Annotated in this window: 47 protein-coding genes (2 of these 47 cut by a window edge); 28 read left to right on the top strand and 19 right to left on the bottom strand. The window is 64.5% G+C overall.

What is annotated here, in order from left to right:
• The 4 genes from ACXZ1M_RS28260 to ACXZ1M_RS28245 form a co-directional block, all read right to left on the bottom strand.
• Window positions 1-5185, bottom strand: partial view of an RHS repeat-associated core domain-containing protein gene (locus tag ACXZ1M_RS28260; RefSeq protein ID WP_459050911.1) — the 5' portion only. The gene continues 959 nt to the left of window position 1, outside the view; the window shows 5185 of its 6144 coding nt (coding positions 1-5185); its start codon is at window positions 5183-5185; its stop codon lies off the left edge, out of view.
• A gap of 32 nt (window positions 5186-5217) precedes the next feature.
• Window positions 5218-7164 carry a hypothetical protein gene (locus tag ACXZ1M_RS28255; protein ID WP_459050910.1) on the bottom strand — a complete coding sequence of 649 codons (1947 nt, stop codon included), beginning with the start codon at window positions 7162-7164 and terminating at the stop codon, window positions 5218-5220.
• 99 nt (window positions 7165-7263) lie between these two features.
• Window positions 7264-8631, bottom strand: a complete 1368-nt coding sequence (locus ACXZ1M_RS28250; protein ID WP_459050909.1) for an amino acid permease — start codon at window positions 8629-8631, stop codon at window positions 7264-7266.
• A gap of 43 nt (window positions 8632-8674) precedes the next feature.
• Window positions 8675-10876: an OsmC domain/YcaO domain-containing protein gene (locus tag ACXZ1M_RS28245; RefSeq protein ID WP_459050908.1), complete on the bottom strand. Its 2202-nt coding sequence runs from the start codon at window positions 10874-10876 to the stop codon at window positions 8675-8677.
• A gap of 159 nt (window positions 10877-11035) precedes the next feature.
• Between ACXZ1M_RS28245 and ACXZ1M_RS28240 the strand changes: the two genes are divergently transcribed.
• From ACXZ1M_RS28240 to ACXZ1M_RS28230, 3 genes are all read left to right on the top strand, one after another.
• On the top strand, window positions 11036-11545 hold the full coding sequence (locus tag ACXZ1M_RS28240; protein WP_459050907.1) for a sigma-70 family RNA polymerase sigma factor: 510 nt from the start codon (window positions 11036-11038) through the stop codon (window positions 11543-11545).
• A complete protein-coding gene (locus ACXZ1M_RS28235; RefSeq protein WP_459050906.1) occupies window positions 11542-12492 on the top strand; it encodes a FecR domain-containing protein in 951 nt (316 codons plus the stop codon). Before ACXZ1M_RS28240 ends, ACXZ1M_RS28235 begins: the two co-directional genes overlap by 4 nt.
• A 76-nt stretch (window positions 12493-12568) precedes the next feature.
• A complete protein-coding gene (locus tag ACXZ1M_RS28230) occupies window positions 12569-15043 on the top strand; it encodes a TonB-dependent receptor (RefSeq protein ID WP_459050905.1) in 2475 nt (824 codons plus the stop codon).
• A gap of 6 nt (window positions 15044-15049) precedes the next feature.
• Here ACXZ1M_RS28230 and pcaD read toward each other — a convergent pair whose 3' ends face one another.
• The 8 genes from pcaD to ACXZ1M_RS28190 are packed head-to-tail and all read right to left on the bottom strand — an operon-like array spanning window position 15050 to window position 21825.
• Window positions 15050-15799, bottom strand: coding sequence for a 3-oxoadipate enol-lactonase (gene pcaD / locus ACXZ1M_RS28225; RefSeq protein WP_459050904.1), 750 nt, complete (start codon window positions 15797-15799; stop codon window positions 15050-15052).
• Window positions 15800-15803: 4 nt separating this feature from the next.
• Complete coding sequence (gene benD / locus ACXZ1M_RS28220) at window positions 15804-16586, bottom strand: benzoate diol dehydrogenase BenD (protein ID WP_459050903.1); 783 nt, start codon at window positions 16584-16586, stop codon at window positions 15804-15806.
• On the bottom strand, window positions 16583-17608 hold the full coding sequence (benC, locus tag ACXZ1M_RS28215; protein WP_459050902.1) for a benzoate 1,2-dioxygenase electron transfer component BenC: 1026 nt from the start codon (window positions 17606-17608) through the stop codon (window positions 16583-16585). Before benC ends, benD begins: the two co-directional genes overlap by 4 nt.
• Window positions 17609-17624: 16 nt before the next feature.
• Window positions 17625-18104, bottom strand: a complete 480-nt coding sequence (gene benB, locus ACXZ1M_RS28210; protein WP_459050901.1) for a benzoate 1,2-dioxygenase small subunit — start codon at window positions 18102-18104, stop codon at window positions 17625-17627.
• Window positions 18101-19456, bottom strand: a complete 1356-nt coding sequence (gene benA, locus ACXZ1M_RS28205) for a benzoate 1,2-dioxygenase large subunit (RefSeq protein ID WP_459050900.1) — start codon at window positions 19454-19456, stop codon at window positions 18101-18103. Before benA ends, benB begins: the two co-directional genes overlap by 4 nt.
• Before the next feature lie 10 nt (window positions 19457-19466).
• Window positions 19467-20387, bottom strand: coding sequence for a catechol 1,2-dioxygenase (catA, locus tag ACXZ1M_RS28200; protein ID WP_459050899.1), 921 nt, complete (start codon window positions 20385-20387; stop codon window positions 19467-19469).
• 25 nt (window positions 20388-20412) lie between these two features.
• A complete protein-coding gene (gene catC, locus ACXZ1M_RS28195) occupies window positions 20413-20703 on the bottom strand; it encodes a muconolactone Delta-isomerase (RefSeq protein WP_459050898.1) in 291 nt (96 codons plus the stop codon).
• A 12-nt stretch (window positions 20704-20715) separates the two neighbouring features.
• Entirely contained in the window at window positions 20716-21825 is a 1110-nt protein-coding gene (locus tag ACXZ1M_RS28190) for a muconate/chloromuconate family cycloisomerase (RefSeq protein ID WP_459050897.1), read from the bottom strand.
• A 100-nt stretch (window positions 21826-21925) separates the two neighbouring features.
• On the opposite strand from ACXZ1M_RS28190, the gene ACXZ1M_RS28185 reads away from it, so the two are divergent.
• Entirely contained in the window at window positions 21926-22840 is a 915-nt protein-coding gene (locus ACXZ1M_RS28185; protein WP_459050896.1) for a LysR family transcriptional regulator, read from the top strand.
• Window positions 22841-22913: 73 nt separating this feature from the next.
• On the opposite strand, the gene ACXZ1M_RS28180 is transcribed toward ACXZ1M_RS28185, so the two are convergent.
• The 3 genes from ACXZ1M_RS28180 to ACXZ1M_RS28170 form a co-directional block, all read right to left on the bottom strand.
• Window positions 22914-24254 carry an MFS transporter gene (locus ACXZ1M_RS28180; protein ID WP_459050895.1) on the bottom strand — a complete coding sequence of 447 codons (1341 nt, stop codon included), beginning with the start codon at window positions 24252-24254 and terminating at the stop codon, window positions 22914-22916.
• 36 nt (window positions 24255-24290) lie between these two features.
• Window positions 24291-25481, bottom strand: a complete 1191-nt coding sequence (locus ACXZ1M_RS28175; RefSeq protein ID WP_459050894.1) for a benzoate/H(+) symporter BenE family transporter — start codon at window positions 25479-25481, stop codon at window positions 24291-24293.
• Between the two features lie 114 nt (window positions 25482-25595).
• Window positions 25596-26399, bottom strand: coding sequence for a ferritin-like domain-containing protein (locus ACXZ1M_RS28170; RefSeq protein WP_459050893.1), 804 nt, complete (start codon window positions 26397-26399; stop codon window positions 25596-25598).
• Between the two features lie 173 nt (window positions 26400-26572).
• Here ACXZ1M_RS28170 and ACXZ1M_RS28165 point away from each other — a divergent pair, with 173 nt between their 5' ends.
• The 12 genes from ACXZ1M_RS28165 (at window position 26573) to ACXZ1M_RS28110 (ending at window position 38664) form a co-directional block, all read left to right on the top strand.
• A complete protein-coding gene (locus ACXZ1M_RS28165; RefSeq protein WP_459050892.1) occupies window positions 26573-27103 on the top strand; it encodes a PRC-barrel domain-containing protein in 531 nt (176 codons plus the stop codon).
• A 117-nt stretch (window positions 27104-27220) separates the two neighbouring features.
• Window positions 27221-27967 (top strand): hypothetical protein, encoded by a 747-nt coding sequence (locus ACXZ1M_RS28160; RefSeq protein WP_459050891.1) that lies wholly within the window; start codon window positions 27221-27223, stop codon window positions 27965-27967.
• Between the two features lie 69 nt (window positions 27968-28036).
• Entirely contained in the window at window positions 28037-29464 is a 1428-nt protein-coding gene (locus ACXZ1M_RS28155) for a circularly permuted type 2 ATP-grasp protein (protein ID WP_459050890.1), read from the top strand.
• A gap of 12 nt (window positions 29465-29476) precedes the next feature.
• Window positions 29477-30430: an alpha-E domain-containing protein gene (locus ACXZ1M_RS28150; RefSeq protein WP_459050889.1), complete on the top strand. Its 954-nt coding sequence runs from the start codon at window positions 29477-29479 to the stop codon at window positions 30428-30430.
• Between the two features lie 14 nt (window positions 30431-30444).
• The gene (locus tag ACXZ1M_RS28145; protein WP_459050888.1) at window positions 30445-31248 is read left to right on the top strand and encodes a transglutaminase family protein; all 804 of its coding nucleotides are present in this window, start codon (window positions 30445-30447) and stop codon (window positions 31246-31248) included.
• Between the two features lie 45 nt (window positions 31249-31293).
• The gene (locus tag ACXZ1M_RS28140) at window positions 31294-32169 is read left to right on the top strand and encodes a peptidase (RefSeq protein ID WP_459050887.1); all 876 of its coding nucleotides are present in this window, start codon (window positions 31294-31296) and stop codon (window positions 32167-32169) included.
• A gap of 39 nt (window positions 32170-32208) precedes the next feature.
• Window positions 32209-32604 carry an Hpt domain-containing protein gene (locus ACXZ1M_RS28135; protein WP_459050886.1) on the top strand — a complete coding sequence of 132 codons (396 nt, stop codon included), beginning with the start codon at window positions 32209-32211 and terminating at the stop codon, window positions 32602-32604.
• 327 nt (window positions 32605-32931) lie between these two features.
• Window positions 32932-33339, top strand: coding sequence for a hypothetical protein (locus tag ACXZ1M_RS28130; protein ID WP_459050885.1), 408 nt, complete (start codon window positions 32932-32934; stop codon window positions 33337-33339).
• 8 nt (window positions 33340-33347) lie between these two features.
• Window positions 33348-34253 carry a LysR family transcriptional regulator gene (locus ACXZ1M_RS28125; RefSeq protein WP_459050884.1) on the top strand — a complete coding sequence of 302 codons (906 nt, stop codon included), beginning with the start codon at window positions 33348-33350 and terminating at the stop codon, window positions 34251-34253.
• A gap of 91 nt (window positions 34254-34344) precedes the next feature.
• Window positions 34345-36234, top strand: coding sequence for a serine protein kinase (locus ACXZ1M_RS28120; protein ID WP_459050883.1), 1890 nt, complete (start codon window positions 34345-34347; stop codon window positions 36232-36234).
• A gap of 1 nt (window position 36235) precedes the next feature.
• Complete coding sequence (locus ACXZ1M_RS28115; protein ID WP_459050882.1) at window positions 36236-37360, top strand: DUF444 family protein; 1125 nt, start codon at window positions 36236-36238, stop codon at window positions 37358-37360.
• On the top strand, window positions 37357-38664 hold the full coding sequence (locus ACXZ1M_RS28110) for a SpoVR family protein (protein ID WP_459050881.1): 1308 nt from the start codon (window positions 37357-37359) through the stop codon (window positions 38662-38664). The genes ACXZ1M_RS28115 and ACXZ1M_RS28110 overlap by 4 nt, the downstream gene beginning before the upstream one ends.
• On the opposite strand, the gene ACXZ1M_RS28105 is transcribed toward ACXZ1M_RS28110, so the two are convergent.
• Both ACXZ1M_RS28105 and ACXZ1M_RS28100 read right to left on the bottom strand, forming a co-directional pair.
• Entirely contained in the window at window positions 38621-39682 is a 1062-nt protein-coding gene (locus tag ACXZ1M_RS28105; RefSeq protein ID WP_459050880.1) for an SDR family oxidoreductase, read from the bottom strand. The two genes, ACXZ1M_RS28110 and ACXZ1M_RS28105, sit on opposite strands and share 44 nt — an antisense overlap.
• Window positions 39682-40962: a nucleotide sugar dehydrogenase gene (locus ACXZ1M_RS28100; protein ID WP_459050879.1), complete on the bottom strand. Its 1281-nt coding sequence runs from the start codon at window positions 40960-40962 to the stop codon at window positions 39682-39684. The genes ACXZ1M_RS28105 and ACXZ1M_RS28100 overlap by 1 nt, the downstream gene beginning before the upstream one ends.
• Before the next feature lie 19 nt (window positions 40963-40981).
• Between ACXZ1M_RS28100 and prsT the strand changes: the two genes are divergently transcribed.
• Genes prsT through ACXZ1M_RS28085 form a run of 3 tightly spaced genes read left to right on the top strand, consistent with a single transcriptional unit; the run spans window position 40982 to window position 46433 of the window.
• Window positions 40982-43642, top strand: a complete 2661-nt coding sequence (gene prsT / locus ACXZ1M_RS28095; protein WP_459050878.1) for an XrtA/PEP-CTERM system TPR-repeat protein PrsT — start codon at window positions 40982-40984, stop codon at window positions 43640-43642.
• 17 nt (window positions 43643-43659) lie between these two features.
• Window positions 43660-45687, top strand: a complete 2028-nt coding sequence (locus ACXZ1M_RS28090; protein ID WP_459050877.1) for a hypothetical protein — start codon at window positions 43660-43662, stop codon at window positions 45685-45687.
• Window positions 45684-46433 (top strand): S1 family peptidase, encoded by a 750-nt coding sequence (locus tag ACXZ1M_RS28085; protein WP_459050876.1) that lies wholly within the window; start codon window positions 45684-45686, stop codon window positions 46431-46433. The genes ACXZ1M_RS28090 and ACXZ1M_RS28085 overlap by 4 nt, the downstream gene beginning before the upstream one ends.
• Here the strand turns inward: ACXZ1M_RS28085 and ACXZ1M_RS28080 are convergent.
• Both ACXZ1M_RS28080 and ACXZ1M_RS28075 read right to left on the bottom strand, forming a co-directional pair.
• Complete coding sequence (locus ACXZ1M_RS28080; RefSeq protein ID WP_459050875.1) at window positions 46402-47145, bottom strand: N-acyl amino acid synthase FeeM domain-containing protein; 744 nt, start codon at window positions 47143-47145, stop codon at window positions 46402-46404. The genes ACXZ1M_RS28085 and ACXZ1M_RS28080 overlap by 32 nt on opposite strands.
• An 88-nt stretch (window positions 47146-47233) precedes the next feature.
• Window positions 47234-47827, bottom strand: coding sequence for an XrtA/PEP-CTERM system exopolysaccharide export protein (locus tag ACXZ1M_RS28075; RefSeq protein ID WP_459050874.1), 594 nt, complete (start codon window positions 47825-47827; stop codon window positions 47234-47236).
• A 127-nt stretch (window positions 47828-47954) separates the two neighbouring features.
• On the opposite strand from ACXZ1M_RS28075, the gene ACXZ1M_RS28070 reads away from it, so the two are divergent.
• The 9 genes in view from ACXZ1M_RS28070 to ACXZ1M_RS28030 are tightly spaced (at most 12 nt apart) and all read left to right on the top strand, a layout consistent with a single transcriptional unit that may run on beyond the window.
• Window positions 47955-49478 carry an XrtA system polysaccharide chain length determinant gene (locus ACXZ1M_RS28070; protein WP_459050873.1) on the top strand — a complete coding sequence of 508 codons (1524 nt, stop codon included), beginning with the start codon at window positions 47955-47957 and terminating at the stop codon, window positions 49476-49478.
• 9 nt (window positions 49479-49487) lie between these two features.
• The gene (locus ACXZ1M_RS28065) at window positions 49488-50210 is read left to right on the top strand and encodes an XrtA-associated tyrosine autokinase (RefSeq protein ID WP_459050872.1); all 723 of its coding nucleotides are present in this window, start codon (window positions 49488-49490) and stop codon (window positions 50208-50210) included.
• Entirely contained in the window at window positions 50194-51723 is a 1530-nt protein-coding gene (locus ACXZ1M_RS28060) for a TIGR03016 family PEP-CTERM system-associated outer membrane protein (protein ID WP_459050871.1), read from the top strand. The genes ACXZ1M_RS28065 and ACXZ1M_RS28060 overlap by 17 nt, the downstream gene beginning before the upstream one ends.
• Before the next feature lie 12 nt (window positions 51724-51735).
• Window positions 51736-52881: a non-hydrolyzing UDP-N-acetylglucosamine 2-epimerase gene (wecB, locus tag ACXZ1M_RS28055; RefSeq protein ID WP_459050870.1), complete on the top strand. Its 1146-nt coding sequence runs from the start codon at window positions 51736-51738 to the stop codon at window positions 52879-52881.
• Window positions 52878-53708: an XrtA system polysaccharide deacetylase gene (locus ACXZ1M_RS28050; RefSeq protein ID WP_459050869.1), complete on the top strand. Its 831-nt coding sequence runs from the start codon at window positions 52878-52880 to the stop codon at window positions 53706-53708. Before wecB ends, ACXZ1M_RS28050 begins: the two co-directional genes overlap by 4 nt.
• Window positions 53705-54739, top strand: coding sequence for a FemAB family XrtA/PEP-CTERM system-associated protein (locus tag ACXZ1M_RS28045; RefSeq protein WP_459050868.1), 1035 nt, complete (start codon window positions 53705-53707; stop codon window positions 54737-54739). Before ACXZ1M_RS28050 ends, ACXZ1M_RS28045 begins: the two co-directional genes overlap by 4 nt.
• A gap of 5 nt (window positions 54740-54744) precedes the next feature.
• Window positions 54745-55989 carry a TIGR03087 family PEP-CTERM/XrtA system glycosyltransferase gene (locus tag ACXZ1M_RS28040; protein WP_459050867.1) on the top strand — a complete coding sequence of 415 codons (1245 nt, stop codon included), beginning with the start codon at window positions 54745-54747 and terminating at the stop codon, window positions 55987-55989.
• Window positions 55986-57557, top strand: coding sequence for an exosortase A (gene xrtA / locus ACXZ1M_RS28035; protein WP_459050866.1), 1572 nt, complete (start codon window positions 55986-55988; stop codon window positions 57555-57557). The genes ACXZ1M_RS28040 and xrtA overlap by 4 nt, the downstream gene beginning before the upstream one ends.
• Window positions 57544-57671: the beginning of a TIGR03088 family PEP-CTERM/XrtA system glycosyltransferase gene (locus ACXZ1M_RS28030; protein WP_459050865.1), read on the top strand. Its footprint extends 1036 nt past the window's final position; the window shows 128 of its 1164 coding nt (coding positions 1-128); its start codon is at window positions 57544-57546; the stop codon falls past the right edge of the window. Before xrtA ends, ACXZ1M_RS28030 begins: the two co-directional genes overlap by 14 nt.

Raw genomic sequence — 57671 nt, 5'->3', positions numbered from 1 at the left:
GCGCCAGCCCAGCCAGCACCGCACCGTGCGGCGCGTAGTCCAGCACGACCTGCGCCGGAACAGCACCCGGCTGCAGCAGCACCCTGGGCGTCCGCAGCGCGTCACTGACGATCCACTGGTCCGCGCCGCCTGCCGCCACGTGCATCGGTTCGCGGTCCAGACCGCCCGGCGTGAATTCGGCCAGCTGCGCGCCGTGCCAATGCGCAATGGGGGTCTGTTCGTCGAGATAGGCAAAATAGTGGACGCCATCGGCCGCCTTGGCTACCACCACCCGTCCCAGCGCGTCGCGAATCAAGCGGACCGTCGGCATGGCGCCGGCCAGTGCCTGTTCTTCGCTCAGCCTGCCTTGCGCATCGTAGGCATAACGCCGCGCGCCATCGCTGAGCAGCCGCCCGGCGCCATCGTAGCTCCAGGCCGTCGCGGCGACCGTGGCGTAACGGTTGTCGTTGTCGGGCGCCGACAGCACCGGCGGCGTGCCGCCTTCCCGGCTCGACAGGCGATTGCCTGCGGCATCGAAAACAAAACCGTTGACGGAGGGACCCGGCGCCCGCAACGCGTCGATCGCCGCCTGTGCCGATGGCGTGGCCGGCGCGGCCGGCTTCGCCGCAGGCGCCAAGGTCAGTGGATCGATCCAGGCCGCGCCCTGGTCCGTGTAACCGGCCAGCCGGCCCAGCGCATCGAAGGCGAAGTGCCGGCTACGACCGCCGCCGCCGGCCAGCGCGGTTTCCAGCGCGGTCTGGCGCGCGCCGTCGAGCAAGACCTGCTGCCGCCAGAACACTTGCGTGGCGCCGGTGTTCGTCAGCAGGCGTTCCGCGACTTGTCCCCGGCCATCGTAAGCCGCCTTGAGCGTGGCGCCTGCCAGCGGATAGTCGGTGCCACTCCAGCGGCCGCCGGCGTAGCGATAGCGCGCCAGGGGCGCATTGCCGGCGGTGAGCGCCGAGCCTGGATAATCCGGCGGCGTGTAGGTGTTGCCGATCCCGATAATGCGCCCGGCTGCATCGCGCTGATAGCCGGTGGCGCGGCCGGACGGATGCACCAGGCCGATGCGCGCGCCCGCATCGTCGAAGCTCTGCGCCACGCGCCACGTCCGCGCGCCCTCGCCGTCGAAGGCTTTCAGCGCGGTCTGTTCCTGAAGCAGCAAGCCGCGCGAATCGCGGGTCTGGGCGATGACGATCCAGTCGTTCTCCAGGCGCCGCACCGCCCCCAAGGCGTCATAGTCCACGGTGGTGAAGGTGGCGGAGAGCGCGTGCGGGGCGAAAGGCGCCGCGACGTCCGAGGCATCGTAGTCGATGCGCAGCATGTGTCCCGCCGCATCGTAGCGGTGCCGGCTGACCAGGCCGTTGCGATCCCGTTCACGCACCAGCCGTCCACAGCGGTCGTAGTGGTAATAGGTGCCGGTGTCTGCCGGATAGTCCGCATTGCGCGCCGAAATCTTGCGGTCAAGCAGATCGTAGACGAACGTCAGGCGCCGGCCCAAAGGATCGACAACGGCGATCAGGTTGCCGCAATCATCATAGGCCGACTGCGTGGTCGCGGGCTCGGCAGGAATCGCGCCGCCGGTCAGCCCTTCGGTGCGCGCAATCTCCTGCCTGAAGGCGTTGCAACGCCGTTCAGTCCGGCGGCCCAGCGGGTCGGCGGCCTGTTCGATATTGCCCAGCGTATCGTAGCGCTGGCGCCAGACGTTGCCATAGGCATCCTCTAGCGCCACTAACCGGTCCAACTCGTCGTAGCTGCTGGACTCCAGAAACGCCGCCGGCCGGCTGGCCGGATCTGCGCTGTCCGCCGGGTCGAAAGCGTAGGCGCGCGCCAGGTTGCCGGCGCCGTCGTGGAGCCGTACCAGGCGCCGGCCGCTCGGCAAGCGCTCGTCGTTCATGCGGCCGTGCGGATCGTAGGCGAATTGCGTCACACGCGCGCCGTCGATGATGCGCGTGCGGCGGCCATTGGCGTCCAGCACATAGGTGGTGGTGTGCAAGGTCAGCACGCCGGCGCCAAGAGCGTCGAGATAGGCGGCGTCCGGGGCGTTCACCGGATCGCCGGCCGGGACCGGCTGACTCAGCACCGCGCTGACCTCCTCGCTGCGGTCGCCGTGCTCGTCATACACAACCTCGTGACGCTCGACCAGCTCGAAGCCGCCATCGGGCCGGCGGCCGAAGCGCTGCACCACGGTGTCACGGCCCGCCAGGTCGTACCGCGTGACGGTGAGATGGCCGAGCGGGTCGGTCATGAAACGCAACCGGCCGCGCGCATCGTATCCTGAGCGCAGGCCGGTGCTGGAATGCACCCCGTTCAGGCGCAGCCCGCCTTCGCCGTCGCGGCCGCGCAGCACGCGTCCGCAGCGGTCGTAGGCGATGGTCGTGATCGACTGGTCGCCGCTGCAGGCGGCGCGGCTCTCCTGCACGCGCCGGCCGAGCGCGTCGACGCGCCAGCGCGAGAGCGCGCCGCGCCCGTTGCGCGCGGCAGCCAGCACGCCAAGCGTATCGTAGTAATAGCGCATGACACGGCGGTCGGACTGTCCCGGCGCGCGCGAGACTTCCAGCGCCACCTGGCGCCGGCTGTTGCGCTGATACCGCGTCTCCACCATGCCGCCGGCGATGGGCGCGCCGCTGCTGTCGCACCAGCGCAGCTGCTTGCGCTCCACCGCCCCGTCATGGTCGTAGACAAAGCGCTCGCGCGTCATGGTCGCGCCGGCGCCCCGTGTCCGTTCAAGCACCCGGTCCAGTACGTCATAGGTCGTGCGCGTGACGACGCCGCGCGGATTGGTCTCCGCAACCACGCGTCCCAGCGCATCGACCTCGAAAGCAAAGCCGACGTGGCCGACAATCCGGCCCAGCGCCAAGGCGCCGCCGGGGGCGCCGATCTCCACCACGTGCGGGCCTTGGGACAGCGCGGCAATCACGTAGGCGGGCGTCGACACCTGGTTCCAGACACCGTGCGCCGCGCCGTCCACTGTCACCGTGGCGGCCACGCATGTGGACAATGCGCTGCCGTCGGCCGACTGCAGCAATTCGATGCGCTGGCAAGGCAGTTCGATCCGCACGGCCGCAGGCGCGCCTGCCGCCGCGACGGTGCCGGCCGCTGCGGGCGTCCAGGCTCCCTGCCACTGTACTTCCAGTATCGGCGGGAAGTCCGCATTGAGCGTCCAGTCGACGTGGGGGCGCAATTCGCTCAGAGGATAGCCAGCCTTGGCGCCTGCCGCCGGCGTCGCGCTGACAGGGTAATACTGCCAATAGGTGATGTGTCCAAGCCGGTCGCGGCGCGACAGGGGGCGGCCGCAGGCGTCCCATGCCGTCATCTCCTCCTCGATGCCGGTGAGCTCGCCGCCGCCGGCAGAAAGCGGCCGCGTGCGGTTCGGATACATAGTCTTGATGCGCAGCCCGGCCGCCGTGTACTGGTGCACGGTGAGCAACCGCCGGTGCGCCGTGGCGAGCGAGTGACCGGGATTGAAGGCTGGCGTGCCGGGCGGCGCCGATTCGACGTGCAGCGGATCGGGTGACACGGTGGCGCGCGCGTCGGACACACTGAGCAACACTTGCGTGCGGCTGTGGAAAACCTGCTTGACCACGGCGTCGCCGGCGTCGAGGCGCTGGCGCGGGTCCGGCAGCGCGGCAATCCACTGCGCCTGCCCGGCAACCCGGTCCAGTTCGGACATGGCCCTCCCGCGCTCGACCCTGGCAAGCTGATTGCCGAACGACAGGCGAGAGTCGGCGCTGACGTCGGCCAGCGTTGCCGGGACCAGGTTCCAGTCATCGAGCGCCGCCTGTTCGCGGCCGAACAAGCATTGCGTCAAACCGCCTTCCGGGTCCATGCTGGCGATCACCGCGCCGTCCTGGTTGTAACGGCTGCGGAACACGGCGGTTCTAATGCGGCCATCGGCGACATAGTCATCGCGGCGCAACAGCTCGTTGCCGGCCTCGTTGAACAGCCGTTCGACCACATGGCCATTGGGCAGCGTTTCAAAGACACGCAAGGTGGGCTGGTCGATGTCGCTCAGCCCGGCGCCAGGCTGGTCCGGTAAATGTTCATACAGGAAGGAGACGGGTCCCTGTTCCGTGTATTGATTGAGGAGATAGCCGAGCGTGTCGGAGCCCGCCCGCGTATCGTATTCATTCTCCACCATGATCCTGCCGCGCTCGTCGTAGATCCGGCTCAGGCGCCAGCTGTCGCCGACCCGCGTGTAGTCGTAGGCTTCGGCGGTGAGCTGGGGCTTGCCAGCCTGCTGCGACCACTGTTCGACCCGCACCAGGCTGCCCATCTCGTCGTACAGATAGCTGCAGGCGCGGCCGGCATGGTCCTCGACGCGCTCGATCAGGCCTTGAACGCCATAGTAGAACCTGAGCCAACGGTGCGGCCCGTTGCCATAGACGGCGCGCAACCGGTTGTCGGCGTCATAGTCGAAGTCGATGCGGTTGCCGGCCGCATCGTGGATCGCCCGTGCCCGATGCTGTTGCGGCGCGGCGCCTTCGTAGCTGATCCACCCGCCGCCGGGGCGCCGCAGCAGGAAATTGCCGGTGCCGTCCTGCTCCAGCACGTCGTGCGTGCCGAATGGCGGCGTGTAGTAGTTGAATCCGGCCTGGCCGAATTTCGGATGCCGCACGAAGTGCAACTCGGACAGGTTGCCGGTCAACACAGTCACGCTGACGGCGTCGGTCTCAACCAGGCGCAGGTTGTAGCTATGGTCCCAGCCGCGCCCCATCGGGCCGCGAAAGTCGGCGCCGCTGCGGTACACCCGCCGCAACAGCAGGTCGACGCCGGCGCCGCGCACGAGCAGGTCGTCGCAACTGCGCTCGAATTCCCCGCGCTGAAACAGCACCGGGTCGGCCCCGCGCCGCACGTTGCGCTGCGCACCGATGCCGCCGACCACCGACAGGCCCTCTTCGAAACGCTTGATGTGCGCGTCCAGCAAATCGTTCAGGTCATCGATCTTGATCTCGATGCCGGACTTTTCCAGGCCCTCGCTCGCTGCTTCGAGCACCAGCTTGAGACTGTTGCGGGCATACTCGACGTACTTGAACGAGTCGACCGGCACCCCGACCTTGGCCAGCGCCTGGCCGATCTCGCCCAGGATGAAATTGCCGAGGATGCTCTGCACCAGCTTGCCGGACGACAATCCCTTGAGCACGCCAACCAGCTGGCGCACCTTGAGCGCGATCCGCAGGATGTTGATGAGCACGACCCAGAACGCCATGGCGATTCCCTCCCACCGCCGGAGCCGGCGCGCTACACCGCGCTGTCCCGTTGTTTGCGGGTGGACCGGGCGTCGCCCTCGGCGGAGCGGGCGTAACGCGCATGCCGCTCGCTCAGCGTCTCGGCGGCTTCGGTGTCGCGCGGATCGCTGAACGCGCCCTCGCCGCGCCCGGTCAACGCTTCCACCAGCAAGTCGTGCCGCAGGCTGGCCGCATCGGTTTCGGCCACCTGCAAACGCCGCGCCAGCTCCCGGCTTGGCGTAGTCACGGCCTGATGGAAGTCCAGCCGGTCCAGCACCTTGAGCGTGGCATCGGTCAGCCAGGACTGGTTCTTTACTGCGGCAAACGAAGTGACGGGCCGCTCCGCGTCGAGATGCTCGCGGTAGGTGCTGGCGACTTCGGCCAGTTCATCGAGCATCAGTTCGGTGGTGAAGAGCGAACCGCTGCCGTAGGGCTGGCGGTGCGGCGACGTCAGGCTGGCCGCCAGCGCATGGTTGATGGAAGCGACCACCGCATTGTTGTACTGGGCCTTTTGCGCGCCTTTGCTGGTGTAGGCCGCGCCCGCCACGGTGGCGAAGTGCTTGTCGTTGAAAATGATGGAGCCCGGATTGGGGTCGCAGTCGCAGATGTTGGCTTCCGACGATACTTCGCAATCCTCTTCGGCAGGGTCGCCGGCGCCGGCCTCGGGAACCGGCACTTCCCCTGGCGCATCGGCCTGCGCATGCCGGTGCGGCTTCCAGCACGCGCAGAACTTTCTGCCGCTGACGAAGAAGTAGCCGCTCGACGTCTGGAATTCTTCGAAAATCAGCGCCACGTCCTGGATGCCGATATCCGGCACGTAGGCGGGGACGTAAGACATGAGCACGTCGTTGTCGTTCGCGGGCAGCCAGCCAGGCTTGCTGATCGGCCAGCGCTGGTCCAGGTTCGACAAGTTCCAGGCATCGCGCACCCGGCGCCAGTGGTCGAACTCGGCGCCGCTGACCGGCGCACCGATCGCCGCCTCGGATTTCTGCAGGTTGTTCGGATTGTACAGGTCGGTCAACGGAATCAGGCGCGGCTCATAGGCGCGGCGGCTTTGCAGGTGGGCCGTCTCAAGCGCGATCTCGATGCACAAGCCGTCCACATGGTCCGGCCGGTTGACCACCAGGAAGAACTCCTGCACGCCCTCCAGGCGCCGCAATCCGCCCAGGAAACTGAACTTCGCGTCCTGCATATGCGGCACCGGCTGCAGAAAGAAGATCGCCCGGTTGGTGCCCAGGTGGTAGCTCTGCAGCAGCGTGTGCAGTTGATTGATGCTGGTGGAGAAGGAGTACTGTTCACGCCGGTCGCGCGCCGAATCGCTGGTGGTGACGTTCTGGTCCTGGGTCTGGCGGCGCTGGATGGTGCCGACCTGTTTCTGTTCGCCGGTGTGCTGCTCGGACCACAGGCCGAACACGCCGCTATGGCCGCCGCCACCGCCGCCCATGTCGAGGTCGTAATCTTCCTGGGTCTGAGTGCTGGTCAAGCCTTTGTTGACGTTCAGCTTGCTGGCCGACTGGCTCACCACCTCGCCCGATTGCGTGGCCACCTCGTACAGCTCGCGCTTGCGCGGCTGCATGGCCGATATGTAGGGGTAGTCGTGCAGCGCGACCGGGTCGCTGCTGTTCGGATAGACGCCGACTTGCATCAGCGCGCCGTGGCAGGGATAGGAATCGGTGACGCCCTCTTCGAATTTTTCCCATGTGCGCGAGTTCAGGAAGGACTTGCGCAGCTTTTCAAGCACGGACACATCGCGCCGGCCCAGATGGAAATTCGCGATCGTGCAAACGATCTTGAGATAGGTGATGCGGCGGTGGCAATAAGCCGGGTCGACTTCGGCGGGTTCGTGGTAAAACACGGCTATCGATGTGTCCCACTTGGCCGGGAACCGCAAGTCGCCGTACTTCTTGTCCAGCATGTCGCCGGACACCGCCAGGCGCTTCCACGGTATGTCGACAGGCATTGAAAGTTCATTGTAGCCCATGGCTTATTCCCCCTTCAAAGTCAACTCATCAGGTGAAATTAAATATAGGCCAAGGTTATAAAATATTCAATGCGGATTTTAAGGGCATCTTACGACGCCAAACTCAGGCCGCGTGCGCAACACGAAATACGCGCCGAGGATGGACAAACCGACCACGCACAGGAACACGAACTGGAAGCGCGAGTCGGGATTGAACGCTTGCGACAGCAGCACCGCCGCCAGGGTGAACAGCGCCACCGCATTCCCCACCGGGTACAGCCAGGCCTTGAACGCCCTGCCCTCGGACCTGGCCAGTTTCCTGCGCATCATGGCGTGCGCCAGGATGATGAAGATCCACACCGTCATGATGAAGGCGCCGCTGCTTTTGGCCAACATCAGGAACAGGTCGCCGCCGCTGGCGAAGTGCACCGCCAGGATCGCCACGCACACGCTGAAGCTCAACGCCAGCGCGTTCAGCGGCACGCCGCGCGCATTGGTGCGGCCGAACAGCGCCGGAGCGTAGCCGCGCTGGCTCAGCGAGAACATCATGCGCGAATTCGAGAACAGGAAGGAGTTCATCACCGACATGAAGGAAACGAACAGGACGATCTTCATCGCAGTGGCCGCCCAGGCAAAGCCCGCCAGGCTGAACAGCGAAACATAGGGCGACTTCAAGTTGACGCTGTCGGTCCACGGCAGGCAGAGAATGATGATGGATACCGAGCCCACATAAAACACCATCACCCGGAACAGCACGCTGCGGATGGCCTTGATCACATTTTCGCGCGGGTTCTCCGATTCGCCGGCCGCCACGGCGGCGATCTCGCTGCCGCCGAGCGAGAAGATCACCACGGTCACGCCGGCCAGCACCGGCGCCATGCCGTTGGGCATGAAGCCGCCGTGTGCGCTCAGGTTGACCAGCCCCGGCGATGGAAAGCCCGGTTGCAGATTCAACAAGATGGAAACACCCAGCACCATGAAGATGATGATGGTGGCGATCTTGGCGAACGAGAGCCAATATTCCGCCTCGCCGAACGAACGCACCGAATAGACATTGCTGGAAATGACCAACACCAGCATCAGCAAAGCTCCCGCCCACACCGGCAAGCCGGGCAGGAAGTCATGCAAAATCGCGCCGAGCAGGATGGCCTCGATGGTGATGGTCAGCATCGACTTGAACCAGTACAGCCAGCCGACGGCGAAACCGGCCCATTCACCCAGGTAGCTGCTGGCGTAGGTGGAGAACGAGCCGCTGTCGATGTGCTGTTCGGCCATTTCCCCGAGCATGAACATCACCAGAATAACGATGAAGCCGCCGATCAAATAGGACAGAATCGCGGCCGGCCCGGCGCTGGCGATGATGGCGCCGGAGCCGACGAACAGCCCCGCACCGATCACGCCGCCCAGCGCGATCATGGTGATGTGACGTTGCTTGAGGCTTTGAACCAGTGCGTTGTGCTGAACCATCCGATGCGTCTCCCGTCAAGGCGATGCTGGAAGGCGGCTATTTTTAGTTGGACTTCGCCGCCTTGCCACGCGCCACGTGCAGTTTCTTGTAGCTGTCAATCAGGCGATGATGCCTGTCCAGGCCTTCCAGCTTCATGCTGGTCGGGGTCAAACCGTGAAAACGCACGCTGCCGTTGACCGAGCCCAGCGCCGCATCCATGCGCGCGTCGCCAAACATGCGGCGGAAATTGACCTCGTAGTCTTCCAGTTCCATGTCGTCATCGAGCACCACCTCCAACACCACATTCAAGGCCTGATAGAACAGGCGGCGTTCGACCGTGTTGTCGTTGTATTGCAGGAAGGCGCCGACCAGGTCGTGCGCCTCCTCGAACTGTTCCAGCGCGAGGTTGATCAGCAGCTTCAGCTCCAGCGTGGTCAGCTGGCCCCACTCGGTGTTCTCGTCGAACTCGACGCCGATCAGGGTGGCGATGTCGCCGTATTCGTCCAGCTCGCTATTGTCCAGGCGTTCCAGCAAGGCTTCCAGCGCGTCGTCGTCCAGGGTATGCAGGTTCAGGATGTCCGAGCGGAACAGCAGCGCCTTGTTGGTGTTATCCCAGATCAGGTCTTCCACCGGATAGACTTCCGAATAGCCGGGCACCAGGATGCGGCAGGCGGTCGCGCCGAGGTCGTCGTAGACGGCCATGTACGATTCCTTGCCCATCTCGGCCAGGATGCCGAACAAGGTGGCCGCTTCGTCGGCGTTGGAGTTTTCACCGTGGCCGGAGAAATCCCACTCGACGAAGTCGTAGTCCGCCTTGGCGCTGAAGAAGCGCCACGAGACGATGCCGCTGGAGTCGATGAAGTGTTCGACGAAGTTGTTCGGCTCGGTGACGGCTTCGCTGGTGAAGGTCGGCGGCGGCAGATCGTTCAAGCCTTCGAAGCTGCGGCCCTGCAGCAGTTCGGTCAGGCTGCGTTCCAGCGCCACTTCCAGGCTCGGGTGCGCGCCGAAGGAGGCGAACACGCCGCCGGTGCGCGGATTCATCAAGGTCACGCACATGACCGGGTAGGTGCCGCCCAGCGACGCATCCTTGACCAGCACCGGGAAGCCCTGCTCTTCCAGGCCCTTGATACCGGCCACGATGCCCGGATATTTCGCCAGCACTTCCTGCGGCACGTCCGGCAAGGCGATCTCGCCTTCCAGGATTTCGCGCTTGACCGCGCGTTCGAAAATCTCCGACAGGCACTGTACCTGCGCTTCGGCCAGCGTATTGCCGGCGCTCATGCCGTTGCTGACGTACAGGTTTTCAACCAGGTTGGACGGGAAATACACGACCGCGCCATCCGACTGGCGCACGTATGGCAGCGAGCAAATGCCGCGTTCCGTGTTGCCGGAGTTGGTGTCGATCAGGTGCGAGCCGCGCAGTTCGCGGTCCGCGTTGTAGATTTCGAGGCAGTATTCATCCAGGATTTCCGGCGGCAACGCGTCGCGGCGGCCCGGCTTGAACCAGCGCTCGTTCGGGTAGTGGACGAAGTCGGCGTTGGCGATGTCCTCGCCCCAGTATGCGCCGGCGTAGAAGTGGTTGTTGTTCAGGCGTTCGATGTACTCGCCCAGGGCCGACGCCAGCGCGCTTTCCTTGGTCGAGCCCTTGCCGTTGGTGAAGCACATCGGCGAATGCGCGTCGCGGATGTGCAGCGACCACACGTTTGGCACGATATTGCGCCACGAAGCGATTTCGATCTTGATGCCGAGATTGGCCAGCGTTGCCGACATATTGGCGATGGTCTGCTCCAACGGCAGATCCTTGCCGGCGATGTAAGTCTGGGCATCCGACGACGGGTTCACCGTCAGCAGCGCCTGGGCATCCTCGTCCAGGTTGGCGACTTCTTCAATGATGAACTCGGGGCCGGCCTGCACCACCTTTTTCACCGTGCAGCGGTCAATGGAGCGCAGGATGCCCAAGCGGTCTTTTTCCGAAATATCTTCGGGCAGCTCGACCTGAATCTTGAAAATCTGCTGATAGCGGTTTTCCGGGTCGACGATATTGTTCTGCGACAGGCGGATGTTTTCGGTCGGAATATTGCGCGTATTGCAGTACAACTTTACAAAATAAGCCGCGCACAAGGCCGATGATGCCAAAAAATAATCGAACGGACCAGGCGCCGAGCCATCGCCTTTATAGCGGATAGGCTGGTCGGCAATGACCGTGAAATCATCGAATTTAGCTTCAAGACGCAGCTTATCGAGAAAGTTGACTTTAATTTCCATGGGGTAATTCCAAATAATGCTCAAATCGAGTGAGCCGCTATTATCCGTTGTTTAAGCCGTGCAGCATAGGTTGTCAGCCGTCTGGCCGGGCTGAAGCAGGTTCAAGATTGCCATTCGATCTACTTCACGCTATAGTGAGAATAATTCTCATTAAGATTGATGCGCGCCACCATGTCTGATGCCCAAGCCCACCAACAGATCAGCCTGCTGTACCACGAGCATCACGGCTGGCTGGCGCAGTGGCTTAGCCACAAATTGCGCTGCAGGGATTTGGGTGCCGACCTGGCACAGGACACGTTCATGCGCGTGCTGGGCGGGCGCCTGCCGCTGGACTTGCGTGAACCGCGCGCCTACCTGACCACCGTCGCCAAAGGCTTGCTCATCAGCCATCTACGCCGCCAACAGCTGGAACAAGCCTACCTGGAGGCGTTGGCGGTGATGCCGGAACCCTTTCAGCCATCGCCCGAGGAACGCCTGGCGGTGCTGGAGAGCTTGATCGAGATCGATGCCATCCTTGATCGTTTGCCGGCCAAAGCCAGGCAGGTCTTCCTGCTGGCTCAACTCGACGGTCTGAGTTATGCCGAAATCTGCGCCGCGTTGAGTATCTCTCTCAGCACCGTCAAGCGTCACATGGTGCTGGCGTTCCAGCGCTGCCTGGCCGCGCTATGAGCGGTGACGCCCTGCCCGAGGCCATCCTGACCGAAGCGGCCACCTGGCTGATGGAGATGCATGAAGGTCCCCTGCCCGCCGCGCGGCGCGAGCAGCTTGACGCATGGCGTCAACGCAGCCCGCAGCATGAACGGGCTTGGGAAAAAGCTGCGGTCCTGCTGTCGAAGTTCGACGCCTTGCCATCGCCCGGCGCGCACGCGCTGCGCAAACTGTCGATGCCGGAGCGGCGCCGCACGGTCAAGGTATTGGCCGCGCTGCTGGTGGCAGCGCCCGGCGCCTGGCTGGCCTACCGCAACACGCCATGGCTGCAGCCGGCCGGCAGCTACCGCACCGCCGTGGGCGAGCGCCGTGACGTGACGCTGGCCGACGGCACCCGCATCACGCTCAACACGGACACCGAAATCGTCGCCGACTTCAACCACGCACATCGCCTCATTCACCTGCGCGGCGGCGAAGTGCTGATTACGACCGCTGCGGATAGCGCGCAACCGCCGCGCCCCTTCCTGGTAGCCGTCAGCGAAGGCCGCATCCGGGCGCTGGGCACGCGCTTTGTGGTCCGGCAGCGGGAAGCTGAAAGCCGGGTCTCGGTGTTTTCCGGCGCGGTGGAAGTGAGCCCGAGCGATGCGCAGCCAGTAGTCATCACCACCGGTAAGCAGGCGACCTTCAGCCGCGCCAGCGTCAGCGCTCCAGGCGATGCCGACGACAACAGCATCGCCTGGCAAAACGGCATGCTGGTCGTCGACCGCATGCCGATGGCGCAGTTCCTCGCCGAGCTTGGCCGCTACCGGCGCGGCATGCTGCGCGGCGATGAAGCCATTGCCGGCCTATTGGTCTCAGGCGCCTTCCCGCTGACAGATACCGACTTTACGCTGTCGCTGATCGCGCAAACGATGCCGGTGCGGGTGAGCTATCTCAGCCGCTATTGGGTGCGGGTACTGCCGGCCTGAAAATAAATGAGCTCTTTCTGAATCTGGTGCGGCATATCAGGTAGGAACACCACATCTGATCATCGAAAGGCCCATAGTGAACTCTTCACGCATCATCAACGTCGCCTCCGCGCTGGCAGTCGCGGCATCCTTGCATCAATGCGCTGCGCTGGCCCAGGCCGCAGTGCTGGCCTACGACATTCCCGCCGGTCCACTGGGGCCGGCGCTGTCCGGCTTTGCGGCCCGCGCCGGTGTCGCGCTTTCCTTCGACAGCCGCCTGCTCGAAGGCCGCAACAGCAAAGGAATGCGCGCCAGCGTCACCGTCGCCGAAGGTTTTGCCCGCCTGTTGGAAGACAGTGGTTTGCAGGCGCAGCGCTTGCCAAACGGTGCCTACACATTGAGCGCCGCACCGACGCCAGCGCCAAACCCGCCGCCACCGGCACGTCCGCCGCAGGCGGCCATTAGCGCGCCAGTGGCCACGGTGCCGGATGCGCCATTGCAAACCATCGAAGTCAGCGCGCTGCGCACCAACAGTAGTCTGGTCCGGCCGACCCGCCAAAGCACCGTCATCGAGCGTGACGAACTGAATCAACTGCGCCAAGCCTCCGACAGCTTGGCCACCGTGCTGGCCAAGGCAGTCCCCGGCATGGCCGATTCCAGCCGCACCATGACCGACTACGGCCAAACCCTGCGCGGCCGCAGCCCGCTGATCCTGGTGGACGGCATCCCGCTAAACACCAACCGCGACTCATCGCGCAACACGGCGGCGCTGAATCTGGCCAGCATCGAGAAAATCGAAGTCCTGCGCAGCAGCAGCGCCATCTACGGCGCCGGCGCCAGCGGCGGCATCATTGCAGTCACCACGCGGCCGGCCGGCGGTGTGCCTTTTGCGGAAACGACGGTATCGCTGCGCTCGCCGCTGTCGCAGCTGGATCGCGACGGCCTGGGCGGTGAAATCAGCCACTATATGTCCGGCGCCAACGGCGACTTCGACTATGCGTTCAACATCGGCCTGCAGCATATCGGCGCCTCCTACGACGGCAAAGGCAAACGCATTGCGCCGGAGCCCAGCCAGGGCGACTTGTTCGACAGCGATAACTACAGCTTTGGCGGCAAGATCGGCCTCCGCATCGACCGCGACCAGCGCATTCAGCTTGCCGCCAGCCGCTACGTGGCCGACCAGGACAGCGACTACGGTTCCGATCCATCGGTATCGCGCCTGCCGGCCGGCACTGCGGTAGCACTGCCGCTCGCAGGCCTGCAACTGGCCAAGCAGAACCAACTCAGAAACACCTTGCTAAGTGCCAGCTACCAGCATAAGGACATTGCCGGCAGCACGCTCTCCGCCCAGCTTTACTACCGCGACTATTTCACCCGCTTCACGCCGTTCGATGCGCGCGCCGTCTCCACCCGTGGCAACAACGTCGACCAGGTGATGCAAAACTCGCGCGTCGCCGGCGGCCGGCTGACGCTGGATACGCCTTTGGCGCGCGACGCCAAGCTGCTGTGGGGCCTCGACTTCAACCAGGAACGCAGCGACATGCCGGACGATATCTTCGACCCGGTCGCCTATGACGCCAGCAGCGGCAAGGTTTTCCAGCGCGTACGCAAGTTGATGTACATGCCACAACTGACCACGCGCAGCATCGGCGGCTTCGGCCAACTACGCTACAAGTTTTCGCCGCAGTGGTCGTTCGAAGGCGGCTTGCGCTACGAACATGCACGCGCCCAGTTCGACGACTTCGTGCCGTTGTCGCAACTCCGCGCCGCCAGTCCACAACAAGTCAAGGGCGGCGCATTGGCGTATGCGGCGTGGATGTCGAATGCCGGCGCGGTGTTCAAGCTGTCGCCCGACCATGAAATGTATGCCTCGTTCAGCCAGGGTTTCCAACTGCCGGACATGGGCGTGCAAATCCGCAACGCCACGCCGGCCTTCAAATTGGCGGCTTCATCGCTGGAGCCGGTCAAGACCAACAACTACGAACTGGGCTGGCGCGGCGGCGTGGACGACCTGCGCGGCGCGATGGCTGTGTTCTACACCACCTCCGAATTGGGCGACGTGCAAAGCTTCAACAACGGCCTGATCCTCACGCGCACCGCTGAAAAGATACGCGGCCTGGAAGCCAATGTGGACTATCTGCCAGCCGAACAATCCCTTGGCTACGGCGCCTCGCTGACCATGATGTGGGGCCGTGAAACGCCGCAAGGCAGCAGCCGCGACCAGGCAATGACGGGCTATCGGATTCCGCCGGCCAAGCTCACGGCTTACTTGCAGTACAAACCGGCCGGCGCATGGAGCCACCGCTTGCAGGCCACCTCATACGCCGCGCGCGACTACCGCTTGAACGGCGTCACCGGTTTCGGCCGTCGCGAGGTCGCCAGCTATACCACGCTGGATCTGGTCAGCCGCTATCAAATCACCGCGCGCGATACGCTCACGGCGGGCATCGAAAACCTGCTGAACCGCTATTATCTGCCAGCCTATAGTCAGCTCATGCGCAACAGTAACAACACCAGCCGCTTGCCGGCGTCCGGTGCGGTGTTGAGCATTCATTACAACCGTCGCTGGTAACGACTGTCAACGGAGGAAGTCCCTGATCGCTTGATTGAACGTCGCTTCGGCCTCGATGTTGGAGATGTGCGAGGCCTCCAGCGTCACCATGACGGCGCCTGGAATCTGCTCGCGCATCGCCGTGGCATCGGCCACCGTAGTGACCGGGTCGTGGGCGCCGGCGATAAGCAGCGTGGGTGTGGAGATGGTCGCCAGTTCGGCGCGCAAGTCGGCGCCGGCCAGCGCGTCGCAGCAATTGGCGTAGCCTTCGGAACTGCCCCGGCGCAGCGTGTCGACCAGTGCGGCCACGCTTTGCGGATCGCGTTCGACGAAGCCTGGCGTGAACCAGCGCCCCGCCGCGCCATCGGCGACGGCGCCCAGTCCGACCGCCCGCACCTGCGCGGCGCGATCCAGCCAGCCTTGCGGCGTGCCGATGCGCGGCGCGGAGTTTGCGACCACCAGTCTGTTGAGCCGATGCGGCGCGTGTACGCCCAGCCACTGCGCAATCGCGCCGCCCATGGACAGGCCGCAGAAGTGCACGCGTTCGATATCCAGCTGGTCGAGCAGCGTCAGAACATCCTGTCCCAGCTGCGCCAGCGTTGTGGGGCCGGGCTGCGGCGCCGAGCCGCCGTGGCCGCGCGTGTCGTAGCGCAGGATGCGGAAGTCGTCCCGGAAGAACTCCACCTGTGCCTGCCACATATTCAGATCGGTGCCCAGCGAGTTGGAAAACATCAGCCACGGCTTGCCCGGCTGACCGTCAATTTTGTAAGCAGTCATCGCGTTATCCCTGGTCGCCGCCGCCCACCGGCAGCACCGTGCCTGTGACATACGACGATTCGCTGGACGCCAGGAACAGGATGGCGTTCACCTGTTCGTCGATGGTGCCGTAGCGGTGCATCAAACTACTGGACTTGGTCTGGTCGACAATGCCCTGATACCACTGCTGTTCCTGCTCGCTGAGCGGCTGCGTGTTGCGCGGCACCTTGCGCGGCGGCGCTTCCGTGCCGCCGGTCGCCACGGCGTTGACGCGGATACCGTTTTCCGCATGCTCCATGGCCAGGCTGGCGGTCAGCGCGTTGACCGCGCCCTTGGCTGCCGAATACGGAATGCGATAGATCCCGCGCGTCGCCACCGACGACACGTTGACGATCACCCCCTGCTGCCGTTCCACCATCTGCGGCAGCACCGCGCGGCAGCACCACATGGTCGGGAACAGCGAGCGGCGGATTTCGGCTTCCACCTGCTCCGGCTTGTACTCCTGGTAGGGCTGTACCCAGATGGTGCCGCCGACGTTGTTGATCAGGACATCGACGCGACCATAGGCCGTAACCGCAGCCGCGTTCAGCTGCTCCGCGCCTTCCCAAGTCTCCAGATCGCCGCGCGCCACCACTGCCAGGGCGCCCAATGCCTGCACTTCGGCGGCGACTTCCTCCACGATGGCGGCGCGGTCGGCCAGCACCAGCTGCGCACCTTCGCGCGCCAGGGCCAGCGCCACGCCGCGTCCGATGCCTTGCCCGGCGCCGGTCACGATCACGGCCTGCCCTTCGAAACGGCGCGCGCTCATGCCGCCACCTCGCTGCTTGCCGAGAATTTCTCAAAGTAGAAGTTGGCCGGCGCAACGCCGCAATCCTTCAGCCAGCGCCGTACCGCATCCACCATCGGCACCGGGCCGCACAGATAGATATCGACGTCGCCGCCGTTGAGCCATTCCTGTTCCACGTGCTGCGTGACATAGCCCTTGCGCGGATGGGCGCTGTCATCGGATGCCACGCAGGTGCGGAAGCTGAACTGCGGGTGCGCCGCCGCGATGCGCTGCAAATGTTCGATGGCGACCAGGTCGACATCATTCGTGACTCCGAACACCATGCGCACCGGCTGGCGCATGCCGCTCGCGGACAACACCTGCAGCATCGACAGGAACGGCGCGATGCCGGTGCCGCCGGCCAGCAGCAGCAGTGGCCGCTGGACTTCGCGCAGGTAGAAGCTGCCATAAGGTCCGGAGAACGCGATCGGCTGGCCGACTTGCGCATCCTTGGCAAGGAAAGTGCTCATGCGGCCATCCGGCACATTGCGCACCACGAAGTCGAAACGACGCGAGCCCGGTGCGGAACTGAACGAATAAGAGCGCGTGAGCGCCGTGCCGGGCACTTCGACGTTCACGTACTGGCCGGACAGGAAGCTCACATCCGCGCCCTGCTCCAGTTCTATCGAGAAGCCGAGCGTGGTGTCGGACAGCCGCTGCACCGTCGCCAGGTTGCCGTTGTAGCGCGACACGCCGGTCTTGCAGGCGGCCGAGGTGGCGGGAATCTTCACCACGCAGTCGGACTTCGGCTTCATCTGGCAGGCCAGCACGTGGCGCTGGGCCGCCTCCTCGGGCGTCAGCGCATCCTCGATATAGCTCGATTCCGGCATGTCGTAGCTGCCCGATTCGCACAGGCCACGGCAAGTGCCGCAAGCGCCGTCGCGGCAGTCCAGCGGGATGTTGACCTTCTGGCGGTAGGCCGCGTCGGCCAGCTTTTCGTTCTCGTTGCATGAGATGAAGCGGGTTACGCCGTCTTCAAATTGCAGGGCGATGTTGTAGCTCATCGTCGTCTCCTTGCGTTTAGATGTGATACACGTCGATTACTTGATTGATGTAATCGTTCTTCAGTACGATGTATTTATTGCGGATCAGCGGGCGTTCACCGGAAAAATCGATGACGTAGCGCGACATGCCGAAGTAGCTGTAATCGGTCTTGTAGCGATGGCTCAGCGTGTGCCAGTTGAAGCGCACGGTGTAGACACTGCCTTCCTGCTTCTCGATTTCCACGTTGGCGATGTTATGGCTGGTGCGCGTGTCCGGCATGGTGGCGCTGGAACGCTCGGTCTTGATGCGGAACACACGGTCCTCCAGGCCCTGGCGGGTCGGATAGAAGATCAGCGAAATTTCGCGCTGCGGATCGGTTACCAGCTGATCGTCGTCGTCCCAGGACGGCATCCAGAATTGCGCGTCCGGGTGATAGCACTCCAGCCATTCGTCCCACTGCTCATCATCCAGCAGGCGGGATTCACGGTACAGGAAGGCGCAGATATCGTTGATCATTTCGCTGCTCCTTCCGCCTTCATGGCCTTTTTCATCACATCCAGCCAGTAGCGGTGCTGGATGGTGTACAAGCCTTCATCCTCGGTTTTTACGCCGCTCATGATCGGATTGAGGCCGATCTCGCGCGCGGCGGCGTCGGCGCCCGGCACCCAGTGCTTCGAGCCACGGCACATATCGTTCCATTCCAGCGCGATGCCCTTGTAGCCTTGCTGGCAGGCGCGGAACTCCTCCAGGTCGTCCGGCGTCGCCATGCCGCTGACGTTGAAGAAGTCCTCGTACTGGCGGATGCGGCGCGCGCGGGCTTCGTCCGATTCGCCTTTCGGCGCGATGCAGTAGATCGTCACTTCGGTCTTGTCGACCGAGATCGGGCGCAGCAAGCGGATCTGCGAGCCGAATTGGTCCATCAGGTAGACGTTCGGGTACAGACACAGGTTGCGCGAGCGCTCGATCATCCAATCCGCCGTGGCGCCGCCGAACTGGCTGGCGTATTCATCGCGACGCGGATAGTTGGGACGGTCCTGCGGATTGGCCCACTGGGTCCACAGCAGCAGGTGGCCGTGCTCGAAGGCGTAGAAACCGCCGCCCTGCTTGCCCCAGTTGCCCGCATCCATGGCTTTGATGTTGTCGGCCCGCGCCGTCTGTTCCTTGCGGTGGTTGGTGGTGGCCGCATAGTTCCAGTGCACCGCCGAGACGTGGTAGCCGTCGGCGCCGTTCTCGGCTTGCAGCTTCCAGTTGCCTTCGAACGTGTAGGTCGAGGAACCGCGCAGCACTTCCAGGCCGTCGGCCGACTGGTTGACGATCATGTCGATGATCTTGGTGGCCTCGCCCAGGAACTCGGTCAGCGGCGCCACGTCGTCATTCAGGCTGCCGAACAGGAAGCCCTTGTAGCTCTCGAAGCGCGTGACCTTTTTCAGATCGTGCGAGCCTTCCTTGTTGAAGCAATCCGGATAGCCTGCGTCTTCCGGATCCTTCACCTTAAGCAGCTTGCCGCTGTTGTTGAAGGTCCAGCCGTGGAATGGGCAGGTGTAGGTCGCCTTGTTGCCGCGCTTGTGGCGGCACAGCTGCGCGCCGCGATGAGTGCAGGCGTTGATGAAGGCGTTCAGCTCACCCTGGCGATTGCGCGCGATGAAGATCGGCTGGCGGCCGATGTGCGTCGTGTAGTAATCGTTATTGTTCGGGATCTGGCTTTCGTGGGCCAGGTAGATCCAGTTGCCCTCGAAGATGTGCTTCATCTCCAGTTCGAACAGCGCAGGGTCGGTGAAGGCGCTGCGGTGCAGGCGGTAATCGCCCTTCTCGTGGTCTTCGACCAGATAATCGTCGAGCGACGGCTTGGCGGCGTGAATCGGGATCATGATGAACCTCTTACGCTGCGGCGCGCACGCGCTGGACTTCGGCATCGGGCGCCACTTCGCGCTCGGCGTAAAGGCTGAAATCGAATTCGATTTCGGCGTATGGCTGTTCCAGGCCCTTGGCCTTGATCGCCGCGTCGTCAGTGATGTGGCGCACCGCAGGTACCAGGCCTTCGCGGCTGGCGAAAGCGAAATCGTCCCACAGGTATTCATCGCCGTCGATGTTGATCTGCGTGGTCAGCTTGCGCTGGCCTTCGGCGCTGATGAAGAAGTGGATGTGCGCCGGGCGATGGCCGTGGCGGCCCAACTGGTCCAGCAGGCGTTGGGTGGTGCCGTCCGGCGGGCAGCTGTAGCCGACCGGCAGAATGCTGCGGAACTGGTAGCGGCCTTCACCGTCGGTGTAGATGGTGCGGCGCAGATTGAACGCCGACTGGGTCTTGTCGAAGAACGAGTAGCCGCCCATCAGGTTGCAGTGCCAGACTTCGACCTTGGCATTGGCCAGCGGCTTGCCTTGCTCGTCGCGCACGGTGCCCTGCATGAACAGCACTTCGGCCTTGTCGACTTCCGTACCGTCGTCCAGACGCGCAAAGCCTTTGCTTTCCGGTGCGCCGGCCACGTACAGCGGGCCTTCGATGGTGCGCGGCGTGCCGCCCACCAGGCCGGCCTTGGCTTCGGCTTCGTCGGCACGGATGTCGAGGAAGCGTTCCAGGCCCAGGCCCGGCGCCAGCAGGCCGAGTTCATTGCGCACGCCGGCTTCACGGAGGTATTCGAGGCCGCTCCAGAATTCCGTGGCCTGGATGTCCAGGTCTTCGATAGTCTTGCACAATGCGCTCACCAGGCCGAATACCACTTGCTGCACGCGCGGATTCACCGGGCCGGTGGCGGTGTCTACGATCCAGCCTTTTACCAGGGTGTCGATTTCGTTATGGGTCATGATGGTCTCCTTCTAGGTATGTGAATTAAGCGTCGGTATCGCGGACTGAAGATGGATGCCGGCACATCGGGTTGATCTCAATTTTCATGTACGGGAACAGCGGCAGCGAGGTCAGAAGCGCGTGCAGCTCATCGACGCTTTCCACGTCGAACACGCTGAAGTTGGCGTACTGCCCGGCGATGCGCCACAGGTGGCGCCACTTGCCGCTGCGCTGCAGGCTTTGGGCCAGTTCGCGCTCATTCTTTTTCAATTCGTCCGCTTGCGCGGCCGGCATTGCCGGCGGCAGCAGAACGTCCATTCTTACGTGGAACAGCATTTCGGTCTCCTCTTATCGGCGGCGCAGACGCGCCAGTTTTTCCATATCTATTTCAATGCCCAGGCCAGGGCCGGTCGGCACCTGCAGCATGAAGTCCTTGTAGACCAACGGCGTGCGCAGCACTTCCTCTGTCAGCAGCAGCGGTCCAAACAGCTCGGTGCCCGCCGACAGATCGGTAAAGGTCGAGAACAGGTGGGCCGATGCCGCCGTGCCCACGCCGCCTTCCAGCATGGTGCCGCCATACAGGCCGACGCCGGACAGCTGCGCCACCGTGGCCACTTGTGCTGCCGGCAGCAGGCCGCCGGACTGGGTGATCTTGACCGCGAAGACGTCGGCGGCCGAGGCGTTGGCGATGGCCAGGGCATCCTGCGGGCCGTGCAGCGCTTCGTCGGCCATGATGGAGACCGCAAAACGCTGCGCCAGGCGGGCCATGGCGGCGACGTTCTCGGCGCGCACCGGCTGTTCGATCAGATCGACGCCGCCGGCTTCCAGTTCGGCGATGCCGCGCATCGCTTCCAGTTCGCTCCACGCCTGGTTGACGTCCACCCGCACGCTGACCGCGTCGCCTAGCGCCTTCTTGATCGCCAGCACATGGGCGACGTCGTCGACGACAGCGCGTGCGCCGATCTTCAGCTTGAAGATGCGGTGGCGGCGTTTTTCCAGCATCAGCTCCGCCTCGGCGATGTCCTTGGCGGTGTCGCCGCTGGCCAGCGTCCAGGCTACCGGCAGCGCATCGCGCACCCGGCCGCCCAGCAGTTCGCTCAGCGGCACCCGCAGGCGGCGCGCTTGTGCATCCAGCAGCGCGGTCTCGATGGCGCATTTGGCGAAGCGGTTGCCCTGGATGATCTTGCGGATCTTGGCCATGGCCTTGGCCACCTGGCTCGCATCCATGCCGATCAACAGCGGCGCGATGTGCGTGTCGATGTTGACCTTGATGCTCTCCGGGCTCTCTTCGCCGTAGTTCAAACCGCCGATGGTGGTGGCCTCGCCCCAGCCTTCAAAGCCGTCGGCGCAGACCACGCGCACCAGCACCAGTGTTTGCGTATTCATCGTCGCTACCGAGAGCTTGTGCGGACGGATGGTCGGCACGTCGGCGAGAATGACTTCAATGTTCTGAATCATATTTAGTTTGTATAATTGATCGGATAAGTACACAATATTCCTGAAGAATCGTCCCGTCCAACACCGTTTTGGCATTATTTTCATACCCGAAAGGTATGCAATGGAATTGCGTCACCTGCGTTACTTCGTCGCTGTTGCCGACGAGAAAAACTTTACCCGCGCCGCCGAGCGGCTGCACATCGCCCAGCCGCCGTTAAGCCGCCAGATACAGCAGCTCGAAGAGGAATTGGGCGTGGAATTGATCGAGAAAGGCACGCGGCCAGTCAAGCTGACCGAGGCCGGCGCCTTTTTCCACGCGCACGCGCAGGAGCTGCTGGCCAAGGCGGCCGAGCTCAAAACCATGACCCAGCGCGTGGGCAAGATCGAACGTACCTTGTCGATCGGATTTGTCGCGTCGACCTTGTATGGCCTGTTGCCGCGCATCGTGCGGCGCTACCGCGCGCTGCATCCGGAAGTGGACGTGACCTTCCATGAACTGACCACCATGCAGCAGATCCAGGCGCTGAAGGATGGCGTGATCGACGTCGGCTTCGGCCGCGTGAAAAGTGAAGACCCGAATATCCGCCGCATCGTGTTGCGCGAGGAGCGGCTGGTGATGGCGCTGCCGTCCGGCCACCCGCGCGCGGCGTCGTCGGACGCCATGAGTTTGGTGGACCTGCAATCGGAAACCCTGCTGGTGTATCCGAAGACGCCGCGCCCGAGCTTTGCCGATCAGGTGCTGTCGGTGCTGTCGGAGCGCGCCATCGTGCCGATGAAGATCATCGAAGTGCGTGAGCTGCAGATTGCGATTGGCCTGGTGGCGGCCGGCCAGGGTGTGGCCATCGTCCCGGAGAGCGTGCAAGGCATGCGCCGCGACGATGTAGTGTTCCGCGCCCTCACCGACCGGCACGCCGTGTCGCCGGTGATGTTCAGCGTGCGCAAGCTCGATCGCACGGAGGAATTGCAGAAGATGCTGGCCGTGATCTACGACGTCTACGACGCGGCCGACATCTCCTACATCCGCGAGACCCTGTAGCCGTCGTTCCGGCCCCATGCTGCGCCTTATCCGACGCGGCGTATGGATTCCCGCCTTCGCGGGAATGACGGGGTTAAGCGGCGGCGGGCGAGCGCACGTCGGCCTTGATGGTGGCCGACGCCGAGCGGCCATGTCGGATCAGCGACACGGCGATGGTCGCGATCACCGCCGGAATGGCGATGGCGACGAAGTTATGCTCCAGCGGCAGCGCCATGCCCACCAGCGTGCCAATCACAATCGGCGCCAGAATCGCACCGCTGCGGCCCACGCCGGACGCCCAGCCGATGCCGGTCGAGCGCACGGCGGCGGGATAGAACTGTCCCGCATACGCATAGGTCACAATCTGCGTGCCGATGGTCGAAGCGCCAGCAAAGCCAACCAGCACATACAGCAACTCGGTCGGCACCTTGTACCCCAACAGCGTGATCGACACCGCCGCCATCGCATACATCCCCACCAACACATATTTGATGTGGAAGCGATCGGCCAGCCAGCCACCGCCCACCGCACCGATCACCGCGCCGAAGTTTAGCACCAGCACAAAGGTCAGCGCCGAGCCGAGGCTATAGCCTGCACCGGCCATCAGCTTGGCCAGCCAGGAGCTCAGCGCATACACCATGAACAAGCACATAAAGAACGCCACCCAGAACATCACTGTACTGAAACCACGGCCTTCCTGGAACAGCTTCCCGATCGGCGCACCTTCCGATTGCGCCGCCAGCGCGAAGCGATCGTTGGACAATGGCTGGTAGCCGGGGTCCATCTGCGACAGGATGCTTTTCAATTCGGCAGTGCGTCCCTGACGAATCAGGAACGACATCGACTCCGGCAGCGATTTCAGGATGAACGGAATCAGCACCACCGGCATGCCGGCGGCCAGGAACACCGACTGCCAGCCATACGCCTCGATCATGCCCTTGCCCAGCAACGCGGCCAGCATGCCGCCCACCGCATAGCCGCTGAACATCAGCGTCACCATGGTCGAGCGGATCTTGCGCGGCGAGTACTCCGTCATTTGCGCCACCACGTTCGGCATCACGCCGCCGATACCCAAGCCGGCCATGAAGCGCATGGCGCTGAAGACGTAGGGATCGGAGGTCATTCCTGCCGCTGCGGTGAAGACGCTGAACAACGCCAGGCATATGGCGATCGCACGCGGGCGGCCGATGCGGTCCGCCACCGTGCCGAGGAAAATCGCGCCGAACATCATGCCGAACAGCGCGGAGCTGACCATGAAGCCGGCGTTCTGCGCGGTCACGCCCATGCTCTTCATGATCGAAGGCAGCGCGATGCCGGCGACGGCCAGATCGTAGCCGTCGCAAATGATGATGATCGCGCACCACGCCAGTACGCTGGCGTGGAAGCGGTTGAAGCGGGCGTTGTCCGCTATCTTGTGGATGTCGATGTGTTGCATGGTGCTGTCTCCCCTTTTGTGGTTGGTGGTGTGTTGTTATGGTGTGGTCGCCGGGCGCAGGATGCGGTGCGCCGCCATGCCGATCAGGATTCCCCAGAAGGCCGAACCGAGGCCGAGGAAGCTCATGCCGGAGGCGGTGGCAAGAAATGTGAGTACCGCAGCTTCGCGCTCCGGCGCATTGGCGACCTGCGCGAGGTTGACGCTGATGGGGCCCAGCAGCGCCAGCCCGGCCAGCGTGACGATCAACTCCTTGGGCAAGGCGGCAAACAGCATCACTACCGAGCCGCCGCACAAGCCGGCCAGCAGATAGAACACGCCGTTGGCGATGCCTGCGATGTAGCGCCGGGCCGGGTCTTCATGCGCGTCACGGCCGGTGCACATCGCGGCGGTGATGGCGGCGATGGCGATGGTGATGCCGCCGGCAAAAGCGGTGATGAAGGAAGCGATGCTGTTGACCACCACCACGCGACGCACCGGCACGTCGTAGCCGGCGCCTTTGAGGATGGCCATGCCCGGCAGGTATTGCCCGCTCAAGGTGGTGAGCACCAGCGGCAAGGCCAGGCTGAAGGTGCTGGACCAGCTCCACTCCGGCGTGATGAACTGCGGTGTCACCAGTTGCAGGTGCACGTCGCCCAGATGCGTTTGTCCGCTCAGCGCGGCGATGGCGATGCCGGCGGCCAGCAACAGCACCACGCTGTAGCGCGCATACAGGCGCTTGAAGACGAGGAAGGCGATCAGCATGCCGCACACCAGCAGCGGCAAGGTGCCCATGCCCTTGAAGGCGTTCAGGCCGAACGGCAGCAGTATGCCGGCCATCATGCCGCTGGCGACGCCTTTCGGTACATACGACATCAGGCGTTCGAAGCCGCCGGTGAGGCCGATGATCAGCAACAGCACGGCGGCGGTCAGGTAGGCGCCGACCGCTTCATGGATCGACAAGGCCGGAAACAGGGGAATCAGCAGCGCGGTGCCGGGTGCGGACCAGGCGGTGATGATGGGCGCCTTGAGCGTCCAGCTAAGAACGATGCCGGCCAGCGCCGCACCGATGGTGATGCCCCATACCCACGAGGCGAACATCGCGTTCGACATCTGCCCTGCTTGCGCGGCCTGGTAAAAAATCGCCAGCGGGCCGGCCAGCGATACCAGCACCGCCAGGAAGCCGGCGGCAATCGCCGATACCGAGCTGTCGGCCCAGCGCCAGCGCTGCGTGGCCAAGGTTGATGCCATGGGTGTCTCCCGGAGTTATTGTCTTTGTGGCAGAGTAGACAAGTTCCGGAACAGGGTCCAACACCGATTGAGTATGCCTTTGATACCCTTTGAGTATGCGCGTATACGCGGGCTTCAGCCCTGCAGTACCTTCAGTTCATCCTCGGTAAAGCCGGCCTGGCGCCGCGCCTCCAGGTTGAACGGGCCGCGCGGCGTCGGCGCGTTGTATTGCCGCGCCAGATCGGCGTAGGCCGGAATCAGCTCGAGGCCGCGCTGGCGGCACAGGTAGCCGTACCAGCGGTTGCCGATTTCAACGTGGCCAATTTCGTCGCGCAGGATGATGTCGAGTATGGCGGCGGCCTCCTTGTCGCCGGCCTGCGCCAGCTTGGCGCGCAGCGGTGGATTGGCATCCAACCCGCGCGCTTCCAGGGTGCGCGGCACCAGGGCCATGCGCGCCAGCACATCGTCCGAAGTCTTGGCCACCATTTCCCACAGGCTGTCATGCGCCAGGAACTGGCCGTAGTGATAGCCTTGCCGTTGCAAATGCGCTTCCAGCAGCGAGAAATGGTAAGCCTCTTCCCTGGCGACCTGCAGCCAATCGGTGTAGTAGTCCGCCGGCAGGCCGGGGAAGCGCCAGATCGCATCCAGCGCCAGGTTGATGGCGTTGAACTCGATGTGCGCCAGCGCGTGGATCAGCATCGCCCGGCCTTCGGTCGTGTTCATCGCGCGTCGGCCGACCTGCAACGGCGGCACCAGCTCGGGCAGTTCCGGGCGGCCCGGAATGGCGGCCGAGGAACCAAGCTGCGCTTGCGCATCGGGCTTGGCCCTGCCCTCCTGCGACGCGCGCGACAAGGCCTCCACCGCCGCCACCTTGGCCGTCGGATCGGGCTCGGTCAGGCATTGCAGCGCCCCAGCGCGCAGTTCGAGAAGTGCATCCATAAAACCTCCAATTTAACGAGGGCAGTAGTTTATCACTACGTTCCTCAGGAACTCATCCTCGTCCTACAGCCACACCGCACGCGCACCTATACCTCTACTGTCGCGTGGCCCCCATGATTAGCACACGTCACCGCATCGCTGATGCGGGACCTCACTAACCACTGGAGACCATCATGAGCTATCTAGACCGCGACACCTACGGCATTTACACCAACGACGACGAAAACACCGGTCCCGGCCCACGTCTGATGGGCGCCGATACCCTGATCGGCGAAGATGTCTACAACCGCCAGGACGAAGACCTGGGCGACATCAAGGAAATCATGCTGGACATGCGCAACGGCCAGGTGGCCTACGCCGTGCTGTCCTTCGGCGGCTGGTTGGGCATGGGCGACAAGCTGTTCGCCGTGCCATGGCAAGCGCTGCAGCTGGACACCGTCAACAAGCGCTTCCTGCTGGACGTTTCGAAAGAGCACCTGAAAAACGCTCCGGGCTTCGACAAGGACAATTGGCCTGACATGGCCAGCACCGAATTCAACACCGAACTGCACAGCTTCTACGGCACCCGTCAAAACGTTCCCGGCGGCGTCACCTCGACCGGCAGCGTGATGGGCACCGGCAGCGGCAGCCTGCAAAGCGATCCTGGCTATAGCAGCAGCGTCGGCAGCGGTGGCAGCATCGGCTCCGACCGCGGCAATATCTAACGCTCATTGGTCGACATAAATGTGGCCCGGCCGGACATGCAGTCACTTGCATGCCCGGCCGGGCCATGCTGCTTTATTGCTATAATTGTACGGTGAGGACTTTGGACAGGAGCCGCAATGCGGCGCAGGCAATTCATTACCGGCATCACCCTATCCGTCCTGGCCGGCCAACGCGCCGGCAACGCCGCGCCGCCGCGCCGCATCGTGCTGGCCAGCCTGGTGACCAATACCGAGGGCTTCGCAGCCCGATGGCTGACACTCATCTACACCGATGCGTTCCAGCAACTTGGCATGGAGCTGGAAATCCGTACCTTTCCTGCGGCCCGTGCCGGCGCCGAGGCGGCGGCCGGCAACGTGGACGGCGAGCTGGCGCGCAGTTTTGAATACCAGGCCGTGCAGCCGAATCTGGTCCGCGTGCCGGAGGCGACTTTTTTTGCGTCCACCATCGCCTACGCCCGACGCACCGACATTCACTTGGCGCCCGGCTGGGAGGCACTGCGCAATACCGGCTACCGGGTCGAATACCGCCTCGGCTATCCGTCCATTGCCAGCAAGCTGGCAGAGGTGCTGCCGCCATCCCAGCTGGCCGAGGTGCGCAATGCCGAAACCGGCCTGCGCAAGCTGGCGCTCGGACGCTCCGACCTCTACGTGGACATCGAAGACTCGATCGCACCGCTGCTGACGCGCGCCGAGTTCCGCAACGCCGGCATCCGCCCGGCCTCCGTATTGCAGCGCGGCCCGATCCACGCCTACCTGAACAGACAGCATGCCGACCTGGCGCTGCGCCTGGGGGCGGTGCTGAAGAAGATGCGCGAAAGCGGCCAGATCGAACGCTACCGCCAGCAAGCCATGCACCAAAACTGAGCGTAACGACTGGCATAGTTCTTGATAGAAGAGTAAGGTACTTATCAGGAATCCAGGGAACGCTCGAAAATGGCAAAATTCTTCAATGAAATGACCAATGACGGCCTGGCCCATACCGCCAGCGCCGAAGTCCGTGAACATTACCGCGAGTTCTGCGGCTGGCTGCAGCGCCAGTCGGCCGAAACCATCGAACGCAAGCGCGCCGAAGCGGACCTGACCTTCCGCCGCGTCGGCATCACCTTTGCCGTCTATGGCGACGATGCCGGCACCGAACGGCTGATTCCCTTCGATACCATCCCGCGCATCATTCCGGCGGGCGAGTGGAAACAGCTGGAAACCGGGCTGGTTCAGCGCGTCAAGGCGCTGAACATGTTCATCCACGATATCTATCACGACCAGAACATCATCAAGGCCGGCATCATTCCGGCCGAGCAGATCTACAAGAACGCGCAGTACCGGCCGGAGATGCAAGGCATCAACGTGGTGTCGGACATCTACGCCCATATCGCCGGGGTCGACATCGTGCGCGCCGGCCAAGGCGAGTTCTACGTGCTCGAAGATAATCTGCGGGTGCCGTCCGGCGTCTCCTACATGCTGGAAGACCGCAAGATGATGATGCGACTGTTCCCCGAACTGTTCGCCCGCAACAAGATCGCCCCGGTCGACCACTATCCGGACATGCTGCTCGATAACCTGCGTTCGGTTGCGCCCATGGGCATCAACGACCCGACCGTGGTGGTGATGACGCCGGGCATGTACAACTCGGCCTACTTCGAGCACGCCTTCCTGGCCCAGCAAATGGGCGTGGAGCTGGTCGAAGGCAAGGATTTGTTCGTCAGCGACAACACCGTCTTCATGCGCACCACGCGCGGCCCGAAACGGGTGGACGTGATCTACCGCCGGCTGGACGACGACTTCCTCGATCCGCTGGCCTTCCGTCACGATTCCTCGCTCGGCGTGCCGGGCCTGCTGTCGGTCTACCGCGCCGGCCGCGTCACGCTGGCCAACGCCATCGGCACCGGGGTGGCCGACGACAAGTCGATTTATCCCTACGTGCCGGACATGATCAAGTTCTACCTCTCGGAGGAGCCGGTGCTGAACAACGTGCCGACCTACCAGTGCCGCAAAAAGGAAGACCTGGCCTACACCCTGGCCAACCTGCCCGAGCTGGTGGTCAAGGAAGTGCACGGCGCCGGCGGCTACGGGATGCTGGTCGGGCCGGCCTCGACCAAGGCGCAGATCGAAGACTTCCGCCAACGCCTGCTCGCCAAGCCGGATGGCTACATCGCCCAGCCCACGCTGGCCCTGTCGGCCTGCCCCACCTACGTGGAAAGCGGCATTGCGCCGCGCCATATCGACTTGCGGCCGTTTGTCCTGTCCGGCAAGACCATCTCCATGGTGCCGGGCGGCCTGACCCGCGTGGCGCTGCAGGAAGGCTCGCTGGTGGTGAACTCGTCGCAAGGCGGCGGCACCAAAGATACCTGGATACTGGAATAATAAGGAGTCATCATGCTGAGCCGCACCGCCGATCACCTGTTCTGGATGGCGCGCTATACCGAGCGTGCCGAAAACACCGCCCGCATGCTGGACGTCAACGTCCAGACCTCGATGCTGCCGCAGTCCGAGCACGAAAACGCCAAGGGCTGGCGCGCCCTGCTGGGCATCTCCGAGCTGCAACAGGCCTTCGAGGAGAAGTACAAATCGCTGGAAGGCCGGGAAGTCATCGATTTCATGGTCCGCGATCCGGGCAATTCGTCCTCCATCGTGGCCTGCCTGACCGCCGCCCGTGAAAACGCCCGCGCCGTGCGCGGCACGCTGACCACCGAAGTGTGGGAAATCCAGAACCAGACCTGGCTCGACATGCAGCGCCGCCTGCAATCGAACCTGGTGGAAACCGACCCCAGCAAGTTCTTCGAATGGGTCAAGTACCGCTCGCACCTGTCGCGCGGCGTCACGCTGGGCACCATGTTGCGCGACGAAGCCGTGCACTTCATCCGGCTCGGCACCTTCCTGGAGCGCGCCGACAACACGGCCCGCATCCTGGACGTGAAATACCACGGCGGCACGTCCGACAGCGGCAACGGCGAAGGCCTGAGCCAGCGCGACTTCTATTACTGGGGCGCGATGCTGCGTTCGGTATCTGGCTTTGAAATCTACCGCAAGGTCTACCGCGACGTCATCACGCCGGCGCGCATCGCCGAGCTGCTGATCCTGCGCGGCGACATGCCGCGCTCGCTGCTGGCCTGCATGGATGAAGTGGTGCAGAACCTGCACGAGGTGCGCAACGACGTCTCGGCCGATACCGAACGCTTCGCCGGCCGCCTGCGCGCGGAACTGCAGTTCGGCAAAATCGAAGACATCCTGGCGGAAGGCTTGCATGGCATGCTGACCCGCTTCCTGGCCGATATCTACGACCTGGGCAATCGCGTCAGCCGCGATTTCCTGGTGCCGATGGCGGCTTAAGCGAAAGGCAAGCAATGCAACTGTCCATACGGCACGAAACGCGTTACACCTACACCCTGCCGCTGGCCTACACCATCCAGCAGCTGCACCTGACGCCGCGCGTGGAATCGCAGCAGCACGTGCTGTCCTGGCAGCTGTCCACGCCCGGCCACGTGCATTCTTATACGGACGCCTACGGCAACCTGTCGCACATGATGACTATGACGGCGCCGCACCAGGCCCTGTCCATCGTCGCCGCCGGCGTGATTGAAACCACCACGCCGGACCGCGGCCGCGTGCAGAACGGCGACACGCTGTCGCCGCTGATCTTCACCGTGCCGACCCGGCTGACGGAAGCCACGCCCGGCATCCTGGAGCTGGCCGCCTCCTGCCTGCCCGACGGCAAAGCCATGACGCGTGACCTGATGTGCCTCGCTGAGCACATCTTTGGTGCGGTCCGGTATCAAAGCGGTGCGACCGCCGTCGACACCACCGCCAGCGATGCACTGGCGCTGGGGCAAGGCGTGTGCCAGGACCACGCCCACCTGTTCCTGGCCTGCTGCCATGCGCACGGCATTCCAGCGCGCTACGTGTCCGGCTACATCGATCCGGAAAACAGCGGCCACGCCGCCAGCCACGCCTGGGTCGACGCCTGGGTCGACGACAAGGACTACAGCGGCTGGGTCAGCATCGACGTCACCCACGCGCGCATGATGACGGATGCCTATTGCCGCCTCGCCATCGGCCGCGATTACGATGGCGCGGCACCGGTGCGCGGTGTGCGGCGCGGCGGCGGAACCGAGTCTTTGAGCGTTGACGTACAGATTACTCCCCAATGAGGGGTGTAAAATAACAATACTTCCAATCAATTTTTAGTTTTCACGATGACTTATTGTGTGGGCATGCGCCTTAACGCCGGGCTGGTGTTTCTTTCCGATTCGCGGACCAACGCTGGTGTGGACCAGGTCGGCACGTTCCGTAAGATGAGCGTATTCGAGGTCCCCGGCGAGCGCATGATGGTGATGATGACGGCCGGGAACCTGTCGATTTCACAATCGATCCGCCAGTTGGTGTCCGAACTGACCACGGCCGACGGCCACACCATCTGGAACGCGCCGAATATGTACGAAGCCGCGCGCCTGATGGGCGAGGCGGTGCGCCAGGTGCACGAGCGCGATGCGCAATCGCTGTCGTCGTTCGGCATCGAATTCAACGTCAGCATCATTTTCGGCGGACAGATCAAGGGCGAGCGCTGCCGCCTGTTCCAGATTTACTCGGCCGGCAACTTCATCGAATCGCACGACGAAAACACTTATTTCCAGATCGGCGAGGCCAAATACGGCAAGCCCATCATCGACCGCGTGGTGACGCCGGCCACCTCGCTCGACGACGCCGCCAAGTGCGCGCTGATTTCCATGGATTCCACGCTGCGCTCCAACGTCTCGGTCGGCCTGCCGCTGGACTTGCTGGTGTACGAGAGCGACAAGCTGGAAGTCACCCATTTCGTCACTATCGACGAACGCAACGAGTACTTCCAGATGATCCGCAACACCTGGGGCCACCAGCTCAAGAGCGTGTTCGAAGGCCTGGACGCGCCGGTGTGGAACGCGGCGCCCGAAATCGCCGGCAATGTGTTGCATTCAGCCAACGCAGTAAGCAAACCGGTGCGGATGGCGCCGCCGGCCGGTGTCGGGATACCAGCGGTATCACGTACCCCTTTGCAGACCTTATCGCAACAATTTCACGACGGGCAACAATAATCCGCTAGCATAAAGATAACCTGTCCCTTGGAGCAATACATGACTGAAGCCGGTCCACAACCCGAAGAAAGTATTTTCTCGGTGGAGACGTTGTTGAAATACATGGGGAACGATGCCAAAGCCCTGGCCATCGTCGCCAAGATCGTCGCCGACGCCTGCGCGCCCGGCATGGCGCCCTTCGAGTTGGCCGGCGCCGCCTTGCGCGAGCAGCGCCTGGCCGACGCCGGCAAAATCTTCCACAGCGTGCGCGGCTCGATCGGCACGCTGGGCGCGAAACGCCTGGTCAGCGCCTCGCTGGCCCTGGAACAAGCCATCGCCGCAGCGCGCTCGGACGACATCCCTCCTCTGTTCGCCGCGCTGGAATCCGAATACCGCTTGGTCTTGCGCGACGCCGCCGCATGGCTCGCGCACAATGCGCCACCGTCGGCAGGCTGAAGCCTTCCGTATCGTTCACCATTTATGAATCGGCCGGTTTTGCTGCATTGCACAGCGAGGCCGCGCGTGCTTGGCCGAAACGGCATTAACGAATGGTTACAATTGTTACCCCTATCAGCGCATGCGGGACAGGTTATGCAAATTCTTCATGCTAATATCGCCACCACTCGAATTTGAATCTGCATGACAGCTTCAGTCGGCGATCATAATTGCGTATTAGACAATTTGCTCCGTCGCAAGTATAATGGTGCATCGCACCGAGGTTTGCGCATCGCTTTAATCAAGGGTATTTAATTTATGGAATTGTTCAACAAGTCTGGTGTATTGGTGGCTTCAGTGCTAGTCATGGTGGGCGCCTTGATCGCTTGCCAGGCACAGGAAGACGCCATTCCCTCCTCGACTGTGATTGAAGCTGCTGCACTGCAAATCGGGCCGACCGGCCAATTGGCCGCCGAACGCCGCCTGCAAGAATGGGCCGATCAAGGCTCGCCGGTGGCCCAGCGCGAACTGGCCTTGCGTTACCTGTCGAACCCGGCCAAGCGCCGCGAAGCACTGGAATTGTTTGAACGCGCCGCCAACGCCGGCGACGCCCAGGCAGTGGTCGGCTTGGAAGGCATGGGCCAGGACGCCACCGTCAGCGCCTTGACCAGCCACGTCGGCGGCAGCTCGGGCGCCGCGCTCAGCGCTGGCCGCGTGATCAAGGAAGCCGCTACCACCAACTACGTCGCTCACTAAGAGTCGGCATGGACCGCCTGCGCGCACTCGAAGTGTTCGTAGAAGTTGTCAAGCGCGATGGCTTTGCCCGCGCCGCCGAAGCGCTGGATACCTCGCCGGCCAACGTTACCCGTTATATCAGCGACCTGGAAGCCCATCTGCAAACGCGCCTGCTCAACCGCAGCTCGCGCCGGATGTCGCTAACCTCCAGCGGCGAAGCGCTGTTCGAACGCGCCAAAACCATCCTCGACGACGTGGCCGAAGCCGAAGCCATCGTCTCTTCCGCCGCCTTGCAGCCGCACGGCCTGCTCAGGATTAATGCGCCGCTCAGCTTCGGCGTGCTGCACCTGGCGCCGCTATGGGCCAAGTTCATGCGTCTGTATCCCCAGGTGCAGCTCGATGTGGCGCTGATCGACCGCGTGGTCGACATCGTCGAGGAAGGTTATGACATGGCGGTGCGCATTTCGCGCGCCGGTTCGGCCTCCAATGTGGCGCGCAAGCTGGCCACCTCGCGCAATGTGCTGTGCGCCTCCCCCGACTACATCCAGCAGCACGGCATGCCGCGCAGCCCCACCGATCTGCTGCAGCACGCCTGCATCGGCTACAGCTACGCCGCCAGCGCCGACGAATGGCGCATGCTGGACGCCGCCGGCCACCAGCATGCGATCAAGGTGTCCTGCGTCATGCACACCAATAATGGCGACACGGCGCGCGGTGCGGCGCTGGGCGGCATGGGCATCATCTGGCAACCGACTTTCCTGGTCGGCGACGACCTGCGCGCCGGCCGCCTGCAGCGCGTGCTGCCCGACTATCACATGCAGGACATGGACGTGCTGGCGGTCTACCCGAGCCGGCGCCACCTGAGCGCCAAGGTGCGCGTGATGATCGATTTCCTGGTGCAGGAGTTGGCCGATACTCCTTGGGATAGCGCTTAGATTAGTAATTAAGTTCCCTCCTTTCGATTGAGCCATATCATCTGACCCTGCGGCGCCGGCGCGGATACTCCTATCTTTCGGAGGACAGGCGATGATCGAGCAATTCCGGGAGCGGCTGCAAACCTTCACGCAAGAGCATCGCGCCGTCCAGTGGAGCGGCAGCTTTGCCGACTTCATGGACCACGTGCTGCCGGCCGCGCCGGCGCAACTGGCGCGCGGCTCGCATCAATACATCTGGGACATGCTGCGCTGGAGCGGCAAGCTGTTCGACGATGAACTGTTCGGCATCGACGATGCCCTGGCCCGCGTGGCCGGCTATTTCCAGGCCGCTGCCGCCGGCTCCGAGGTCGGCCGCCGCCTGCTGTTGCTGCTGGGGCCGCCATCGGGCGGCAAATCGACGCTGGTGATCCGGCTCAAACGCGGACTGGAGGAATACAGCCGCACCGACGCCGGCGCCCTGTACGCCATCGCCGGCTGCCCGGTGCGCGAATCGCCGTTGCACCTGGTGCCGCACACCTTGTGCGCCAGCTTCCGGGAAAGTTACGGCGTGGATGCCGCCGGCGAGCTGTGTCCCCATTGCCGCGCGCGGCTGGAACGGGAACTGGGCGGCGACTTCCTGCGCATGCCGGTCGAGCGCATCTTCATCTCGGAGGCCGGGCGCAGCGGCATTGGCACCTACGCGCCGCACGATCCCAATACGGCCGACATCGCCGACCTGGTTGGCTCGGTGGACCTGTCGCGCGTGGCGGAGTTCGGCGACGAGGGCGATCCGCGTGCGTGGTCGTGGTCCGGCACCGTGTATGCGGCCAGCCGCGGCTTGCTGGAGATGATAGAAATCCTCAAGGTCAAGCGTGAGTTCCTCTACCTGCTGCTGACGCTGACCCAGGAGCGCAACGTCAAGGTGGCGCGCTTCCCGCTGATCTACCTCGACGAAACCATCCTGGCGCACACCAACCTGGCCGAGTTCCGCAAGTTTTTGCAGGAAAGCGAGAACGAAGGCCTGCTCGACCGCATGGTGATCGTGCAAGTGCCCTACACCCTCAACTACCGCGAGGAGGCGCGCATCTACCGCAAGCTGATCATGTCGGCGCCGGCCTTCCGCGATGTGCATCTTGATCCCCACGTGCTGCACGCGGCGGCCGTGTTCGCCGTCCTCAGCCGCTTGCACGAGGGCGAGGAGCGCGATCCCGACCTGGCCCGACGCGTGCGCATCCATGCCGGCGAGGATGTGGACGGCGTCCATCCCAGCGAAGCGCAGCGGGTGCGCAGCAAGGAGCAGGCGCCGGACGAGGGCCTGTCGGGCGTGTCGCCGCGTTTTGTGGTGAATGGCTTGTCGCACGCCATCATCCAATCCCCGCGCAAGAGCATCAGCACCATGGACGTGCTGCTGGCGCTGAAGGACGCCATCGAGAGCGACGCCCGCATCGAGCCCGCGCGCAAGCGGCGCTGGATCGATTACCTGGTGCTGACGCGCAAGGAGTTCTTCAATCGCTGGGTGAAGGAGGACGTGCACAAGGCGCTGTTCGTCTCGTTCGAGCAGGAAGTGTCCGACCTGCTCGACAAATACCTGGATGAAGTCGAAGCCATGCTCGACAACCGCCAGATCAAGGACCCGATCACCAGCGAGGAACGGCGTCCGGACGAACGCTTCCTGCGCGCGGTGGAGGAAAAAATCCACATCTCCGACTCCGGCAAGCAATCGTTCCGGCAGGAGGTGGTGCGCAAGGCCATGAGCGCCTACAAGCGCGGCGAGCGCTTCGGCCTCGGTAGCCACGCGCAGCTGCGCGAAGCCCTGCAACAGCATCTGTTCGAGCAGCGACGCGACGTGTTGCGGCTGGTCAGTTCCTCGCGCCGTCCGGACGACGAAGTGCGCGCCAGGATTTCCGCCGTCGAGCAGCGCATGGTGGATGACTACGGCTATGACCGCCATTGTGCGCGCGAAGCGCTGAACTACGTCACCACCCTGCTGGCACAGGAATGATATGCGCAGCGATTGGTACAGCTTATTCTCCCGCGGTGCGCGCGACTGGCTGCGGCACAACGACAAGGTGCGCGAAGCGGCGCGCCTGCATCTGCCGGACGCCATCGCCGCCGCCGACCTGATGACCGCGCCGGGCCGGCATGGCGTTCAGGTGCCGGTGAAGGTGCTGGAGCACGCCCGCTTCCGCCTGGCGCGCGACTATAGCAGCACCGGCGCCGGACAAGGCCCCGGCCAGCCCGGCGACATCCTGCGCTGCCCCGATGTGGACGACGACCACGACGGCCGCGCCAGCACGGACAGCGCCGAAGTCACCCTGCAGGTGGAATTTTCCATCAACGACATCCTCGACAGCCTGTGGGACGAGTTCCAGTTGCCGCAACTGGAGCCGCGCGGCCGCGCGACACTGCAACACAACGACATGACGCGTGCCGGCTGGGACAAGCGCGGCGCCCCCTCGCGGCTGGACCGGCGCCGCACCGTGAAGGAGGCCATCAAGCGCCGCGCGGTGCAGCCGGACCCCGCCGCTTTCACCAATGACGATTTACGTTTCCGCCAGTTGTTGCCGCGTCCGGCCCCCGCCAGCAGCGCGGTGCTGTTTTTCCTGCTGGACGTTTCCAGCAGCATGGGCTACGCCGAGCGCCGCCTGGCCAAGACCTTCTTCTATCTCGCCTTGCACGGTCTGCGGCGCAAATACCACCAGATCGCCATTCATTTCCTGGCCCACGGCGCGGAGGCCTGGGAATTCAGCGAGCAGGAGTTCTTCGCGGCGAGCGGCATGGGCGGCACCGTGGCGTCCAGCGGCATGCGGCTATGCCTGGAACTGCTGGCGCTGCGCTACGACCGCGCCTTGTGGAACAGCTACCTGTTGTACGCCTCGGACGGCGACAATTTCGCCGAGGACCACTTCGCCGCCGGCACCGCGCTGGGCGAACTGGCCAAGCAACTGAACTACCTGGCCTATGTCGAGACCGTGCCCGGCATGCCGCGCGTGCAGGACAGCGAAATGCTGCGGCTGTGGAAGGCTGCCGAAGGACAGGGTTCACCCATGTCCAGCGCCCTGCTCGCCGACGATGCGGACGTCTACACGGCGATCCGGCACTTTCTCACCAGCCAGGCGGCGGCATGAGCCTGGACGACGTCACCGACAGCATGCACGCGCTGGCGGCCAGCCTGGGCCTGCGCTACGACGCGGTCGACTTCGAACTGGCGCCGCCGGGCCTGATGCTGGAAATCGCCGTCTATGGCGTGCCGGTGCGCATGAACCATTGGTCGTTCGGCCTGCGCTACATCCACCAACTGCTGCACCAGCACATGGGCCACTCGCGGATTTTCGAGGTGATGTTTCCCGGCGATCCCTGCCGCGCCTACATGCTGGACTCCAACTCGGAGGCCGAGAACGCGCTGGTGACCGCGCATGTGATCGGTCATGCCGATTTCGTCAAACGCAACGCCGTGTTCGCGCACTTCCTGGGCATGGCCGGCGGCCACATCCTGGAACGAAGCGCCGCCCGCGCCCATCGCCTGGAACAGGCCATGCTGCGCCACGGCCAGCGCGCCGTCGAAACCGTGCTGGACGCGGCGCTGGCGCTGGAGCCGCATATCGACATCCAGCAGCCGCTGCACCGCGATGCCTGTCCCGCGCCGTCGGGTGACGCCGGGCGCGTGCTGCCGTTCTATCCAGAGCATGATTTGTTGCGGTTCATCGCCCGCTACGCGCCGGACCTCGAAGGCTGGGAGCGCGACATTTTTCTGGCGGTGCGCGAGGAAGCGTTCTATTTTTATCCGGTGTACGCCTGCCAGATCATGAATGAAGGCTGGGCCTCCTACTGGCACGCCCGCCTGCTGCGCGAGGCCGACTTCCTGCCGCAATCACTGTACCTGGACGCCTTGCGCGCCCATTCCGACGTGGTGCGTCCCTACGGCAATGAAGAGCAACTCGCGCTGGCCATCAATCCCTACCACCTCGGCTTCGCCATCTGGGAAGACTTGATCGAACGTGAAGGACTGGATGCCGCGCGCCGCGTCTGTGCCGAGGAGGACGATTTCGGTTTCATCCGCAACCACCTGCATGCGGCGCTGGCGGAGAAACTCGACCTGTTCAGCTATCAGGCCCGCGCCGACGGCGACACCCGCGTGCTTAGCCGCGATATCCACGATGTGCGCGAAGCCATCCTCAGTCCGAAGTACAACTACGGCGCGCCCAGCATCGCGGTCGCGCGCATGGACGATGATTTCAGCCTGGTGCTGCACCACGATCACACCCGCGATGGACGGGGGCTGGACATGGCGCAGGCCGAGCAAGTGATGCAATACGTGGCGCGCGTCTGGCGCCGCCCGGTGACGCTGCACACAGCGGACTTTCGCGGCGTCGCGCGCACCGTTCGGGTCACGCCTGAAGGTGTTGTTCATACCAGCGCAAAGCCTGCTTAAGGCCGCGCCGCAGGTCGTGGGTGGGCGCATAGCCGAGCAGGTTGGCGGCCTTGCTGATGTCGGCCTGCGAATGGCGCACATCGCCGGCGCGGAACGGTCCATAGACGGGGCCGCAATCGTGCAGGTGCGGATGGCGCTCGGACAACAGTTCGCGCAACAGCAAGTACAGCTCGTTGAGGCTGGTGCGGGCGTTGAGCGCCACGTTGTAGACCTGGTTGACGGCGGCGCGGTTGTCGGTCAACGCCGCCAGCAGGTTGGCTTGCACCGTGTTGCCGACGTAGCAGAAATCGCGGCTGGTCTCGCCATCGCCGTGGATGACGATGTCGCGCCCGGCGATCATGGCCGACACCCACAGCGGAATCACGGCGGCATAGGCGCCGGCCGGATCCTGGCGCGGCCCGAACACGTTGAAGTAGCGCAGGCCGATGGCGTCCAGCCCGTAGCAGCGCGTGTACACCCCAGCGTACAGCTCGTTCACGTGCTTGGTCAAGGCATACGGCGACAGCGGCAGGCCGATATGCTGTTCCTGTTTCGGCAGGCCGGGATGGTCGCCGTAGGTGGCGCTGGAGGCGGCGTACACCACGCGCCGCACGCCGGCCAGGCGCGCCGCGTCCAGCATGTTCAGGTAGCCGGCAACGTTGATGTCGTTGCATAGCAGCGGCTCGGCCATCGAACGGCTGACCGAGCCCAGCGCGGCCTGGTGCAGCACGTAATCCGCGCGGTCGCAGGCCTGGCGGCAAACCGCCAGGTCGCGGATATCGCCCTCGATCAGCTCGAAATCGTGCCAGGCGCCGTCGCCGACCAGTTCGCGCACCTGGTCCAGGTTGTGCCGGTGACCGGTGAGAAAATTGTCGACGCCGACCACCTGCTGCCCCAGTTCCAGCAGCGCTTGCAGCAGGTTGGAGCCGATAAATCCCGCCACGCCGGTGACCACCCAGCGGAACCGTTCATGCTGCAGCCGTTCGCGCATCAGCTGATAGGCGCTGGTGGCGGGCGTGCCGTTTTCGTAGTCGCTCATCACAGCCTCCACACGCTGAGACCGCTGTTGCGCAGGGGCGCGGGATCGAACTGCGATTTCAGGTCGATGAAGCAACCGCCGGTGCTGACCTTGTCCAGCATCTGCCGCAGCGGACGCGCGGCCAGCTCGCGGTGCGCCACGGCGCTGATCAGCGCTTCCGCACAGGGCAGGTCTTCCCAGGCTTGCAGCCGCACGCCGTACTCGTGCAAGGCTTCGTCGGCGTCCGCCACCGGGTCGTGCACGTGGACCTGGAGGCCGTAGGATTCCAGTTCGCGGATCAGGTCGGCCACCTTGGAGTTGCGCAGGTCCGGGCAGTTTTCCTTGAACGTCAGGCCCAGCACGTTGACGCGGCAGCCCTTGATCTTGAAGCCGGCGCGCACCATTTCTTTGACGGTTTTCTCGGCCACGAACTTGGCCATGCCGTCGTTGGTGCGGCGGCCCGCCAGGATCACCTCCGGGTGGAAGCCAAGCATGGCGGCCTTGTGCGTCAGGTAGTAGGGATCGACGCCGATGCAATGCCCGCCCACCAGGCCGGGCCGGAACGGCAGGAAATTCCACTTGGTGCCGGCCGCTTGCAGCACTTCCAGCGTGTCGATGTCGAGCCGGTCGAAGATGATGGCCAGTTCGTTCATCAGGGCGATGTTGAGGTCGCGCTGGGTGTTCTCGATGACCTTGGCCGCTTCCGCGACCTTGATGCTGGACGCACGGTGCACGCCGGCGCTGACCACCTCTTCGTACAAGGCGCCCACGCGCTCCAGCGTGGCGGCATCGTCGCCGGACACCACCTTGCGGATGGTGGCCAGCCGGTGTTCGGTATCGCCGGGATTGATGCGCTCGGGCGAGAAGCCGACGTGAAAATCCTGCTGCCAGCGCAGTCCCGAACATCGCTCCAGGATCGGAATGCAGACCTCCTCGGTGGCGCCGGGATAGACGGTGGATTCGTAAATCACCACCGCTCCCGCCTTCATATGCCTGCCCACGGATTGGCTGGCGCCGAGCAGCGCCGAGAAATCCGGGTTGTGCGCAACGTCGACCGGCGTCGGCACGGCCACCACGATGTAGTCGGCTTCGGCCAGCGCGGCCGGATCGCAACCGAGCTCCAGCCAGCGCGCTTCCGCGAACTGCGCGGTGCTGACCTCGCCGGCCGGGTCAATGCCGCGCCGGTAACTCGCCACCTTGCGCGCAGATAAATCGATACCGATGGTGCGCCGCCTGGCGCCGAACGCCACGGCCAGCGACAACCCCACATAACCAAGTCCAACAACGGCGACTACTTCCATATAAGCACCTTTTAAGAGAATGTTGACGGCCCGCGTCAGCCGATTCTACGAGCGGCTTTTGCTGCGCTGTTTGCGGTCGATCAACGAGTGCCACGCCGAACGTTCCTACTCTAGTGTTTTTGGGGAGATCGCCATGACGCTGTTGCGTATATTGTTGCTATTGCTACTAGCCGGCTGCGGCCGGGTTCACAGCGACGGCGATTTGATGGAGGAAGCCAGAAAGCACACCGCGCGCGGCGAGGCCAAGGCCGCCGTCATTCAGCTGAAGAACGTGCTGCAACAATCGCCGTCCAACGGCCAGGCGCGGCTGATGCTGGGGCAGCTCTACCTCGATACCGGCGACGTGCAATCGGCCGACAAGGAACTGCGCCGCGCACTGCAGCTGAAAGTTCCCGCCGGCGACGTCCTGCCCTCGCTGGGCAAGGCGCTGCTGCTGCAAGGACAGTATCAACAGCTGCTCGACGACGTGCCGGCCGATGAGCGCCAGCCGGGACTGATGCTGTTGCGCGGCCACGCGCTGCTGGGCCTGAACCGCATCGAAGAAGGCCGCGCCGTGTTCACGCAAATCACACTGCGGCATCCCGACAGTCCGCCGGCGCTGCTCGGGCAGGCCCGTCTGGCGCTGCACGATGGCGACAGGGACCAGGCGCTGGCGCTGGTGGACAAAGCGCTGTCGCAGCAGCCCGACAACGTCGACGCGCTGCGCCTGCGTGGCGACCTGCTGCGCCTGCTTGGCAAGAATGCCGAAGCGCAGGCGGCTTACCAGAAGATCCTCGAACTGCGTCCGGCGCAAGTGCAAGCCCATGTGGACCTGGCCAATCTGCACATCCAGTCCGGCCAGCTGGACGCGGCGCGCAAGGAGCTCAGCATTGCAAGGCAGGCCTCCGCCAACAGCCTGATGCTGCTCTATACCCAGGCGCTGCTGGAGTTCAAGGAGAACAAGATGACTGCCGCGCAGGATCATCTTGCGCTAGTGCTGCGCGCCGCGCCCGAGCACTTGCCGAGCAATCTGCTGATGGGGGCGATATTGCGCAACAAAGGCGCTTACAAGCAGGCCGAACAGCATCTACGCAAGTTCCTGGAAGCCAATCCCGGCCATCCCTACGCCAGCAAGCTGCTCGCCTCCACCTTGCTGCACATCGGCGAGCCGGACAAGGCGCTGGCACTCATCGAGCCGCTGCTCTCCAGCCAGCAACAAGATGTGGAGATATTGTCGCTGGCGGGCGAGTTGTATATGCGCCTGCGGCAGTTCGGCAAGTCCGCCGAGTACTTCGACCGCGCCAGCAAGCTGTCGCCGCAGGCGCCGATGCTGCGTGCCGCGCTCGCCATGAGCCACATCGGCGCCGGCGACAACGAACGCGCGGTCTCCGAACTGGAGCAGGCGGCCAGCCTGGACGCCAAGTCCTCGCGCGTCGGCACCCTGCTCGTGTTGAGCCACCTGCGCAACAAGCAGCATGACAAGGCGCTGGCGGCGGTCAAGCGCATGGAGGACCAGTATCCAGACAACCCCATGGTGCAAAACCTCAAGGGCGGCGTGCTGCTGGTAAAGCGCGACCTCGCCGGCGCCAGGGCCGCCTTCGAACGCGCAGTCAAGCTCGATCCCATTTTTCTACCAGCCCTCGACAATCTGACGACCATGGACATCAACGATAAAAAACCCGACGCCGCCCGCTTGCGCCTGGAAGCCGCGCTGGCCAAGGACAAGAACAATACCGACATCATGACGGCGTTGGCCAACCTGGCCACGACGCAGGGCCAGTCCGCCGTCGCCCGCAAATGGTTGGAGCGGGCCGTGCAGGCGCAGCCGGACGCGCTGCAACCATCGCTGCGGCTGACCAACTTCTACGCCCAGCAGAACGAGACGCAGAAAGCGCTGATCCTCGGTGAGAAACTGCTGGCGTCGAATCCGGAAAATACCCAACTGGTGACGCTGGTGGCCGGCCTGCAGTCGCGCAGCGGACAACTCGACGCCGCGCTCGACAGCTGGAACAAGCTGGCCAACCTGCAGCCGAACTCGCCCGACGTCCAACTGCGACTGGCGGCGGCGCACGCGGCCGTGAATGACAGCAGCGGCGCCACGCAGGCGGTGAACAAGGCCGTCAGCCTGTATCAGAAGGCACTGGAGCTGCAGCCGGCGCCGCAAACCATCCAGGCCTTCTACAACGCCTTGATCCAGGCCAACAAGCCTGCCGAAGCGCGCACGCAGATGCAGAAATGGCTGTCGGCACATCCGAACGACCATGCCTCGCGCCTGTACTTTGCAGGCAGCCTGCTGGCGCTGAAGGAGTTCGCGGCCAGCACCGCGCAGTTCGAGGAAGTGTTGCGCCAGGTGCCCGGGCAGTTCATCGCCCTGAACAACCTGGCCTGGCTCTACCAGCAGAAACGCGATGCACGCGCCCTGCCCTACGCCGAGCAGGCGTACAAGATAGCGCCCGGCAATCCCGCGATCATCGACACGCTGGCCTGGCTGCTGCTGGAGCAAGGCCATGTGGAGCGCGCCCTGCCCCTGCTCAAACAGGCGGCGGCGCAAGCGCCGGCCAGCACCGAGATACGCTATCACTACGGCGTGGCGCTGGCGAAATCGGGCGACAAACGCGGCGCTCGGGCGCAACTGGAACCGTTGCTGGCGCTCAAGGACTTCGACCGCCGTGATGCCGTGCAAAGCTTGCTGGCTCAGTAGCGGCCATGCTATCGGCCATGCGACTATTCCGGGCGCGCCTGGCCGCAGCGGTATTCTTCTGCGGCTTGGCCTGGGCGCTGCGCATCTATCCGATGTCGGGAACATGGTTGGCGCCGCTGCTGGCCGCCTACGCGGCCCTGCTATGGTGGCGCCCGGCGCTGTGGCTGCTGGCCTTGCCGGCCCTGCTGCCCATGCTCGATCTGGCGCCGCGCACCGGATGGTTTTTTCTGGAAGAGATAGACCTGCTGCTGCTGCTGACGGCAGGCATTGCCTACTGGCGCTGGCCGCGCGGCATCGACGCCTTGCCGGCCTGGCCACACCTGTTCCTGGCCGGCCTGCTGCTGCTCTCGATGGCGCTGGCGATCGGCCTGTGGCGCGGCCTGCAGCCTTGGGCCGCGATCGATGCCAACACCTTCAATAACTACCTGAGTCCGGCCAACAGCCTGCGCATCGCCAAAGGCTGGCTGTGGACGCTGGTGCTGCTGCCGCCGCTGCGCCACGCCGCCGGCCCACAGCTGGAGGGCGTGCGGCGCTACCTGCTGCCCGGCATGATGCTGGGCTTGCTGCTGGTGTCGGCGGCGGCGATCCGCGAACGGCTGCAGTTCCCGGGACTGTTGAATTTTTCCAGTGACTACCGCATCACCGCGCCCTTCTCCGCCATGCACACCGGCGGCGCGGCGCTGGACGGCTATCTGGCCCTGAGCACCCCCTTGCTGGCCGCCTGGCTGCTCGCGCGCAATGCGCCGCTGCGCAACCTCGCCGCCTTGATGCTGCTGCCGCTGGCATGGTACGCCGCCATCGCCACCTTCTCGCGTGGGCTGTATCTTGGGCTTGGCGTCGCGGTGGCGGTGATACTGGTCGCGGTACTGGCTGCGAAGCTGGGACCGGCGCCGGCCTCCTTCGCCGTGCGCGCGCCGTTACGAACAGGCGGGACCGTGCGCTGGCCGTTTTTGCTGGCCTGCGCGTCGGCCGCGCTGATTGCGCTGATCGCGTTGAACACCGCATTCCGCCTCGGCGGCTACCGCGCCTACCTGCCGGCCATGCTGGTGATCGCCATGCTCCTGATCGCGCTGCTGCGGCGCGGCCTGGTGCCGATCCTGGCCGCCGCCCTGCTGCTGGGCGCGGTCGTCCCGATCTACCACGGCTACTACGTCAACGTCCGCTTCGCCAGTCTCGGCCAGGACTGGGCCAAGCGCATGCAGCATTGGCAGAACGCGTTGGCCATCATGGACACGGACACCGCCACGCGCCTGTTCGGCATGGGACTGGGCAAGTTTCCATTCACCTATTATTGGCGCAACCCGCAGCACGAGCAGGCGCCCAGCTATCAATTTGTCGATCAGGACAGCAACCGGCACCTGCGCCTGATCGCCGGCTACTACACCGCCGGGTATGGCGAACTGCTGCGCTTCCAGCAAGGTGTGGTGGTCCACCCCCACCAGCGTTACCTGCTCGGCATCGACGTCTGGAACAACGGCCCGCCAGCCTTCCTGCACATCAATCTGTGCCAGCGCCGGCTGCTGTATCCGCAAAACTGCGTCGCCACGCCGCTGCGCCAGATCGCCCACGCGCCCAGCTGGCAGCGCTACATCCACGCCATCGACAGCGGCCCGCTGGGCGGCGACGGCCTGCCGGTGAAACTGGAATTCGCCGCCGAAGGCCGCCAAGCCGTACTCGATATCGACAACATCAGCCTGCGCACGCTGCCCGATGCGCACGAACTGCTGCGCAACGGCAGTTTTTCGGACGCCAACAACTACTGGTTCTTCAGCAGCGACCGCAGTCACCTGCCCTGGCACATCAAGAACCTGCCCCTGAATATTTACTTTGAAATGGGCTGGCTGGGCGTTGCGGCCTGCGCCTTGCTGCTGTTCAGCGCCACCGGCGTGCTGCTGCGGCGCGGCGACGCGGCCTGGCTGGCCGCCCTGGCGGCGTTCCTGGTGGTCGGCATGTTCGACAGTCTGCTCGACGTGCCGCGCATCACCATCCTGTTCACCCTGCTGCTGTGCGCGGCGGCACTGCAAGCGAAGGAAGCGACATCATGAAACTCCTGTTCTGCCTGCTACTCCTGCTGCCCTCGGCCCATGCCGAAGACCTGGTGCAGATCATCGACGACATCAAGCCTTCCGTGGTCGGCATCGGCAGCCTGCAGCAAACCCGTGGCCCCGCCATCGGCTTCGTCGGCACCGGCTTTGCGGTCGGCGACGGGCTGACCATCGTCACGGCGGCCCACGTCGTCAACGATCTCATCAATAGCGGCCAGGGCGACACCTTGGGCGTGCTGGTCCGCACCGGCGAGACCGCCCATTTCCGCGCCGCCACGCTCATCAGCCTGGACAAGGAGCACGACCTGGCCCGCCTGCGCATCAAGGGCGTGGCGCTGCCGGCGCTGAAACTGGGCGACTCCAGCAAGGTCCGCGAGGGCAAGAACCTGGCCTTCACCGGCTTCCCGCTGGGCATGGTGTTGGGATTGCATCACGTGACGCACCGCTGCATCGTCTCCGCCATCACGCCGCTGGCCACGCCCACCATCACCGCCCGCCAGCTCGATGCGAAAACCGCGCGCCAGTTGCAAAAGCCGGTGTACGCGGTGTTCCAGCTGGACGGCACGGCCTATCCGGGCAGCAGCGGCAGCCCCTTGTACGACCCGGCCACCGGCGAAGTGGTCGGCGTGGTCAACATGGTATTCGTCAAGGGCGTGAAGGAATCGGCGATCAGCGCGCCCAGCGGCATCACCTATGCCGTGCCGGTCAATTATCTCAAAGCTTCCCCGTCAGCAGGCGGCCCGTGATACCGGGCTCGTCCCAAGTCGGGAAGAAGTACGGGTAGAACGACCGCTCGTTGCCGTGCTGCTCCATCAGTCCGCCGAACTTGCGGATCTGCTCGCCCATGTAGTCGAGCTCCAGCCGCAGCAGCACCGCCGGTGCGCCCACGCGCGTGCAATCGCGCTCGCCGCCGAAATCGCGGAAACCGAGCATGCGTTTGTAGAACATCACATGACGCGGATTCACCTCGATCACGTAGTCGGTATAGCCATGGATGTTGTGGGCATAAATGTAGGATATGTGTATGAGCGCTGCAAAGACGCGCTTGGAAACGCCCTTGTCGATGGCCAGCCGGGAAGGCTCACACAGACGCCGCTGCTTCATCCGCAGCTCGTCGAGCTTGTCGCGGAAGTTTTCATCGGCCGGCAGGCCGATTTCAGCATTGTCCAGGCACAAGGACATGGTGCCGACGGTCGCGCCGCCGGTTTCTGCAAATAGCGTGATTTTATTCGGTGAGTGGGCCACCGCCGGATCGACTGCATAACCGCGCCAGCCGTACATCTTTTTCAGCAGCAGGCTGGCCGCTTCCCGGCGTCCTTGGGAATTGGCCATGCGGATATGAAAGATTTGTTGATCCAAGGGGTGTTCCAATGCGGCTTCGGTCTTGCCTTCGCCGACCACGAGGTCACGCAATTCATTGCTGACCTCAAAAGAAACAATAGGCTCGTCATGGTGCACGTTTGGCTTCCTGTCTAGTGGTACGTATTCTTGAGACAAGCAGCTCAGCCAGAAAGTTCCGACGAATTTGAAAAAATTTTCACCCAGGCTAGAACCAGCCTTCCGGTATCACCAGAATGTCGCCCGGAAGTACCGCGACGTTGGCTGAAATATCGCCACCACGCAGCAAATCGCGCAGCCGCACCGGCACCGCTTCGCGCTTGCCGTCCACCATGCGCAGGATCTTGGCCTTGTTGCCGGCGGCGAAATCGGTGATGCCGCCCACCGCGATCAGCACGTCCATCAGCGACATGCCTTGCCGGTAGGCCAGCGCCTGCGGCCGCGCCGCCTCGCCGATGACGCGGATCTGCTGGGTGTACGGGCCGATGAAGCTGGTCACGATCACCGTCACCATCGGCTGCTGGATGTATTTGGCGAGCGCCTTTTCGATATCGCGCGCCAGTTCGGTGGAGGTTTTGCCGGCCGCCTGCAAGTCCTCCACCAGCGGCGTGGTGATCTTGCCGTCGGGCCGCACCGGCACGCTGAGCGACACTTCCGGATTGCGCCAGACGTTGATATTGACCACATCGCCGGCGCCGATCTGGTAATCGCCTTGCAAGGGCACGGCCTCGGGCGCGTCGAGCGAGACCTGGTGGGCGCAGCCGGATAACAACACTATCAGCAGAAAAATCAAAGCACGCATGATGAATCCTCCCTGACGCCATGATTCAGAAATCCCGCCCGCCACTACTTGATCTGCCTCAATGACTGCCCAGTTGGGAAAAATATAATCGGACTTCCCTGTGGCGCGCATTCTGGAGAACTGGATTATGGAGGAGTTAATTGGCCAGCTGATCTCAAGCCTCAAGGGGATCTGGAAATACCGTTGGTACGCGCTCGCCGTCGCCTGGCTGGTGGCCGCCGCCGGCTGGACCCGGGTGGCGCTGCTGCCGGATGACTACCAGGGCAAGGCCCGGGTGTTCGTCGATACGCAAACCATCCTCAAACCCCTGCTGGCGGGCATGACCAGCGTGCCCAATATCGAACAGCAGGTCTCCATCATGAGCCGTACATTGCTGAGCCGTCCCAACGTCGAGCGCGTGTTGCGCATGGTGGACCTGGACATCAACGCCCGCACGCCGATCGAGCAGCAGAAGCAGCTGGAAGAGCTGATGAGCAAGATCCGGGTCAGCGGCGGCGGCGACGACATCTACACCATCACCTACAACAACCGCGACCGGAAAATGGTGCGCGACGTGGTGCAGTCGCTGCTGACCATCTTCCTGGAGGGCAGTTTCAAAGGCAAAAGCGGCGAGTCGCGCAAGGCCGTGCAGTTCATCGACGACCAGATCCGGATGTACGAAGACAAGCTGACCACCGCCGAGAATAGCGTCAAGGAATTCCGCCTGAAAAACAACGGTCTGCTGCCGCGCCAGGGCGTCGATTACAGCAGCCAGCTGATGCAGTCGTCGGACGCCCTCAACGCCGCGCGGCTGGAGCTGGCCGAGGCCGAGCAGGCGCGCAAGGCGATCGCCAACCAGATCACCGGAGACGAGCCCATCCTGGGCGCCGAGCTGGCCCCGGCCGCCATCGACAATCCCGAACTGGACGGCCGCATCGCCGCGCTGAACAAGAACCTGGACGCGCTGCGCATGCAGTACACCGAGCTGCATCCCGACATCATCGCCGCCAAGCGCCTGGTGGCGCAACTGGAGGCGCGCAAGCTCGAGGAAAGCAAGCTCAAGCAGAACAGCGATCCCGGCAAGAACTACAGCCCCATGCTGCAGCAACTGAAGGTGGCGCAGACCGAGGCCGAGGCGCGCGTCGCCGCCATCGGCGCCCGGGTGGAGGAATACACGGCGCGCCACCAGCGCCTGCTGGCCCAGGCCAACGCCGTGCCGGAAGCGGAAACCGAACTGGCCCAGCTCAACCGCGACTACCAGATCAACAAGGAAAACTACGAGAAGCTGATCGGCCGGCGCGAGGCCGCCAAGCTGTCGGGCGACCTGAGCTCCACCACGGAAATGATGACCTTCAGGATCATCGATCCACCGATGGTGCCGCTCACTCCGATCGGCCCCAACCGTCCGCTGCTCTACAGCATCGCGTTGGGGGCCGCTGTGCTGATGGGCGTGGCGACGGCCCTGCTGATCACCCAGGTCCGTCCCACCTTCCTCAGCCCGGCGGAACTGCGTGACCGCACCGGCCTCAAGTTGCTGGGCACCGTCGTCATGAACTGGACCGACGCCGAGCAACGCAAACGCCGGCGCGGCAAATATTATTTCGGCGCCGCCGCGGCCAGCCTGTTTGCGGCCTATGGCGCGGTGCTGGCCACCACCTTGTTGCGCTACTAAAGGACCGCCATGCGTAAAGTCGAGATCAACCTCGCCCGCCTGCACCAGCTCGGCATGGTGACCCAGGAAGGCGGCCGCACGGCGGTGGCCGAGGATTTCCGCATCATCAAGCGGCCTCTGCTGCGCAACGCGCGTGGCGACCACGATGCCGCGCCGGTGCGGCTGGGCAACCTGATCGTGGTCACCAGCGCCATGCAGGGCGAAGGCAAGACCTACTGCGCGGTCAACCTCGCCATGAGCATCGCCATGGAAATGGATATCACGGTGATGCTGGTGGACGCCGATGTGGCGCGGCCGTCGGTGCTGAAGGTGCTGGGCCTGGAGCCGGAGCCGGGCCTGATGGACATCCTGCTGCGCGACCAGACCGATCTCGCCGAGGTGATCCTGCGCACCAACGTGCCGACCCTCAGCCTGCTGCCGGCCGGCCGCGCCAACAAGCACGCCACCGAACTGCTGGCCAGCAGCGCGATGAGCCGCCTGTTGACCGAGATCGCCGAGCGCTATGCCGACCGCATCGTCATTTTCGATTCGCCGCCGCTGCTGATGACCACCGAAGCCAGCGTGCTGGCCGCGCAGATGGGCCAGGTGGTGATGGTGGTCGAGTCCGAGCGCACCAGCCAGCACGCCGTCAAGGAGGCGCTGCGCCGCATCGACCGTTGTCCGCACATCCATCTGCTCTACAACAAGAGCACGGCGTTTCCCGGTAGCGACTACTATGGTTATTATGATTAGCCTGCGCCCGCGCGGCACGCCCCGGGGCCTGAGCATGCTGGTATTGCTGACGCTGCCCTCGGCGGCCGTCACGGCCGATCTCACCGTCACGCCCACGCTGCGCCTGCGCACCAGCTACAGCGACAATATGAACCTGGCGCCGCCGGACCGTGCGCGCGGCCAGTTCACCAACGAGGTGGCGCCCGGCGTGCAGGTCGATTCCAACAGCCCCAGGCTGCAACTGGCGCTGTCCTACTCGTTGCAGAAAATCGCCTACACGCGTCAGCCGGACCGCACCACCCAGCAGCTCGATGCCAGCGGCCATGCCGAAGTGCTGCCGGACTGGCTGTTCCTGGACGCCCGCTCCGGCATCAGCCAGCGCAATGTCTCGGCCTTCGGCCCACAGCTGTTCGATCCGGCGCAATCGAACCCGAACATCAGCACCGTGCGCAGCACCTCCTTCAGCCCCTACCTCCACCATCATTTCCAGGGCCTGGCCGACGCCACCCTGCGCTACGATTACCAGCACGTCGGCAGCGGCGGCCTGCTGGACGTGCGCAGCAGCGGCACCAGCCTGGCGCTGGTCGGCGACAACGGCGGCAGGGGCTGGAACTGGGACCTGAGCCTGCGCCGCACGGAAACCGATGACGCCGCGCTGCCGCCGGTCACCATGAGCAACGCCACCCTGACGCTCAGCTATCCCATCGACGGCAGCCTGTCCACCTTCGTCACCGGCGGCTACGAAAAGCAGGACTACCATTCGGTGAGCGCCCAGCCGCAAGGCAAGTTCGGCACCGTGGGCGCGGTCTGGACGCCGTCGCCGCGCACCAGGCTCTCCGCCAACATCGGCCACCGCTACTTCGGCAAGACCTACGGCCTGGACGCCAGCTACCGCATGCGCAGCATGTTCTGGACTTTGGCCTACAGCGAAGACATTACTACCAGCCACGGCGAATTCCTCAGCATCCCGCCCACCGGCCTGCAGGATTTCCTTTTCGAATTGTGGGCCACGCGCATCCCCGACCCGGCGCTGCGCCTGCGCACCATCACGGTGTTCCTGGCGATCTCGCAATTGATGGGCAGGGAGGGCAATGTGAACTTTTTCAGCCACCGCTACTATCTGCAGAAACAGGGGCGCCTGTCCGGCGTGTACACCACGCCGCGCAGCGCGCTGGCCCTGCACATCGCCAGCACCGGCCGCACCGCGCAAACCAGCAACGCCATCGACAGCGTGCTCACCGGTCCGGACCAGCTGAGCCTGACCGACCGCACGCGCCAGACCAGCGTCCAGCTGGGCTGGAACTGGCGCATGGCGGCGCGCGCCAACCTGACCGCCGGCGTCAGCCACAGCCGCGCCAAGTCATTGAGCACCGGCCGCGAGGACCGCAATACGGCGCTGACGCTGACCGTGTCGCGCCAGTTGTCGAACCGCATCAGCGCCAGCGCCGACCTGCGTCACGTCCGCCACACCAGCAATAGCGGCGGCAACTATCGCGAAAACGGCGTCGGTGTCGCCGTGAACATGTCGTTCTGACTGGAGCTGTCCATGTTAAGGCCCTACCGTATTGTCTGCGTCATCGCCGCCCGTCCCAACCTGATGAAGATGGCGCCGCTGCTGCGCGCCTTCGCGGCCCCGGACACGCTGGTGGAAACCATCCTGGTCCACACCGGCCAACACTACGACGCCGACATGGACGGACTATGTTTCGGCGCGGCGGAACTGGCCCAGCCCGAGTTCCGCCTGGAGGTCGGCTCGGCCAGCCACGCGGTGCAGACCGCCGAGGTGATGCGCCGCTTCGAACCGGTGCTGGAAAAGACCGTGCCTAGCGCCGTGCTGGTGGTGGGCGATGTCAACTCCACGCTGGCCTGCGCGCTGACCGCCGCCAAGCAAGGCGTGCCGGTGCTGCACGTCGAGGCCGGCCTGCGCAGCCACGACCGCAGCATGCCGGAGGAAATCAACCGGGTGCTGACGGACCAGCTGTCGGACCTGCTGTTCACCAGCGAGTCCAGCGGCACCAGCAACCTGCTGCGCGAAGGCGTGGCGGCGCAACGCGTGCACTTTGTCGGCAACGTGATGATCGACACCTTGCTGAACCAGCTGCCCGGCGCGCCGTCCACCGAACAGGTGCTGGCGCAAGCCAACCTGGCGGGCTTCATCCCCGCCGAGTCGCCCTACGCGCTGCTGACCTTGCACCGGCCGTCCAACGTCGATGATCCGCAGCGCCTGCGCGCCTTGATGACCGCCATGGTCAAGCTCAGCGAGGACGTGCCGGTTCTGTTTCCCCTGCATCCGCGCACCCGGGCCATGCTCAAGCATTTCGGACTGGCCGGCTTGATGGATGCGCCGCGCCTGGCATGCATGGCGCCGCAGTCCTACCACAACATGCTGGGCCTGATGAAGGGCGCCTGCGTGGTGCTGACCGACTCCGGCGGCGTGCAGGAGGAAACCACCGCCCTGCGCGTGCCCTGCCTGACCCTGCGCGACAACACCGAACGCCCGGTCACCGTCAGCGAAGGCAGCAACGCCATCGCCGGCCGCGATCCCGCCGTCATCCTGGCGCTGTGCCGCGACATCCTGCGCTTCGGCGGCAAGGTCGGCCGCATCCCGCAGTACTGGGACGGCCACGCGGCCGAACGGGTCGCCGCCGTCACCACCAGCTGGCTGCAGCACCGCCGGGAGCGGCGCGCATGAACGCCTTGAGCATCGACGTAGAGGACTATTTCCAGGTCTCCGCCTACGCTCGCCACATCGACCGCGCCGACTGGCCGAAGCTGCCCTGCCGGGTGGAAGCGAATGTCGACCGCATTCTGGGCATGCTGGCGCAACACAATGTCCACGCCACCTTCTTCACCCTGGGCTGGATCGCCGAGCGCTACCCGGCGGTGGTGCGCAACATCGTCGCCGAAGGCCACGAGCTGGCCAGCCACGGCTACGCCCACCTGCGCGCCAGCGAGCAGACGCCGGCCGAGTTCGCGCACGACATCACGTTCAGCAAGAACCTGCTGGAACAATTGGGCGGCCAGCCCGTGCACGGCTACCGCGCACCGAGCTTCTCGATCGGCCAAGCCAACCTGTGGGCGCTGGACAGCCTGCAGGCGGCCGGCTACCGCTACAGCTCCAGCATCTACCCGATCCGTCACGACCATTACGGCATGCCGGATGCGCCGCGCTTCGCCTGGCGTCCCGCCGGGCTGGACGGACTGCTGGAGCTGCCGGTCAGCACGGTGCGCCTGTTCGGCCGCAACCTGCCCGCCGGCGGCGGCGGCTACTTTCGCCTGTTGCCGTATGCGCTCTCGCGCTGGGCTTTGCGTCGCATCAATTCGCACGACGGCCAAGCTGGCATATTTTACTTTCACCCCTGGGAACTTGATCCGGAGCAGCCGGTGCCGCAAGGCATCAGCTTGAAAACCCGCTTGCGCCACACCCTCAACCTGCGGCGCACCGAAGCGCGCATCCACCGGCTGCTGGGCGATTTCCAATGGGGACGCATCGACCACATTTTTCTCGAAAGCGCATGATGCCGAACTACACCGTCGGACTGATGGGATCGCAGGACCGCACGCGCTGGGACGATTTCGTGGCGCGCTGCCCGGACGCCACCTTCTTCCACCGCGCCGGCTGGCAACAGGTGATCGAGGAAGGTTTCGACCATCCCACCTGGTATATGTACGCGGCCGACGGCGACGCCATCCAGGCCATTCTGCCGCTGGCCCACATCAAGAGCCGGCTGTTCGGCAGCACGCTGTGTTCGCTGCCGTTCTGCGTCTACGGCGGCATCGCCGCCATCGATGAAGAGGCCGCGCTGGCCGTGGACCTGGCCGCGCAACAGCTTGCGGCCCGCCTGCAAGTCGACCATCTGGAATACCGCCACCTGCGTTCGCGCCATCCGGGCTGGCAGCACAACAAGACCTACGCCACCTTCCGCAAGCATCTGCATCCCGATCCCGAGCACAACCTGCTGGCCATCCCGCGCAAGCAGCGCGCCATGATCCGCAAGGGTATCGCCGCCGGCCTGGACAGCACCATGGACGCCGACACCCGCCGCTTCTTCGACTGCTACGCCGACAGCCTGCACCGCCTGGGTACGCCGGTCTTCAGCCGCCGCTATTTCGCGCTACTGCAGCAGGTGTTCGGCGACGATTGCGAGGTGCTGTGCGTGCAGCGGCGCGGGCAGCCCGTATGCGCCGTGCTCAGCTTCCGCTTCCGCGACCAGATCCTGCCCTACTACGGCGGCGGCGGCGCGCTGGCGCGCACACTGGCGGGCAACGATTTCATGTACTGGGAAGTAATGCGTCGCGCCTGCGCCGACGGCTTTACCCTGTTCGACTTCGGCCGCAGCAAGTTCGGCACCGGTTCCTTCGCCTTCAAGAAAAACTGGGGCTTCGAGCCGCAAGCGCTGCCCTACGACTACCAGCTGCACCGCAGCAGCCAGCTTCGGGACGTCCAGCCGCTCAATCCCAAATACCAGCCCTTCATCAAGGCCTGGCGCATGCTGCCGCTGCCGCTGGCCAACCTGATCGGGCCGCATATCGTGCGTCAACTGGGATAACCATCATGCGCGACCTGCTCCTGCTGTGCCATCGCCTGCCGTACCCGCCCAACAAGGGCGATAAGATACGCGCCTACCATGCCCTGCAATATCTACGCCGGCACTTCCGCGTCCATCTCGGCACCTTCCTCGACAGCGACGAAGACGATGCGCACGCCAGGCAACTGGCGGCCGATTGCGCCAGCAGCTGCTTTGTCCGCATGCCGCCGCGCTGGGCCCGGCTGTCCGGCCTCGCCGCCCTGCTGCGCGAAGAAGCGCTCAGCCTGCCCTACTTCCGCCATGCCGCCTTGCAGCGCTGGGTCAACAAGACGCTGGAACAGCAACACATCAGCGCCTGCTTGGCCTACTCCGGACCGATGGCCCAGTACCTGCCGGCCAGCTCCTCCCACGGCCCGCTGTGGCGCGTGCTCGACCTGGTCGATGTCGATTCGGAAAAGTGGCACAACTATGCCGACAACAAAGCGTGGCCGTTTTCCGGCCTGTATCGGCGCGAAGGTCGGCTGTTGCTGGAATTCGAACGCAAGGCGGCAAGCGAGTTCGACCGCGTGCTGCTGGTATCGCCGGCCGAAGCCGAATTATTCAAGCGCCGCGCGCCGGAATCCGAACACAAGATCGACTACTACAACAACGGCGTGGACAGCGACTACTTTGCACCGCAGCCCGAACTGCCCACGCCGTACGGCACGCGACGCGCCATCGCGTTCACCGGCGCGATGGATTATGAGCCCAACATCGACGCCGTCGCCTGGTTTGCCGAGCGCATCATGCCATCGATGCGCTTGCAGCACCATGACCTGGAGTTCCACATCGTCGGCTCGCGGCCGGCGGCGCAGGTCAGGGACTTGCAGCGCTTTGATGGCGTACGCGTCAGCGGCAGCGTGCCCGATGTGCGGCCGTATCTGCAGCATGCGGCGCTGGTGGTCGCGCCCTTGCGCATCGCCAGGGGTGTGCAGAACAAGGTGCTGGAAGCGATGGCCATGCAGAAAACGGTGATTGCCTCGCCGCAGGCGCTGGAAGGCATCCACGCCACCCATGGCACCGAGGTGATCCGCGCCAACGGCGGCGCCGAGTTCATCAGCGCGCTATGCCGCCACCTGCACGCGCCCGACGCGCGCATCGGCCTTGCCGCGCGCCAGCGCATTCTCGGCGACTACCGCTGGAGCCACAACCTGCAGCGCCTCGGGCGCGCGTTCGGCGTGGAAACGCAAATTCAGCCTGCGGTGGACTCGGCGGCGGAGTCGGCCCGATGAGCACCGGCCGCGCCGCGCTGCTATCGCCGCGTCCCGTGCCGTCGGCGGGCCGGGCATCGCGGTTTCCGTCCCAGGCGGCTATCTGCGTGGCCGCGACCGTGCTGGCGCTGGTGCTGATCTATCTGCCGACCGCCGACAGCATCGCCGCCATCTGGCTGCGCTCGCCCACCTTCAATCACGGATTCCTGATCTTGCCCGTCGCGGCGTGGCTGATCTGGCACCAGCGCGAACGTTTGCACGGGGTCGTTCTGCAGCCGTGGCCGCCGGCCTTGTTGCTCGTGGCTGGCTTGGGCGCCATCTGGATGTTGGCGGCCGCCGCCCACGTACAAGTCCTGCAGCAATATTGCCTGGTACTGATGTGCATCGCCGCCATCACCGCTGTGCTCGGCAGGGAGTGCGCCGGCGCCATCGCCTTCCCGCTGGCCTACACCGTGCTGACCGTGCCGTTCGGCGAGGTGCTCATCCCGCCACTGATCGACTTCACCGCCTACTTCACCGTGACGCTGCTGCAACTCGGCGGCATTCCGGTGTTCCATGAAAACAACTACATCGCCCTGCCAACCGGCAACTGGTCGGTGGCGGACGCTTGCAGCGGCTTGCGCTATCTGATTGCGTCGCTGGCGCTGGGCATGTTGTATGCGGGCGTGAATTATCACGGCACGCGCAAGCGCCTGCTCTTCATTGCGATTTCGCTGCTGTTGCCGATACTGGCGAACGGCCTGCGCGCCTGCATGGTGGTGCTGATCGGCCACTGGAGCGATATGAAGTTTGCCGCCGGGGTCGATCACCTGATCTACGGCTGGGTGTTTTTTGGGCTGGTGATGGCGCTGCTGTTCTGGTGCGGCGCCTACTGGCGCGATCCGCCCCTGGCGCCACGGCCGTGGGTACAGCTGTCGGTCCGCCGCATGGCGCCGCCGGCCCGTTTCGTGCGGGTCGCGCTAGCGGCGGTGGCGCTCGGCGCCATCTGGCCGGTGCTGGTGGCGGTGGTGCTGCGCGCGCCGGGTCCGGACCTCACGCCCGAACCTTTGCTGGCGCTGGCGCCGCCGCCCGTCCCCTGGCAGGCCAGCGCCATGCGGCCGCTCGACTGGCAGGTGCTTCATCGCGGCACGCCGCAGCGTATCGCCAACAACTACCGCGACGGGCGGCGCACGGTTTCACTGCAGCTGACCTGGTACCGGCATCAGTCCGAAGGTGCGGAATTGCTGGCGCCGGTGCGGCGCACCGTGGTGTCCGGCATGCCCCAGTGGGAGGAAGTCCGCAGCGAGGAGCGCACACTCCATATCGGCGGCCGCACGCTGACCGTGCGCCAGTCGGTGCAACAGGCCGCCACCTACAAGCTGCTGGTGTGGCGCTGGTATCGCCTGGATGGCGAGGAAACCGTCAGCCCGCAACACATCAAGCTACGGCTGGCGAAATCGCGCCTGCTGGGCGGCGCCGACGGCGGTGCGGAAATCGTCCTGGCCACGGCTTACGACGAACAGGCCGGGCCGGCCGCCGCCGCCATGCAGGATCTGCTCACCGCCATGTTGCCCGCCATCGAACGGAGCCTGCGCCATGTCGAACGCTGAAACCGTGCCGTTGATCGTGCACCTGATCCATCGCCTCGACGTCGGCGGTCTGGAGAACGGGCTGGTCAACCTAATCAACCACTTGCCGCCGGAGCGCTACCGGCACGCCATCAT

It is taken from the genome of Duganella paludis (assembly GCF_054461335.1).
Note: the sequence above shows the minus strand (reverse complement) of the source record. Positions and strands in the feature narration are given on the sequence as shown.

Coding starts and splice junctions, on each gene's coding strand:
- ACXZ1M_RS28255 (WP_459050910.1), bottom strand. CDS start 7,164: ATGCCTGTCGACATACCGTGGAAGCGCCTGGCGGTGTCCGGCGACATG.
- ACXZ1M_RS28250 (WP_459050909.1), bottom strand. CDS start 8,631: ATGGTTCAGCACAACGCACTGGTTCAAAGCCTCAAGCAACGTCACATC.
- ACXZ1M_RS28245 (WP_459050908.1), bottom strand. CDS start 10,876: ATGGAAATTAAAGTCAACTTTCTCGATAAGCTGCGTCTTGAAGCTAAA.
- ACXZ1M_RS28240 (WP_459050907.1), top strand. CDS start 11,036: ATGCGCGCCACCATGTCTGATGCCCAAGCCCACCAACAGATCAGCCTG.
- ACXZ1M_RS28235 (WP_459050906.1), top strand. CDS start 11,542: ATGAGCGGTGACGCCCTGCCCGAGGCCATCCTGACCGAAGCGGCCACC.
- pcaD (WP_459050904.1), bottom strand. CDS start 15,799: ATGACTGCTTACAAAATTGACGGTCAGCCGGGCAAGCCGTGGCTGATG.
- benD (WP_459050903.1), bottom strand. CDS start 16,586: ATGAGCGCGCGCCGTTTCGAAGGGCAGGCCGTGATCGTGACCGGCGCC.
- benC (WP_459050902.1), bottom strand. CDS start 17,608: ATGAGCTACAACATCGCCCTGCAATTTGAAGACGGCGTAACCCGCTTC.
- benB (WP_459050901.1), bottom strand. CDS start 18,104: ATGATCAACGATATCTGCGCCTTCCTGTACCGTGAATCCCGCCTGCTG.
- benA (WP_459050900.1), bottom strand. CDS start 19,456: ATGATCCCGATTCACGCCGCCAAGCCGTCGCTCGACGATTATCTGGTC.
- catA (WP_459050899.1), bottom strand. CDS start 20,387: ATGACCCATAACGAAATCGACACCCTGGTAAAAGGCTGGATCGTAGAC.
- catC (WP_459050898.1), bottom strand. CDS start 20,703: ATGCTGTTCCACGTAAGAATGGACGTTCTGCTGCCGCCGGCAATGCCG.
- ACXZ1M_RS28190 (WP_459050897.1), bottom strand. CDS start 21,825: ATGATTCAGAACATTGAAGTCATTCTCGCCGACGTGCCGACCATCCGT.
- ACXZ1M_RS28185 (WP_459050896.1), top strand. CDS start 21,926: ATGGAATTGCGTCACCTGCGTTACTTCGTCGCTGTTGCCGACGAGAAA.
- ACXZ1M_RS28180 (WP_459050895.1), bottom strand. CDS start 24,254: ATGCAACACATCGACATCCACAAGATAGCGGACAACGCCCGCTTCAAC.
- ACXZ1M_RS28175 (WP_459050894.1), bottom strand. CDS start 25,481: ATGGCATCAACCTTGGCCACGCAGCGCTGGCGCTGGGCCGACAGCTCG.
- ACXZ1M_RS28170 (WP_459050893.1), bottom strand. CDS start 26,399: ATGGATGCACTTCTCGAACTGCGCGCTGGGGCGCTGCAATGCCTGACC.
- ACXZ1M_RS28165 (WP_459050892.1), top strand. CDS start 26,573: ATGAGCTATCTAGACCGCGACACCTACGGCATTTACACCAACGACGAC.
- ACXZ1M_RS28160 (WP_459050891.1), top strand. CDS start 27,221: ATGCGGCGCAGGCAATTCATTACCGGCATCACCCTATCCGTCCTGGCC.
- ACXZ1M_RS28155 (WP_459050890.1), top strand. CDS start 28,037: ATGGCAAAATTCTTCAATGAAATGACCAATGACGGCCTGGCCCATACC.
- ACXZ1M_RS28150 (WP_459050889.1), top strand. CDS start 29,477: ATGCTGAGCCGCACCGCCGATCACCTGTTCTGGATGGCGCGCTATACC.
- ACXZ1M_RS28145 (WP_459050888.1), top strand. CDS start 30,445: ATGCAACTGTCCATACGGCACGAAACGCGTTACACCTACACCCTGCCG.
- ACXZ1M_RS28140 (WP_459050887.1), top strand. CDS start 31,294: ATGACTTATTGTGTGGGCATGCGCCTTAACGCCGGGCTGGTGTTTCTT.
- ACXZ1M_RS28135 (WP_459050886.1), top strand. CDS start 32,209: ATGACTGAAGCCGGTCCACAACCCGAAGAAAGTATTTTCTCGGTGGAG.
- ACXZ1M_RS28125 (WP_459050884.1), top strand. CDS start 33,348: ATGGACCGCCTGCGCGCACTCGAAGTGTTCGTAGAAGTTGTCAAGCGC.
- ACXZ1M_RS28120 (WP_459050883.1), top strand. CDS start 34,345: ATGATCGAGCAATTCCGGGAGCGGCTGCAAACCTTCACGCAAGAGCAT.
- ACXZ1M_RS28115 (WP_459050882.1), top strand. CDS start 36,236: ATGCGCAGCGATTGGTACAGCTTATTCTCCCGCGGTGCGCGCGACTGG.
- ACXZ1M_RS28110 (WP_459050881.1), top strand. CDS start 37,357: ATGAGCCTGGACGACGTCACCGACAGCATGCACGCGCTGGCGGCCAGC.
- ACXZ1M_RS28105 (WP_459050880.1), bottom strand. CDS start 39,682: ATGAGCGACTACGAAAACGGCACGCCCGCCACCAGCGCCTATCAGCTG.
- ACXZ1M_RS28100 (WP_459050879.1), bottom strand. CDS start 40,962: ATGGAAGTAGTCGCCGTTGTTGGACTTGGTTATGTGGGGTTGTCGCTG.
- prsT (WP_459050878.1), top strand. CDS start 40,982: ATGTTGACGGCCCGCGTCAGCCGATTCTACGAGCGGCTTTTGCTGCGC.
- ACXZ1M_RS28090 (WP_459050877.1), top strand. CDS start 43,660: ATGCGACTATTCCGGGCGCGCCTGGCCGCAGCGGTATTCTTCTGCGGC.
- ACXZ1M_RS28085 (WP_459050876.1), top strand. CDS start 45,684: ATGAAACTCCTGTTCTGCCTGCTACTCCTGCTGCCCTCGGCCCATGCC.
- ACXZ1M_RS28075 (WP_459050874.1), bottom strand. CDS start 47,827: ATGCGTGCTTTGATTTTTCTGCTGATAGTGTTGTTATCCGGCTGCGCC.
- ACXZ1M_RS28070 (WP_459050873.1), top strand. CDS start 47,955: ATGGAGGAGTTAATTGGCCAGCTGATCTCAAGCCTCAAGGGGATCTGG.
- ACXZ1M_RS28065 (WP_459050872.1), top strand. CDS start 49,488: ATGCGTAAAGTCGAGATCAACCTCGCCCGCCTGCACCAGCTCGGCATG.
- ACXZ1M_RS28060 (WP_459050871.1), top strand. CDS start 50,194: ATGGTTATTATGATTAGCCTGCGCCCGCGCGGCACGCCCCGGGGCCTG.
- wecB (WP_459050870.1), top strand. CDS start 51,736: ATGTTAAGGCCCTACCGTATTGTCTGCGTCATCGCCGCCCGTCCCAAC.
- ACXZ1M_RS28050 (WP_459050869.1), top strand. CDS start 52,878: ATGAACGCCTTGAGCATCGACGTAGAGGACTATTTCCAGGTCTCCGCC.
- ACXZ1M_RS28045 (WP_459050868.1), top strand. CDS start 53,705: ATGATGCCGAACTACACCGTCGGACTGATGGGATCGCAGGACCGCACG.
- ACXZ1M_RS28040 (WP_459050867.1), top strand. CDS start 54,745: ATGCGCGACCTGCTCCTGCTGTGCCATCGCCTGCCGTACCCGCCCAAC.
- xrtA (WP_459050866.1), top strand. CDS start 55,986: ATGAGCACCGGCCGCGCCGCGCTGCTATCGCCGCGTCCCGTGCCGTCG.